The 57,671-nt window shown below is 44.4% G+C and carries 47 protein-coding genes, 4 tRNA genes and 1 other annotated feature (2 of these 52 cut by a window edge); of the genes, 28 read left to right on the forward strand and 23 right to left on the reverse strand.

Going from position 1 to position 57,671, the window contains the following annotated elements:
• Positions 1 to 898 carry the 3' portion of an ammonia-forming nitrite reductase cytochrome c552 subunit gene (nrfA, locus tag NDJ01_RS00265; RefSeq protein ID WP_374044605.1) on the forward strand. 512 nt of this gene lie to the left of the window's left edge, so the window shows 898 of its 1,410 coding nt (coding positions 513–1,410); the start codon falls outside the window, past its left edge; the stop codon is at positions 896 to 898.
• Between the two features lie 87 nt (positions 899 to 985).
• On the opposite strand, the gene NDJ01_RS00270 is transcribed toward nrfA, so the two are convergent.
• The 3 genes from NDJ01_RS00270 to gyrA all read right to left on the reverse strand — a co-directional run bounded on the left by NDJ01_RS00270 (position 986) and on the right by gyrA (position 5,049).
• The gene (locus tag NDJ01_RS00270) at positions 986 to 1,540 is read right to left on the reverse strand and encodes a hypothetical protein (protein ID WP_258586056.1); all 555 of its coding nucleotides are present in this window, start codon (positions 1,538 to 1,540) and stop codon (positions 986 to 988) included.
• 41 nt (positions 1,541 to 1,581) lie between these two features.
• Positions 1,582 to 2,205 carry a cytochrome c gene (locus tag NDJ01_RS00275; protein ID WP_006743142.1) on the reverse strand — a complete coding sequence of 208 codons (624 nt, stop codon included), beginning with the start codon at positions 2,203 to 2,205 and terminating at the stop codon, positions 1,582 to 1,584.
• Positions 2,206 to 2,328: 123 nt separating this feature from the next.
• A complete protein-coding gene (gene gyrA, locus NDJ01_RS00280; protein WP_065646597.1) occupies positions 2,329 to 5,049 on the reverse strand; it encodes a DNA topoisomerase (ATP-hydrolyzing) subunit A in 2,721 nt (906 codons plus the stop codon).
• 474 nt (positions 5,050 to 5,523) lie between these two features.
• On the opposite strand from gyrA, the gene ubiG reads away from it, so the two are divergent.
• From ubiG to yfaE, 4 genes are all read left to right on the forward strand, one after another.
• A complete protein-coding gene (gene ubiG / locus NDJ01_RS00285; RefSeq protein WP_031780424.1) occupies positions 5,524 to 6,231 on the forward strand; it encodes a bifunctional 2-polyprenyl-6-hydroxyphenol methylase/3-demethylubiquinol 3-O-methyltransferase UbiG in 708 nt (235 codons plus the stop codon).
• A gap of 501 nt (positions 6,232 to 6,732) precedes the next feature.
• Positions 6,733 to 9,015 (forward strand): class 1a ribonucleoside-diphosphate reductase subunit alpha, encoded by a 2,283-nt coding sequence (gene nrdA, locus NDJ01_RS00290; protein ID WP_005394788.1) that lies wholly within the window; start codon positions 6,733 to 6,735, stop codon positions 9,013 to 9,015.
• A gap of 81 nt (positions 9,016 to 9,096) precedes the next feature.
• Complete coding sequence (gene nrdB / locus NDJ01_RS00295; RefSeq protein ID WP_258586057.1) at positions 9,097 to 10,230, forward strand: class Ia ribonucleoside-diphosphate reductase subunit beta; 1,134 nt, start codon at positions 9,097 to 9,099, stop codon at positions 10,228 to 10,230.
• Positions 10,230 to 10,511 carry a class I ribonucleotide reductase maintenance protein YfaE gene (gene yfaE, locus NDJ01_RS00300; RefSeq protein WP_005376817.1) on the forward strand — a complete coding sequence of 94 codons (282 nt, stop codon included), beginning with the start codon at positions 10,230 to 10,232 and terminating at the stop codon, positions 10,509 to 10,511. The genes nrdB and yfaE overlap by 1 nt, the downstream gene beginning before the upstream one ends.
• 95 nt (positions 10,512 to 10,606) lie before the next feature.
• On the opposite strand, the gene NDJ01_RS00305 is transcribed toward yfaE, so the two are convergent.
• Entirely contained in the window at positions 10,607 to 11,839 is a 1,233-nt protein-coding gene (locus tag NDJ01_RS00305; protein ID WP_005394791.1) for a CinA family nicotinamide mononucleotide deamidase-related protein, read from the reverse strand.
• A gap of 193 nt (positions 11,840 to 12,032) precedes the next feature.
• Here NDJ01_RS00305 and NDJ01_RS00310 point away from each other — a divergent pair, with 193 nt between their 5' ends.
• Both NDJ01_RS00310 and NDJ01_RS00315 read left to right on the forward strand, forming a co-directional pair.
• On the forward strand, positions 12,033 to 12,935 hold the full coding sequence (locus NDJ01_RS00310) for a DUF3943 domain-containing protein (protein WP_031780425.1): 903 nt from the start codon (positions 12,033 to 12,035) through the stop codon (positions 12,933 to 12,935).
• A gap of 226 nt (positions 12,936 to 13,161) precedes the next feature.
• A complete protein-coding gene (locus tag NDJ01_RS00315; protein WP_005394795.1) occupies positions 13,162 to 13,674 on the forward strand; it encodes a glycine cleavage system protein R in 513 nt (170 codons plus the stop codon).
• 78 nt (positions 13,675 to 13,752) lie between these two features.
• Here NDJ01_RS00315 and nspC read toward each other — a convergent pair whose 3' ends face one another.
• The 10 genes from nspC to uvrY all read right to left on the reverse strand — a co-directional run bounded on the left by nspC (position 13,753) and on the right by uvrY (position 24,027).
• The gene (gene nspC, locus NDJ01_RS00320; RefSeq protein WP_258586058.1) at positions 13,753 to 14,886 is read right to left on the reverse strand and encodes a carboxynorspermidine decarboxylase; all 1,134 of its coding nucleotides are present in this window, start codon (positions 14,884 to 14,886) and stop codon (positions 13,753 to 13,755) included.
• 103 nt (positions 14,887 to 14,989) lie between these two features.
• The gene (locus NDJ01_RS00325; protein WP_005394799.1) at positions 14,990 to 16,234 is read right to left on the reverse strand and encodes a carboxynorspermidine synthase; all 1,245 of its coding nucleotides are present in this window, start codon (positions 16,232 to 16,234) and stop codon (positions 14,990 to 14,992) included.
• An 18-nt stretch (positions 16,235 to 16,252) separates the two neighbouring features.
• Positions 16,253 to 19,129 carry a pyridoxal phosphate-dependent class III aminotransferase gene (locus NDJ01_RS00330; protein ID WP_074191533.1) on the reverse strand — a complete coding sequence of 959 codons (2,877 nt, stop codon included), beginning with the start codon at positions 19,127 to 19,129 and terminating at the stop codon, positions 16,253 to 16,255.
• A gap of 911 nt (positions 19,130 to 20,040) precedes the next feature.
• Positions 20,041 to 20,116 (reverse strand) — tRNA-Gly (locus tag NDJ01_RS00335).
• Positions 20,117 to 20,129: 13 nt separating this feature from the next.
• A tRNA-Leu gene (locus tag NDJ01_RS00340) sits at positions 20,130 to 20,216 on the reverse strand.
• A gap of 77 nt (positions 20,217 to 20,293) precedes the next feature.
• A tRNA-Gly gene (locus NDJ01_RS00345) sits at positions 20,294 to 20,369 on the reverse strand.
• A 37-nt stretch (positions 20,370 to 20,406) separates the two neighbouring features.
• Positions 20,407 to 20,480, reverse strand: a tRNA-Cys gene (locus NDJ01_RS00350).
• Between the two features lie 464 nt (positions 20,481 to 20,944).
• Positions 20,945 to 21,502, reverse strand: a complete 558-nt coding sequence (gene pgsA, locus NDJ01_RS00355; RefSeq protein ID WP_005394805.1) for a CDP-diacylglycerol--glycerol-3-phosphate 3-phosphatidyltransferase — start codon at positions 21,500 to 21,502, stop codon at positions 20,945 to 20,947.
• Between the two features lie 46 nt (positions 21,503 to 21,548).
• The gene (gene uvrC, locus NDJ01_RS00360) at positions 21,549 to 23,381 is read right to left on the reverse strand and encodes an excinuclease ABC subunit UvrC (RefSeq protein WP_258586059.1); all 1,833 of its coding nucleotides are present in this window, start codon (positions 23,379 to 23,381) and stop codon (positions 21,549 to 21,551) included.
• A 1-nt stretch (position 23,382) separates the two neighbouring features.
• Positions 23,383 to 24,027: a UvrY/SirA/GacA family response regulator transcription factor gene (gene uvrY / locus NDJ01_RS00365; protein ID WP_005386783.1), complete on the reverse strand. Its 645-nt coding sequence runs from the start codon at positions 24,025 to 24,027 to the stop codon at positions 23,383 to 23,385.
• A gap of 427 nt (positions 24,028 to 24,454) precedes the next feature.
• Between uvrY and NDJ01_RS00370 the strand changes: the two genes are divergently transcribed.
• A complete protein-coding gene (locus NDJ01_RS00370; protein ID WP_258586060.1) occupies positions 24,455 to 26,818 on the forward strand; it encodes a DNA polymerase II in 2,364 nt (787 codons plus the stop codon).
• Here NDJ01_RS00370 and NDJ01_RS00375 read toward each other — a convergent pair.
• The gene (locus tag NDJ01_RS00375) at positions 26,815 to 27,582 is read right to left on the reverse strand and encodes a nucleotidyltransferase domain-containing protein (RefSeq protein WP_258586061.1); all 768 of its coding nucleotides are present in this window, start codon (positions 27,580 to 27,582) and stop codon (positions 26,815 to 26,817) included. The two genes, NDJ01_RS00370 and NDJ01_RS00375, sit on opposite strands and share 4 nt — an antisense overlap.
• A gap of 194 nt (positions 27,583 to 27,776) precedes the next feature.
• Between NDJ01_RS00375 and yeiP the strand changes: the two genes are divergently transcribed.
• The gene (gene yeiP / locus NDJ01_RS00380; protein WP_005376801.1) at positions 27,777 to 28,343 is read left to right on the forward strand and encodes an elongation factor P-like protein YeiP; all 567 of its coding nucleotides are present in this window, start codon (positions 27,777 to 27,779) and stop codon (positions 28,341 to 28,343) included.
• A 2-nt stretch (positions 28,344 to 28,345) separates the two neighbouring features.
• Positions 28,346 to 28,666, forward strand: a complete 321-nt coding sequence (locus tag NDJ01_RS00385) for an HI1450 family dsDNA-mimic protein (protein WP_005376800.1) — start codon at positions 28,346 to 28,348, stop codon at positions 28,664 to 28,666.
• A 187-nt stretch (positions 28,667 to 28,853) separates the two neighbouring features.
• On the opposite strand, the gene rluB is transcribed toward NDJ01_RS00385, so the two are convergent.
• A complete protein-coding gene (gene rluB / locus NDJ01_RS00390; RefSeq protein WP_005376798.1) occupies positions 28,854 to 29,792 on the reverse strand; it encodes a 23S rRNA pseudouridine(2605) synthase RluB in 939 nt (312 codons plus the stop codon).
• A gap of 547 nt (positions 29,793 to 30,339) precedes the next feature.
• Between rluB and NDJ01_RS00395 the strand changes: the two genes are divergently transcribed.
• On the forward strand, positions 30,340 to 31,050 hold the full coding sequence (locus tag NDJ01_RS00395; RefSeq protein WP_005394815.1) for a calcium-binding protein: 711 nt from the start codon (positions 30,340 to 30,342) through the stop codon (positions 31,048 to 31,050).
• Between the two features lie 104 nt (positions 31,051 to 31,154).
• Here NDJ01_RS00395 and NDJ01_RS00400 read toward each other — a convergent pair whose 3' ends face one another.
• Positions 31,155 to 31,775, reverse strand: coding sequence for an L-threonylcarbamoyladenylate synthase (locus NDJ01_RS00400; RefSeq protein ID WP_005376791.1), 621 nt, complete (start codon positions 31,773 to 31,775; stop codon positions 31,155 to 31,157).
• Between the two features lie 185 nt (positions 31,776 to 31,960).
• Positions 31,961 to 32,818, reverse strand: coding sequence for an RNase RNM (locus NDJ01_RS00405; protein WP_005394817.1), 858 nt, complete (start codon positions 32,816 to 32,818; stop codon positions 31,961 to 31,963).
• Positions 32,819 to 32,913: 95 nt separating this feature from the next.
• Here NDJ01_RS00405 and NDJ01_RS00410 point away from each other — a divergent pair, with 95 nt between their 5' ends.
• The 8 genes from NDJ01_RS00410 to NDJ01_RS00445 all read left to right on the forward strand — a co-directional run bounded on the left by NDJ01_RS00410 (position 32,914) and on the right by NDJ01_RS00445 (position 40,865).
• Positions 32,914 to 33,039, forward strand: coding sequence for a trp operon leader peptide (locus NDJ01_RS00410; protein WP_005394819.1), 126 nt, complete (start codon positions 32,914 to 32,916; stop codon positions 33,037 to 33,039).
• Positions 32,986 to 33,089, forward strand: a sequence feature (Trp leader region). (Overlaps the previous gene by 54 nt.)
• 126 nt (positions 33,090 to 33,215) lie before the next feature.
• Positions 33,216 to 34,781 (forward strand): anthranilate synthase component 1, encoded by a 1,566-nt coding sequence (locus NDJ01_RS00415; protein ID WP_226420906.1) that lies wholly within the window; start codon positions 33,216 to 33,218, stop codon positions 34,779 to 34,781.
• A 16-nt stretch (positions 34,782 to 34,797) separates the two neighbouring features.
• On the forward strand, positions 34,798 to 35,406 hold the full coding sequence (locus NDJ01_RS00420) for an aminodeoxychorismate/anthranilate synthase component II (RefSeq protein ID WP_145532954.1): 609 nt from the start codon (positions 34,798 to 34,800) through the stop codon (positions 35,404 to 35,406).
• Positions 35,407 to 35,443: 37 nt separating this feature from the next.
• The gene (trpD, locus tag NDJ01_RS00425) at positions 35,444 to 36,454 is read left to right on the forward strand and encodes an anthranilate phosphoribosyltransferase (RefSeq protein WP_104971911.1); all 1,011 of its coding nucleotides are present in this window, start codon (positions 35,444 to 35,446) and stop codon (positions 36,452 to 36,454) included.
• Between the two features lie 13 nt (positions 36,455 to 36,467).
• Positions 36,468 to 37,907 carry a bifunctional indole-3-glycerol-phosphate synthase TrpC/phosphoribosylanthranilate isomerase TrpF gene (trpCF, locus tag NDJ01_RS00430; RefSeq protein ID WP_258586062.1) on the forward strand — a complete coding sequence of 480 codons (1,440 nt, stop codon included), beginning with the start codon at positions 36,468 to 36,470 and terminating at the stop codon, positions 37,905 to 37,907.
• A gap of 64 nt (positions 37,908 to 37,971) precedes the next feature.
• Positions 37,972 to 39,162 carry a tryptophan synthase subunit beta gene (trpB, locus tag NDJ01_RS00435; RefSeq protein ID WP_005394827.1) on the forward strand — a complete coding sequence of 397 codons (1,191 nt, stop codon included), beginning with the start codon at positions 37,972 to 37,974 and terminating at the stop codon, positions 39,160 to 39,162.
• Positions 39,162 to 39,968: a tryptophan synthase subunit alpha gene (gene trpA, locus NDJ01_RS00440; protein WP_134647450.1), complete on the forward strand. Its 807-nt coding sequence runs from the start codon at positions 39,162 to 39,164 to the stop codon at positions 39,966 to 39,968. Before trpB ends, trpA begins: the two co-directional genes overlap by 1 nt.
• 201 nt (positions 39,969 to 40,169) lie before the next feature.
• Entirely contained in the window at positions 40,170 to 40,865 is a 696-nt protein-coding gene (locus NDJ01_RS00445) for a Crp/Fnr family transcriptional regulator (protein ID WP_258586063.1), read from the forward strand.
• Between the two features lie 122 nt (positions 40,866 to 40,987).
• Here NDJ01_RS00445 and NDJ01_RS00450 read toward each other — a convergent pair whose 3' ends face one another.
• The gene (locus NDJ01_RS00450) at positions 40,988 to 42,529 is read right to left on the reverse strand and encodes a long-chain fatty acid--CoA ligase (protein ID WP_258586064.1); all 1,542 of its coding nucleotides are present in this window, start codon (positions 42,527 to 42,529) and stop codon (positions 40,988 to 40,990) included.
• Positions 42,530 to 43,074: 545 nt separating this feature from the next.
• On the opposite strand from NDJ01_RS00450, the gene NDJ01_RS00455 reads away from it, so the two are divergent.
• The 8 genes from NDJ01_RS00455 (at position 43,075) to gspS2 (ending at position 50,765) form a co-directional block, all read left to right on the forward strand.
• Positions 43,075 to 44,334: a dicarboxylate/amino acid:cation symporter gene (locus NDJ01_RS00455; RefSeq protein ID WP_012841620.1), complete on the forward strand. Its 1,260-nt coding sequence runs from the start codon at positions 43,075 to 43,077 to the stop codon at positions 44,332 to 44,334.
• A gap of 155 nt (positions 44,335 to 44,489) precedes the next feature.
• Complete coding sequence (locus NDJ01_RS00460) at positions 44,490 to 45,659, forward strand: acyl-homoserine-lactone synthase (protein ID WP_047009994.1); 1,170 nt, start codon at positions 44,490 to 44,492, stop codon at positions 45,657 to 45,659.
• A gap of 6 nt (positions 45,660 to 45,665) precedes the next feature.
• Positions 45,666 to 48,212, forward strand: coding sequence for a hybrid sensor histidine kinase/response regulator (locus NDJ01_RS00465; protein ID WP_145473747.1), 2,547 nt, complete (start codon positions 45,666 to 45,668; stop codon positions 48,210 to 48,212).
• A gap of 111 nt (positions 48,213 to 48,323) precedes the next feature.
• Positions 48,324 to 48,566, forward strand: a complete 243-nt coding sequence (locus NDJ01_RS00470; RefSeq protein WP_005392851.1) for a hypothetical protein — start codon at positions 48,324 to 48,326, stop codon at positions 48,564 to 48,566.
• Positions 48,567 to 48,769: 203 nt separating this feature from the next.
• Positions 48,770 to 49,333: a septation protein A gene (locus NDJ01_RS00475; RefSeq protein WP_047009997.1), complete on the forward strand. Its 564-nt coding sequence runs from the start codon at positions 48,770 to 48,772 to the stop codon at positions 49,331 to 49,333.
• A 228-nt stretch (positions 49,334 to 49,561) separates the two neighbouring features.
• A complete protein-coding gene (gene yciA / locus NDJ01_RS00480) occupies positions 49,562 to 49,957 on the forward strand; it encodes an acyl-CoA thioester hydrolase YciA (RefSeq protein ID WP_005392848.1) in 396 nt (131 codons plus the stop codon).
• Positions 49,958 to 50,072: 115 nt separating this feature from the next.
• Positions 50,073 to 50,369: a YciI family protein gene (locus tag NDJ01_RS00485; protein WP_005392847.1), complete on the forward strand. Its 297-nt coding sequence runs from the start codon at positions 50,073 to 50,075 to the stop codon at positions 50,367 to 50,369.
• Between the two features lie 3 nt (positions 50,370 to 50,372).
• Positions 50,373 to 50,765 (forward strand): GspS/AspS pilotin family protein, encoded by a 393-nt coding sequence (gspS2, locus tag NDJ01_RS00490; RefSeq protein ID WP_005392846.1) that lies wholly within the window; start codon positions 50,373 to 50,375, stop codon positions 50,763 to 50,765.
• Between the two features lie 133 nt (positions 50,766 to 50,898).
• Here gspS2 and metE read toward each other — a convergent pair whose 3' ends face one another.
• Positions 50,899 to 53,181 carry a 5-methyltetrahydropteroyltriglutamate--homocysteine S-methyltransferase gene (gene metE / locus NDJ01_RS00495; protein WP_258432286.1) on the reverse strand — a complete coding sequence of 761 codons (2,283 nt, stop codon included), beginning with the start codon at positions 53,179 to 53,181 and terminating at the stop codon, positions 50,899 to 50,901.
• Positions 53,182 to 53,459: 278 nt separating this feature from the next.
• On the opposite strand from metE, the gene metR reads away from it, so the two are divergent.
• A complete protein-coding gene (metR, locus tag NDJ01_RS00500; protein WP_005392844.1) occupies positions 53,460 to 54,371 on the forward strand; it encodes an HTH-type transcriptional regulator MetR in 912 nt (303 codons plus the stop codon).
• Positions 54,372 to 54,391: 20 nt separating this feature from the next.
• Here metR and NDJ01_RS00505 read toward each other — a convergent pair whose 3' ends face one another.
• The 3 genes from NDJ01_RS00505 to NDJ01_RS00515 form a co-directional block, all read right to left on the reverse strand.
• Positions 54,392 to 54,592, reverse strand: coding sequence for a DUF4250 domain-containing protein (locus NDJ01_RS00505; RefSeq protein ID WP_005392843.1), 201 nt, complete (start codon positions 54,590 to 54,592; stop codon positions 54,392 to 54,394).
• Positions 54,593 to 54,745: 153 nt separating this feature from the next.
• On the reverse strand, positions 54,746 to 55,456 hold the full coding sequence (locus tag NDJ01_RS00510; protein ID WP_065646058.1) for a hypothetical protein: 711 nt from the start codon (positions 55,454 to 55,456) through the stop codon (positions 54,746 to 54,748).
• Positions 55,457 to 55,542: 86 nt separating this feature from the next.
• Positions 55,543 to 57,671 carry the 3' portion of an EAL domain-containing protein gene (locus tag NDJ01_RS00515; RefSeq protein WP_258586065.1) on the reverse strand. 328 nt of this gene lie beyond the right edge of the window, so only the last 2,129 of its 2,457 coding nucleotides appear in the window; the start codon falls outside the window, past its right edge; its stop codon occupies positions 55,543 to 55,545.

The following is a 57,671-nucleotide window of genomic DNA, read 5'->3' on the forward strand; positions in this document are numbered from 1 at the left end:
ACTGACTCGCCCATACGTCGAGCGTGCTTTTGACACCATCGGCAAAAATTTTGACCAACAATCTCGCTTAGATAAACAAGCGTCAGTCTGCGCTCAATGTCATGTCGAGTACTACTTCACAGGTCCGACTAAAGCAGTCAAATTCCCATGGGACATGGGGACCAACGTCGCTGATATGGAGAAATACTACGACGCGTTGAACTTTAAAGATTGGACGCACGCCGTTTCTAAAGCACCAATGCTTAAGGCGCAACACCCAGGTTTCGAAACTTGGAGAGCGGGTATTCATGGCAAAAACAAAGTGGTGTGTGTGGACTGTCACATGCCTAAAGTAACTAAAGAAGACGGTACGGTATACACCGACCACAAAGTGGGTAACCCGTTTGATCGTTTTGAAGACACCTGTGCGCAATGCCATACTCAAACCAAAGAGCAACTACAAGGCATCGTTTCGACTCGCAAAGCGCAAGTACTAAACATGAAGCTAACCGCCGAGAAGCAAATCGTAGCGGCGCACTTTGAAGCAGGCGCAGCGTGGAAAGCAGGTGCAACAGAAGAAGAGATGCAACCTATCCTACAAGATATTCGCCATGCACAATGGCGTTGGGACTACGCGATTGCTTCTCACGGTGTCCACATGCATGCTCCTGAGATAGCACTTGAAGTACTAGGTACTGCAGTTGATCGCGCTGCTGACGCTCGTACTAAGTTGGTTCGTTTATTAGCAACAAAAGGCATTACTGACCCTGTTCAAATTCCAGATATCTCGACCAAAGCAAAAGCGCAACAAGCACTAGGTATGGATATGGAGAAGATGAACGCAGACAAGAGACACTTCCTAGAAACGGTGGCACCAGAATGGGATAAAGCAGCTGCTAAGCGCGAAGCAACGTACTGAACAGTATCGATTACACAAGGTTAACTAGATAAAACGAAGGGCGCACGTTGCGCCCTTTTTGTTTGATAGAAGGCAGAGGAAAACAGATTAGCGACGAGGAAGTCTCGGCCTAGGCTGAATATGTGGACGTGTTTTAGGCATCTGCACATTTGGGCGTGTAACTGGGCGCTGGATCTTAGTTTCCGGCAATGCTTTTCTTTGTTGAACCTTTTCTTTCGCCGCTTTATCTTGTAAAGCCGTAGGCTCGATGCGCTCGGAGCGGTTCTCCCACTTGGTTTGAATCTCCTGCTTTTGCTCGTCAGGCAGCGATTGCCAATGATCGTCAAGCTGTCGCTTCATGCTATCGATATTGGCGGACATATCGTCGTCTTTCCAATCTTCGACTTTGTCTTTGATGGATTGCTGTTGCTCTTCATCCAAGCCATTCCACCACTCTTCTAGTTTCTCTTTGTATTCATCGTCGTTGTCGCAACAACCCGGATAGTAATAAATCCAGTAGTCATCATGATCGTACCACCAAGGGTCGTAATAACCGGAAGAGTAATAAACCGTAGATGAGGTGCCAGAATGTTCGGAAGAGCTACAACCCACTAACACAGAGCCGCACAGCACCGCCAATATTCCGAACGCTTTATTCTTCATTCGTCCCCCACCTTTCTTCTATTACTTATTAGAGTCTACGCCTACAACAGCTCTTTCGCTTTATTGATCGAGTTAATAATTTGTACTCGATCCAAGCTTGGATCGTTCGAGTCGAGTAATAGCACCCAAGTATCAATGGCTTCCTGAAAGCGGAATGACAGAAAATGATCATTGGCGATCAACGACAAAGCCGCTTCATTATGCGGTTCTATCTGCAAAGCTTGTTCTAGAAGCAAACTGACTTCTTGCGTCATTGATTGCTGGTGAATGTAGTATAAGGTCGTCGCTTTCGCAGCAAGTTGCGTGGCACCGACTGGCTCAGTCAGTTGGATGGCGTAATCAAAACAAATCAGTGCGCCATCCAGTTCTCCCTCTAGCAGGTAGCCCTGCCCTAACTGAAACCACAATTCGGCATTGTTTGGGTCTTCACGTAATTGGTCTTGAATTTCCTGCATGATATCGCGAGCAGTCATCATTCGAGAGACTTCAGCTTGAATAGGTTGTGGAGGAGATTGACGCAACAATAAGAAGCTAGCGCTGGTTAACACTAGTACCAAAGCACAAAAACCGAACCATTGTGCAGCTCTTACTCTTGAAGCGCTGAGCGATAATACGACGACGAATAATCCCATCAAAGTGATGGCAATGAAAAACCAAACAGACATAACGCGCTCCCTAGACAAACTGAGTATTAGTGTACTGGTTTAATGCTTGTATTGCGTTGATAGAGGTACAAAAAAGCCGAGCAACTGAGGCTCGGCTTTTCACATTAGAATAGTGACGAAAGATTACTCTTCGTTACCTTCCTCTGCATCATCAGCGGCTGGCGCTTCTGGAGTATCTTGCTGCGTATTTTCGTCTGTTGACTCTAACGCTTCTGCTTCTTCACCAGCAGGCAGCTCTTCTTCATCAACTTCTTCAATACGTTGCAAACCAACAACAGATTCGTCTTCCGCAGTACGGATAAGCGTTACACCTTGCGTGTTACGACCAACCTGGCTAACTTCACCCACACGAGTACGTACTAGCGTACCAGCGTCGGTGATCATCATCATTTCATCACCTTCAACAACCTGGATAGCACCAACTACCGGGCCGTTTCGCTCAGAAACTTTGATAGAAACTACACCTTGAGTGCCACGACCTTTTGTCGGGTACTCACTCAGCGCTGTACGTTTACCGTAACCGTTTTCTGTAACTGTTAGGATGTCGCCTTCGTGTGAAGGAACGATAAGTGATACAACTTGGTCATTTTCAGCCAGTTTCATACCACGCACACCAGAGGCGGTACGACCCATAGGACGAACACCTTTAAACTTGATCTCTGGCTGACCATTCTCATCAAGAACTGGCTTACCATTTTCGTCAAGTACTGGAATTTCTTCTGCTTCTTTAAAGCGAACCACTTTACCCGCTTTAGAGAACAGCATGATTTCGTTTTCGCCGTTAGTGATATCCACACCGATTAACGAATCGTCTTCACGTAGGTTTACCGCAATCAGACCATTTGAACGAACATTTGCAAACTGGTTCAACGGCGTTTTCTTAACCGTACCGTCACCTGTTGCCATGAAGATGAATTTGTCTTCAGAGAATTCATCAACACGCAGAATCGCGGTAATGCGCTCACCTTCTTCTAGTGGAAGGATGTTCACAATTGGCTTACCACGAGCAGTGCGGCTCGCTAGAGGCAATTGGTAAACTTTCAGACGGTATGTTTTACCGCGAGTAGAGAAACACAAGATGTTATCGTGGGTATTCGCCACTAGAAGACGCTCAATGTGGTCTTCATCTTTCATCTTGGTCGCACTCTTACCTTTACCACCACGGCGCTGTGACTCGTAGTCGCTCAGTACTTGGTACTTAACGTAACCACCATGCGATAGAGTAACCACAACGTCTTCACGCGCGATCAGCTCTTCCATGTCGATATCATGGCTCGCAGCTGTGATTTCTGTACGACGAGCGTCACCAAAGCCGTCACGAACCGCTTCAAGTTCTTCGCGGATCACTTCCATCAAACGCTCAGTGCTCGCAAGGATATGCATGAGTTCAGCGATTTCTTCTAGAAGTGTTTTGTATTCGCCAAGAATCTTCTCGTGTTCTAGACCTGTTAGTTTATGTAAACGTAGATCTAGGATAGCTTGTGCTTGTTGCTCAGTCAGGAAGTACTGACCATCACGAATACCGTATTCAGGCTCTAGCCATTCAGGGCGCGCAGCATCTGTACCAGCACGCTCTAGCATTGCTGAAACGTTGCCTAAATCCCAACCACGAGCGATAAGACCCGCTTTTGCTTCAGCCGGTGTAGGTGCCTTACGGATAAGCTCAATGATTTCATCAATGTTAGCAAGCGCTAGAGCTAAACCTTCAAGGATATGAGCACGTTCACGCGCTTTACGCAGTTCGAAGATAGTACGACGTGTCACAACTTCACGACGGTGATCAACGAAGCACTTCAACATATCTTTCAGGTTGAATAGCTGTGGTTGGCCATTGTTTAGGGCCACCATGTTGATACCGAAAGTGGTTTGCAACTGAGTCTGAGCGTATAGGTTGTTTAGAACCACTTCACCCACAGCGTCGCGCTTACATTCAATAACAATACGCATACCGTCTTTATCTGACTCGTCGCGTAGTGCACTGATGCCTTCAACTTTCTTATCTTTAACTAGCTCAGCGATCTTTTCGATCAAGCGAGCTTTGTTTACCTGGTATGGGATCTCAGTGACGATGATGGTTTCTTTACCATTCTTCTCCACTTCGATGTCCGCTTTCGAACGCATGTAGATTTTGCCGCGACCTGTTTTATACGCGTCTACAATGCCTTTACGACCGCTGATCAGCGCCGCCGTTGGGAAATCAGGACCAGGAATGTAATCCATTAGTTCATCAATAGTGATTTCTTCATTATTGATGTATGCAAGACAGCCATCGATCACTTCGCCAAGGTTATGAGGCGGGATGTTGGTTGCCATACCTACTGCGATACCAGAAGCACCGTTAACCAATAGGTTTGGAATTTTAGTTGGAAGAACCGCTGGGATCTGCTCAGTACCGTCGTAGTTTGGTACGTAGTCTACGGTTTCTTTGTCTAGGTCAGCCAATAGTTCATGGGCAATTTTTGCCATTCGAACTTCGGTGTAACGCATTGCCGCAGCAGAGTCGCCATCGATCGAGCCAAAGTTACCTTGACCATCGACCAGCATGTAACGAAGCGAGAACGGCTGAGCCATACGTACGATTGTGTCGTACACAGCACTATCACCGTGTGGGTGATATTTACCGATTACGTCGCCGACAACACGGGCTGATTTTTTATATGGTTTGTTCCAATCGTTGCCTAGTACGTTCATCGCGAATAAAACGCGGCGGTGTACTGGTTTTAGGCCATCACGCACATCTGGAAGAGCACGACCCACGATGACTGACATCGCATAGTCTAGATATGAACCTCTAAGCTCATCTTCAATGTTTACGGGCGTGATCTCTTTAGCTAAATCGCTCATAGAGCCATTATCCCTCTATTATCTGATCGTAATTACGATACGTGTAAGGTGCAAAAATATAACACACAATTCATCACTTCGGCATCACTTTCCCTCTCCTTTTATCAGGTTGTGAGCTTGGTTATGAATCAAATGTCGAGAATTTGCACACTCATCCCATATCTTTCTGATTAGTGGTTATATTTCGGTCAATATTGAGCAAAATCGGACTCTTTACGCGGAAAAGCGAGGTAAATTCCTTTAACCACACAACGCGAAAATGCAGGTTTTAGAGTATTGTCACTGGCACTAGTTCAAGGATGAACCAAAAACAATAGCTAGCGCTTTCAAAATTACAGGAACCTGTCGCGTTTGCTGCGCCAGTGAACTCTATCATTGTCCCTTCACTAAGCACATCGAGGTTGTTTGGGGATAAAACGTTGGAGTATACTGGCGCCCTCTAAAGGACTCAGATTGAATGCAATAAAACCAATTATGACTAAAGCACAAAACGTCGACCCAAGTGAAATTAAGAAATTCGAGGACATGGCTTCTCGATGGTGGGATTTAGAAGGCGAGTTTAAGCCGCTTCACCAAATTAACCCACTTCGTTTGAACTATGTACTTGAAAAAGCAAATGGCTTGTTTGGCAAGCGTGCACTTGATGTCGGCTGTGGTGGTGGCATTCTTGCTGAAAGCATGGCGAAAGAAGGCGCTATTGTGACTGGACTTGATATGGGCAAAGAACCTTTAGAAGTCGCACGACTACATGCATTAGAAACAGGTACTCAACTGACCTACATTCAGAGCACAATAGAAGACCACGCTATAGAAAACGCAGGGACTTACGACGTCGTGACTTGTATGGAGATGCTTGAACACGTTCCAGATCCTCTCTCCGTTATCCGCTCTTGTGCTGCGCTAGTAAAACCTGGTGGTCACGTGTTTTTCTCAACCTTGAACCGAAACATCAAGTCATACTTGTTTGCTATTGTCGGTGCAGAGAAGCTTCTTAAGATTGTTCCTGAGGGGACTCACGAGCACGAGAAGTTTATCAAGCCTGCCGAAATGATGAAGATGATAGACCAAACAGACCTAACAGAAATGGGCATTACAGGCCTGCATTACAACCCTCTTAATGACAGTTACAAACTCGGCCGTAATGTAGATGTAAACTACATCGTTCATACTAAAAAATACTGAACGCCGTTATGTTAAAAAATGCGTTTTGTAATTGACATTTTTTGTAGAAAATGAATCGAAAGCGGTAGCACAAAGTTGCCGCTTTTTTTGTCTTTTTATGCCTAAAATTCGTGCTCTAGATTCCATTTTAACCAACCTATTTTTCGTAGATAAAAACGGCCAAAGATCAAGGAAAATATTTTTGCATGCGGTTATTTCTAAACCGATCTCAAAACCGTGCTTTTAACCATTCAAGTCTGCCCTTTTCTCATCGGTTAGTGTTCACTTACTGATTTTTTTCATTTTGTCAGTTATCCACAAGTCATCCCCGATCTGTACCTTGATAAATCAGTGTAATAGCACTATCTTGTAACCCGCAAACAAATGAACCCCTATATGTTGTGTTTAAGCGACAATATATAGATAGACTTTGATCACAAAGCCGCCGCAAGCTTTACTCATATTGCACATAAACAAACAAAAATACGGCTTTTATCAGTTTTCTTAGGGAAATAAAGCAGAATGAACCAACAACTTACCGTCACCAAGCGTGATGGCCGTAAAGAAAGTATCGATCTGGATAAAATCCACCGCGTTATCACTTGGGCTGCAGAAGGTCTAGATAATGTTTCGGTTTCTCAAGTAGAACTTCGCGCTCACATCCAGTTTTACGACGGCATCACAACGACAGATATTCACGAGACAATCATCAAGTCTGCGGCAGACCTGATCTCTGAAGAGACTCCGGATTACCAATACCTAGCTGCTCGCCTAGCGGTATTCCATCTGCGTAAAAAAGCGTATGGCCAATACGAGCCACCAACGCTTTATGATCACGTGTCTCGCCTCGTCGATATGGGTAAGTACGATCAACATATTCTAGAAGACTACACAAAAGCAGAACTCGACGAACTTGATGCGTACATCGACCATAAACGCGACCTAAACTTCTCATACGCGGCAGTTAAGCAGCTAGAGGGCAAGTACTTCGTACAAAACCGTGTAACGGGCCAAATTTACGAAAGTGCTCAGTTCTTATATATCCTTGTAGCAGCGTGCCTATTTGCGAAATATCCAAAAGCAACGCGTCTTGATTACATCAAGCGTTTCTACGATGCGACATCGACATTTAAGATTTCTCTACCTACGCCAATTATGTCTGGCGTGCGTACCCCTACTCGCCAGTTCAGCTCATGTGTTCTGATCGAGTGTGGCGACAGTCTTGATTCTATCAACGCAACAGCAAGCTCGATTGTTCGTTACGTATCTCAGCGCGCTGGTATTGGTATCAACGCTGGTCGTATCCGTGCATTAGGCTCAGAGATTCGCGGTGGTGAAGCGTTCCACACTGGCTGTATCCCGTTCTACAAATACTTCCAAACCGCAGTAAAATGTTGTTCGCAAGGTGGTGTTCGTGGTGGCGCAGCGACTGTATTCTACCCAATGTGGCACGGCGAAGCTCGCTCTCTAATGGTGCTTAAAAACAACCGTGGTGTTGAAGAGAACCGCGTTCGTCACATGGACTACGGTGTACAACTGAACAAACTGATGTACCAACGTTTGGTTGAGGGTGGCAACATCACACTATTCTCACCTTCAGACGTACCAGGTCTATACGACGCATTCTTCGAAAACCAAGAAGAGTTTGAGCGTCTATACGTGAAGTACGAGAACGATCCTTCAATCAAGAAAGAAACGGTTAAAGCGATTGAAATGTTCACTCTGCTGATGCAAGAGCGTGCATCAACAGGTCGTATCTACATTCAGAACGTGGACCACTGTAATACTCACAGCCCATTCGATTCTGAAGTAGCGCCAGTTCGTCAATCGAACCTATGTCTAGAAATCGCACTGCCAACGAAGCCATTAACTAACGTTGAAGATGACTCGGGCGAGATCGCACTATGTACGCTTTCTGCCTTCAACCTTGGTGCTATCAAGTCTCTAGATGATTTCGAAGAGCTATCTGATCTTGTTGTTCGTGCGCTAGATGCACTGCTTGATTATCAAGATTACCCTCTACCAGCGGCATACAAGTCGACAATGAACCGTCGTACGCTAGGTGTTGGTGTGATCAACTTCGCTTATTACTTAGCGAAACATGGCGTGAAATACTCTGACGGTAGCGCAAATGGCCTGACTCACCGTACGTTCGAAGCAATGCAGTACTACCTACTAAAAGCATCGGTAGAACTGGCGAAAGAGCAAGGCAAGTGCCCTTCATTCGACGAAACGAACTACGCGAAAGGCTTACTGCCGATTGATACGTACAAGAAAGATATCGACCTAATTTGTGACGAAGCGCTGCACTACGACTGGGACAGCCTACGTAAAGAAATTATGGAGCACGGCCTACGTAACTCAACACTGACTGCGCTAATGCCTTCTGAGACCTCTTCTCAGATTTCAAACGCCACTAACGGTATTGAGCCACCACGTGGTTATGTTTCAGTAAAAGCTTCGAAAGACGGTATTCTGAAGCAAGTTGTACCTGAGTTCACTGAACTTAAAGACAACTATGAACTGCTTTGGAACATCGGTTCGAACGACGGTTACCTACATCTTGTGGGTATTATGCAGAAGTTTGTTGACCAAGCTATCTCTGCTAATACTAACTACGATCCGTCACGTTACGAGACTGGCAAGGTACCAATGAAGAAACTACTTCAAGACCTGCTAACAGCGTACAAGTTTGGTGTGAAAACGCTTTACTACCATAACACTCGTGATGGCGCAAAAGATGAACAGAAAGACGCTGTTCAACCACAAGATGACGATTGTGCTGGCGGCGGTTGTAAGATTTAATCTACCCGCACCTAACACTCCGTAAAGACAGACTATCGATAACCTCCCCTTATGGGGAGGTTTAAAAGGAATTGAGGCATTATGGCTTACAGTACTTTTAACCAAAAAAAGAATGACCAATTGAAGGAACCAATGTTCCTAGGTCAATCAGTAAACGTTGCACGCTACGACCAACAAAAGTTTGAGATTTTCGAAAAGCTTATCGAGAAACAACTTTCTTTCTTCTGGCGTCCAGAAGAAGTAGACGTATCTAGCGACCGTATCGATTACAACAAACTGCCAGATCACGAGAAGCACATCTTCATCTCTAACTTGAAGTACCAAACGCTTCTAGACTCTATCCAAGGTCGTAGCCCTAACGTGGCACTGCTGCCGCTTGTGTCTCTGCCGGAACTAGAGACTTGGATTGAGACTTGGTCTTTCTCTGAAACGATTCACTCTCGTTCTTACACGCACATTATTCGTAACATCGTGAACGACCCTGCTATGGTATTTGATGATATCGTTGAGAACGAGCACATCCTGAAGCGTGCAAAAGACATCGCGCACTACTACGACGATTTGATTCAAGCGACGAATGATTACCATCGCTACGGTGAAGGTGAGCATGTCCTTAACGGTGAAACGGTTAAGGTTAGTCTGTACGACCTTAAGAAGAAACTGTACATCTGTCTGATGTCTGTGAACGCTCTAGAAGCGATTCGTTTTTACGTAAGTTTCGCATGTTCTTTCGCTTTCGCAGAACGCGAACTAATGGAAGGTAACGCGAAAATCATCAAACTGATTGCACGTGATGAAGCGCTTCACCTGAACGGTACGCAACACATGATCAACCTGCTACGTAACGGTCAGGATGATTTCACTTTCATGCAAATCGCAGAAGAAGCAAAACAAGACTGTTTTGACCTATTCAAAGAAGCGGCTGAGCAAGAAAAAGAGTGGGCAGAGTATCTATTCAAAGATGGCTCTATGATCGGTCTAAACAAAGACATCCTAAGCCAATATGTTGAATACATCACCAACATCCGTATGCAAGCAGTAGGTCTACCTGCAGCTTACCCAGAAGCAACAACCAACCCAATCCCATGGATTAACGCTTGGTTGTCTTCAGATAACGTTCAAGTTGCGCCTCAAGAAGCGGAAATCTCTTCTTACCTTGTGGGTCAAATTGACAATGAAGTTCGCGCAGACGACTTCGAAGGATTCGAGCTGTAATGGCAACACTCAAAATCAACAAACTCATCAGTATTGAATCCAACCCTTCCAATACAATTTTGGAAACAATGGAGCAAGCTGGCTTATTACCAGAATACAACTGTCGTGATGGGCACTGTGGCGCTTGTCGCTGCAAGTTGGAATCTGGTGAAGTGGAGTATGTTGGTTTTGCCATGGCTTACACGCAAAGTGATGAGATATTACCTTGTATCTGTAAAGCAAAATCGGATTTGTCACTCAGTGGCGTTAACTACGCGATGAAAGAAAAGCAGCGCGCATAACGTGACTCGACGGTATAAAACGCAAAAGCCAAGGTAATTACCTTGGCTTTTTTGTATCTACGTGTTTTATCTCTCAGGCTGTTATAGGTCTCTGGTTATAAAGCACTACCTGGGAGATGCATCTCTTTAACTTTCTCTAAAAATGCATAATGTGCAAACATCGGTTTACGTTCTAGGTAACGACGCAACAAGTCTAGTGCTGCCGTGCTGATCACTTTAACTTGATCATTGCGCTGATACTTTTTCGAGAGTTTATATAACGCTCCCCACTCGCCTGACGGTGTCGATAAAGCGACGGAAAAAACACCCTCTTCAATATCGCCAGTGACGAGTGATAAATCCGTCCCACACTTCTCTCGCGTCGCTCCTGCCAGAGCAAAGGTTTCCGCTAATGGGTCTCCGCTGTTGCTCATCGCTTGAGTCTGGCTTGGTAGTACCCAACCATGTCCAAGTTGCCTTTCAGCGTTTTCATCACTATTTAACCAATAAGTTAAGTATCCACCACTGCTTTTTTCGGAAACCGACACGGTTAACTCTTTATCCACCAACAGCTGGCCGACATTTTCAACCATAGGTAAATCAATACTAACGGTATTGCTTTCAAGATGCTTATTGATCATCTGTACCAACTTCAAACGCTGTTCAAGCTGGTCAGAAGGGCCAAAGAGTTTCACTTCAATAAAAGGTAAGTAAGAGCGATAACCAAGCTCATACCCTTGAGGAAGTTTTAGCTGATCAAGCTTGTCCGAGATGCCGGATTCGGAAAGGCCAAACGTATAGATTCGACTACAACATGAACCTTGCACCTCTGGAAAAGCTCTTCTCAGATCAGGCAAAATTTGCGTCTCTGCCATAAGCTTAAATTCACTTGGCACACCCGGCGTAAAATAAAAAATGGCATCATTAATCAGCATCTTAAAACCACAGGCCGTGCCTATCGGGTTATCCAGAATCTCAGCCGTTTCTGGTAGCATGGCTTGTTTTAAATTACTGTCTGGCATTGGGATGCCACGTCGAGCATACAAACTTTCTAGATGCTGCAACCACTCTTTGAAAAGCACGAGTTTACACTCAGCAGCTCTCGCGGCGGCGGCCGCACTCATATCATCGGTCGTTGGCCCTAAACCACCATTCACGATCACCACGTCATTGTTGAAGCTCAACATTAAAAACTCTTCAACCAAGCTCGACAGGCTATCACCAACCGTTGAGCGCTTTGTTAAGCCAAATCCATGTTGATAAAACAGGCTAGATAACCATGCCGCATTAGTATCAACAATATCACCGTGGAGCACTTCCTCACCGGTACTAAGCATTGCTATTTTCACAACTGACTCCTGAACATAAGCACAATCCTATTATTCGTTATAGTGCTTATTTTTCTTTTTATTTGGACGAATCTCGACGAGATATATTGGGACTAAATAAGGATCAAGTATTTAAATGGTTGATGTTTTGAGGGATAATTGCGAGCCCGATCATCACACCATCAACTCGGAGACCTTTGTGTCAAAATCATCCATGTTCAAGAAAACTCTAACTGGCCTTTGCTTGACTTCGTCAGCGCTTGCGCACGCAAGTCAGTACGATATGACCAGTCATACGGAGTTTTCTTACACACCTGATTGCTTGTCAGGTTACTGCGAAACGACGACTCTGTACACCTTCGAGTCTCAAAATCGCGGTCTTATGTTTGAACAGAATAATGATGATTCATTAAATCTTGATGCAGGGCTTCAGCCTAAACATCTCATTATCCCTCAAGATAAAGACTGGGATTACCTCATGGGTCAAACCTACACCATTCTTGGCCTGAGTATCGCAACCGTTGGTATGATGACTTTCCTTCCAGAAAGTATCACTAAATGGGACGAAGAAGACCGAGACATGAGTAAGCTGGGTCAAAAATGGAAAGATAATGTCTCTGACGGGCCTGTTTGGGATCGTGATGAACATGTCCTCAACTATATCATGCACCCTTATTTTGGCGGCGTTTACTACACAGCCGCACGCCACGCTGGCTATAACGAGTTTCAGTCATTCTTGTACTCCGCAACCATGTCAACGTTCTTTTGGGAGTACGGAGTAGAGGCATTTGCAGAAGTGCCATCTTGGCAGGATATTTTTATCACACCATTCTTTGGTGCTGTGGTTGGCGAAATGATGCTCACTGCTGAGCAAGATATTGTAGCAAATGGCGGCGAAGTCATGGGCTCTGAAACCGTCGGTGATGTATCACTCTTCTTCCTAAACCCTGTTGGGCATATCCATTATTGGGTAACCGATGCATGGGGCGGTAGTGCAGAACTACAATTTAATTCATCACCTTGGTTTGGTAATCAAGACGTCGCAAAATTCGCAATGGACGCAGGCGCCAACTACGATAGCCAATTTTACGGTGTCGAACTAAAAGTAACATTTTAGCCTTGACTTGAGTTGATACTCAGTAGAAAAGCAGCCTTATGATGGCTGCTTTTTTGTGCCCTAAACATCGTTTTAATTATTTGCTTCACGAATTAGTGTCAAAAATTGACTTTCATCAAACATAACCCTCTCCTAGCACCTACACTAAATAAAAGGATTTATTCCAATAACTTAAGTAGCACGTTTATTCGTACTGCGTCCAAACCTTATTCCAGGAGGGGACATTATGAACACCGTATTTATTGTTAATTTTGTCGGACAAGCGTCACCCGCAACTATCAAAGAACTCGCAGCAATCACTCATGAAAATGGCGGTAAATGGCTGATAAGCAAAGTAAACTTTATCGAAGATCAAGTTGCAGGTGTCATCAAAGTAGAGCTTCCAAGAGAAAATGCCGACATCGTTAAAGAGGCGTTCTCTTCATGTCAAACTCTTGTGGTTAGGTTCGTTGACTCGGATCCTCACTCGCATCGTGAAGACACTATCTTTCAGCTTCGCTTAGATGCCAACGATAGAGCAGGTATTGTGAATGAAATTACTCACGTTCTCGATAATCAAGGCATTTCAATTCTAGATATGGATTGCCAACGCGTATTCATTGCAGGCGGCGGTGGGGTAAGCTCCAGCTTATTCAGCGCAAAAATGGCGATTAAATTGCCTAGCGAGCTAGAGATAGAGGACGTGGCTAATGAGTTAGAATCTCTGAGTGAAGACACTCGTGTAATCGTAGAAAGCTAACTGCACACCTTTAACGCTTCCCCAATAAAAAAGAGCAGCAATTCAGCTGCTCTTTGTCGTTCTAATACTCAATACGTTTTATTTCACTGACCACTGAGATAGTGAACGTTTGAAATCAGAGTAGTCAAACTCATTCAGTTTTTGAATGTCACCATTCGAGCGTTCACAGTAAACCGAAGGCATACGTAGACCGTTGAACCAGTTCAGTTTCACCATGGTGTAACCTGCACTATCTAGAATGTGCAGACGCTGTCCGATCTCGAGAGGCTGTTCGAAGTTCGCCACGCAAAACTGGTCACCAGCTAAACAAGAGCACGATCCAATCACGTATTCATGTTCACCGTTTTCAGATGCTTCAAGAATGGACGCTGGTTCGTTGTAGATAAGTGTATCCAAACGGTGAGCTTCTGTTGCTGAATCGACAATCGCCGTCTTCTTCACGTTCTCCACAATATCAACCACTGTTACAACAAGATCGGTTGTCTTAGTGATGATCGCTTCACCCGGCTCTAGATACATTTGTACGCCGTGTTTCTCTGATAATGCTTTAAGCGCTAAACCCAACTTCTCGATGTCGTACCCCGGCCATGTGAAGAACACGCCGCCACCCATGCTTACCCAGTCCAGCTTATCTAGGTACTCGCCAAACTGCTCTGAAATAGCATCGAGTAAGCCGATAAACGCATCCACGTCTTTGTTCTCACAGTTCATGTGGAACATTACGCCATCAATACCATCAAAAATTTCCGGTTTGATGTGATCAGCCTGAACACCAAGACGAGAGAATTGACGAGCTGGGTTTGCTAAGTCTTGCCCTGCGTAGCTCACACCTGGGTTTAGTCGCAAGCCAATCGATGCTTTACCTTCGACAATATGACGATAAGCCGCTAGCTGTGACTGAGAGTTAAAGATCATCTTGTCACAGATGTCCGCCACGTCGCGAACGTCATCTTCGCTGTAACCCACACTGTATGCGTGTGTCTCACCACCGAACGTTTCGTAGCCAAGCTTCACTTCAAACGGGCCAGAGCTGGTTGTTCCGTCTAGGTAAGGCTTGATGATGTCGAATACACCCCATGTTGAGAAGCACTTCAGTGCTAATACAAGCTTCACACCAGAGATGTCTTTTAGCTGTTTTGCTTTCTCTAGGTTCTCAATCAGCTTGTCTTCATTGATCATGAAGTATGGCGTTTTTAGTTCGTTTTGTTGCATTTTGATACCTTACGTCCCTTCGCCTTAGCAAAGGCACTATAAAATCGAACAAAGCCGACGCAAGTGCATCGGCTTAAACGTACAAATAAGAGTCGCTAAATTCTTACTTCAATTTATGGATAACAGGTTGTCCTGGCTCCAGTTCTTGAACATGCCAATCTAGACCAATCGATGGCATGGTTTCTAGGAATGGGTCTGGATCTAGCTGCTCCATGTTGAACACGCCTTTGTCTGCCCACTTACCACGGAAAAACTGCAAAGCCGCGGTGATCGCAGGTACGCCAGTGGTGTATGAGATAGCTTGGTGTTCAACATCTTCGTATGCAACTTCGTGATCTGCGTTGTTGTAGATAAATACGCTGCGATCTTTACCGTCTTTCTTACCTTGTACCCAAGTACCGATACACGTTAAGCCTGTATAACCTGGTGCGAGAGATGTTGGGTCCGGCAGTAGCGCTTTCAATACGTGTAGAGGTTGGACTACCGTGCCGTCGTGCAGCGTCAGTGGGTCTGGGCTGAGTAGACCAATATCGCGCATTACGTTGAAATAGTTCAGGTAACGGTCACCGAACCCCATCCAAAACTCAATGCGTTTCGCCGGGATGAACTCTTGCATAGATCGAACTTCGTCGTGCGCCATTGAGTACACTTTATGTGAACCACAGTTCGGGAATTCAAACTCAAGCATACGTGAGTGACAAGGTACTTGTTTCCACTCGCCGTTTTCCCAGTAGAAGGAATCACCTTGAATCTCAAGCATGTTCGTTTCTGGGTCAAAGTTAGTTGCGAACTTCTTACCGTGGTCACCTGCGTTTACATCCATTACGTCGATAGTATCGATTTCATCGAACAGATGTTTCACCGCGTATGCAGCAAACACCGATACTACGCCCGGATCGAAACCGGCACCAAGAATACCTGTGATACCCGCCTCTTCAAACTTCTCACGGTAGCCCCACTGCCAATCGTAAGCTTGAGGTACTTGTTGGCCTTCAGAGCACAAATCAACCGCAACAGATGTATCAAGGTATGACACTTTAGCTTGGTAACATGCTTCCATAATAGACATGTTCACCCAAGGAGGACCCGCGTTGATCACTAAGTCAGGCTGCACTTCTTTAATTAAAGCAACTAAAGAATCTACGTCGTCCGCGTTTACCGCACGAGCTTCTAGTTTCTTAGTTGAATCTTTCAGATTGTTTTTCTTCTGAATCGATTCGATGATTTTCTCACACTTACCTACGGTACGTGATGCGATTGTGATATCACCCAGAACGTCGTTGTTTTGTGCTGCTTTATGTGCAACTACCCAGCCAACGCCGCCTGCACCAATCTGTAGAATTGCCATAGTTTTCCGTTACCTTTGTTAAACTAGCTCTGCCGCTAGCGTATTGATTTTTGAGAGCAAAGATTCAAAGTCCGCCGTCGTCAGACACGGGTTCAAAATCGTAAATTTAAGCGCGGTTTTATCGTCGACAATGGTTTCACCCAATACCGCGATACCGCGTGTTAACGCTTCTAAGCGCAACGTTTTGTTCAGTTCGTCAAGATCCGCTGATTCATGTGTCGCGCGGAACAGAACCGTAGATAGCGATGGTTCAGCCAACAACTCAAAGTGTTTGTTATCTCGAATCATGTCCGCAACTTCAAGCGTCTGATCAAGCAAATGATCGTACATATCGCCTAGGGCTTTTGGCCCCACGCTTTGCATCGTCATAAACACTTTTAGCGCATCAAAACGCTTAGTTGTAGCAATAGACTTATCCACTAAGTTCGGCAGTTCGTCGTGTTCGCGGTTCAAATAGTCTGCATGATGAAGCAGGAATTTAAAGTTAGACTTGTCATTCACCAACAGCGCACCACAACTGATGGTTTGGTAAAACAACTTGTGGAAGTCTACGCTGATGGAGTGTGCACGCTCACAACCTTTCAGACGGGCTTTTTGGCTACTTAGAATCAGAGCTCCACCGTATGCACCGTCGACGTGCATCCACATGTCATGTTTCGCTGCCATATCGGCGATAAAGTCTAAGTCATCAATAGCACCGTGATCCGTTGTGCCCGCTGTGCCGACAATTGCAAATGGGATCAAACCTTCTGCTTTTGCCTGATTTAGAACTTCGTCTAACTTAGTGACATCCATCGTTCCATCGGCATTAGCATCGACGGTCATAACCGCTTTTTCACCCAATCCCATCCAAGACGCTGATTTTTGAACCGTGAAGTGGGATTTTTTCGAACATACAATACGCAGCTTGTCTGCGTATTCAGGAAGGCCAAGCTTTTGAATTGAGTGCGCACTGAGTTTGTCAGCAATCCAATCACGCGCAAGCATCAAACCCATTTGATTACTTTGCGTGCCGCCGCTCGTGAAGATACCGTCCGCTTTTTCACCTAACTCGTATTTATCGCATAGCCAGTTCACAACTTTCTGTTCAACATAAGTCGCTGATGAAGCTTGATCCCATGAGTCCATTGATTGGTTCAAAGCCGCAATCATTGCCTCTGCGGCAATAGCAGGCATCAACGGTGGAGTATGAAGGTGAGCGATACAATCTGGATGTTGAGTAAAAATCGCGTTTTTCGCGACCAACTCGGCTGCATCATCAATAACCGTTTTGAGAGGCGCATTTTTATTGTCAAGATCAACAGCATGGATCGCTGCTTCCAATGCTTTTGGATCCATACCTGAGTATGGTGCAGCAACCTGTTCAAACACTGATTTCATTGCTGTCGTAGTGTGATTCATCACCGAAGCAAACTCATTGCTGCCCAACTCTCCAGTGTGGATGAAATGCTTCTTCCATTCATCTTGTGGCTGAGTTTCGATGTGACTACCGCCGGCTGCTAAAATCGCGTCTTCAAATACACGTAAAGCAAAGTCGATTTGCTCAAACGAGATGATAAGAGGAGGAAGGAAGCGAATTACTGCACCTTCACGTCCGCCTTTCTCAACGATCAAGCCACGCTCAAGTGCTGCGCGTTGAATGGAAAGAGTGAGTTCACTATCCGCTTGAGGTTCGCCAAATTTATTGAGCTCGCCGTTTGGATTTTTAATCTCCACACCAAGCATCAAACCTTTGCCACGTACTTCTGCGATACAGTTCACGCGCTTTTGAATGCTTTCAAGACCATAGCGCAAATACTGGCCCGCAATATTGGCATGCTCAACCAGATTGTCACGCTGGATGATTTCTAATGCTTTCGCACCAGAGACCATGGCTAACTGATTGCCACGAAACGTACCTGTGTGTTCGCCCGGCTTCCAAGTATCATGCTGCTTGTTGATAACCAATAGCGACATTGGTAAGCCACCGCCAATAGCTTTTGATAAACACAGGATATCTGGAACAATGCCCGACTCTTCAAATGCGAAATTGTAGCCAGTTTTACCAACACCACACTGGATCTCATCGAAGATCAGTAAGATACCGTGTTCATCACAAATACGACGTAACTCTCGCAGCCAGAATGCTGGCGCAGGAACAACACCACCCTCACCTTGCACTGGCTCAACGATGATCGCAGCAGGCTTCATAATGCCCGATTCATCATCGTTTAAAAGACGATCGATATAGCGAATGCTTGCTTTCGCACCTTCATCACCGCCAAGTCCAAATGGACAACGCAAATTGTATGGGAAAGGCATAAAGTGCACGTCTGACATTAAACCAGTTCGACGCGCTTTCGTACCTAGGTTGCCCATCATGCCCATTGTGCCGTTAGTCATACCATGATATGCGCCACGAAAAGCAAACATGGTGTTACGACCAGTAGTCTGCTTTGCGAGTTTGATCGCGGCTTCAACTGCATCGGCTCCAGACGGACCACAAAATTGGATAACGCTGTTCTCACTTAACTCTTGAGGAAGAAAAGATTTAACAGATTGAATAAACGTCGTTTTTGCTGATGTTGCAATATCTAGCGTCTGATATGGCAGACCCGAATCTAATTGCTCTTTCAGAGCTTGGTTGATTTCAGGATGGTTATACCCCAAAGCTAGAGTGCCCGCCCCCGCAAGGCAGTCTAAAAAGATCTGTCCACGTGTATCTTCAACCAAGCAACCAAAAGCTTGTTTGATTGCGATTGGCAAGCGACGTGGATAAGAACGTACTTCAGATTCATGCTCAGCCTGATCAATCAATACTTGATCTGGCGTTAAGTCATACGTTCCCTCAACGATAGGAACCTGAGACGAAAAAATGTTTGCGATATTGCTATCGACTTCAAAGGCAGTGCTCATACTACATAATCCCTTGAATTATAATAATTCTATATCCTGTATTAATAATCATTGGAATGAAGTTACAGGAGGTGTGTATACCCCTCCGCATTTGTCAGTGCAAAATGACAAATACAGATCATCTGCCACGATATTCGTGACTTTATATGTAAAAGGGATTAATCAAGGTTCCGTAATGCACCCGTTTTGTAAAACAGGACATTTCGGCAGTATGAAGCTGATTAGTGTGTGTTTATTCAAAGGTTTCAATGTTGGGTTTCCCATTAATATGCCGCTTTTACAGCATTAGTATCCCGTCTATCGACAAAAGGCTTTGCCGATACCTACCCTACGCAGTGTCACAATCAGCTTGAATGGTCACTACGCGTATCCCCCAGAGATCAAACGTTGTTAATTACGCTCCGAGATTGCGCGCGAATTTATCACAAAATAAAATCTTCTGGCAACGATTTTTCATATTAGTAACAGTGACGCAAATCACAACAAAGTTCCCCCTAGTGATATTTATACATTCATACTCATCTACAACGCTTTTCTTCTTTTCTCAAATACCTGTTATTTAAACAAATATCCTTACAATATCAGCGCCATGAACCAAAACGGTTTATGAACATACCACTCTTTAATCGTAGAACATTATTTTCAGTATCCAAGGTATTTAACAGAGCTAGTATTTACGTTACTGCTCAGCCTAAATCGATGAGTCTTTATTCACAGAACTTTGATTGACTAAACTTAAACTAGCCGGATGGGTATGGCCATGAAGTGACGTTGCTATGGCTAAAATTAACAAGAAGTTAAGTTAGTAAGCTGAAGGAGCTCAGTGCTTAACGAAATCCATCACAGAGAAGAAATTTAAGATTTGAAGAAATACAAAAAAGGCCCAACATTTTCATGCTGGGCCTTAAATCTGGAGCGACACACGAGGTTCGAACTCGTGACCTCAACCTTGGCAAGGTTGCGCTCTACCAACTGAGCTAGTGTCGCATTTAATATGAGATGGTGCCCCGGGCCGGACTTGAACCGGCACAACGCGAACGTCGAGGGATTTTAAATCCCTTGTGTCTACCAATTCCACCACCAGGGCACACAAATATTCTTTGTGATGCCTTTACAGAAAAGTAAAACACCATCTGATACCGCTAACGCCATATCAATAAAATTTGGAGCGACACACGAGGTTCGAACTCGTGACCTCAACCTTGGCAAGGTTGCGCTCTACCAACTGAGCTAGTGTCGCATTTATTCTCGAAAGCCATTCACTCTCAAAAGAATAATGGAGGCGCCTCCCGGAGTCGAACCGAGGTCCACGGATTTGCAATCCGCTGCATAGCCACTCTGCCAAGGCGCCTCATCTGTGAACAAAGCTAAGCTTTTTCACCACCCTGTTGAGCTGTGCTCTCTTGGGTACGGAATGCATTCTACGGATTCGAGCGATCGAGTCAACACTATTTTTATTTTTTTAAATCGTTTGACTAGAATTTGTGCGAAAGACGGTAGATTGCTTAGTTTTAATACTAAAAATCGCTTAAATACACTTGTTTATCATAAAACTTTGGCTACGCCTTACACTGCTGGCCGTGCGTTACGTGTATTGAAGCGTTAACAATCAGGAGACTCGCTTCTCTGAGGCTCTCCAAGGGCAAAAACAAGACTTAGATCACATATGGAATTCTATCGAAACAGGAACTCTCAGATAGAAATTTCAAGTATGGCCGTTAGCAAGCATTGAAAAACGTGAGAAGCAAAGAAATGCCGTAGATTATCTTAGATACAAAAAAGCAGGCTATTAAGCCTGCTTTCTAATATCAGAATTTAATGATGCTCTTCATTCAACAGATCGTCTTTCGCAGCAGCTAAATATTGAATCATTGACCAATATGTCAAGAAAGTAGCCACATACAAGGCCGCAAAGCCTAACCAAACCATCCATTCATCGTAACGCCATATCAACACCCATAAGGCGAACATTTGCGAAACAGTTTTTACTTTGCCAACCCAAGATACCGCAACACTCGCTCGCTTACCGATTTCAGCCATCCATTCTCGCAATGCTGAGATAATGATTTCTCGCGCAATCATCGTTACCGCAGGAATGGTCACCCAAATTGAATGATAATGTTCCGTGATTAGAATCAATGCCGTTGCCACTAGCACTTTATCAGCGACAGGATCAATAAACGCGCCAAAACGAGAAGTTTGGCCAAGTTTACGGGCCAACATGCCGTCAAGCCAGTCAGTAAAACCCGCTACCCAAAACACCATTGCTGCTGCAAACGGTGCCCATGAATAAGGTAGATAAAAGACAACCACAAAAACAGGGATTAGGAACAGTCTAAGAAGAGACAGAATGTTCGGGATATTCAAACGCATTTTATTATTCTCTTACACATTGCGGCTTAATGTTGCGCGATTTTCCTTATTGTTTCAATGCTTGGAAAATAATTTCTGCTAAAGAGTGACTTATTCCCGGTACTTTGGCGATTTCTTCGACACTTGCACGTTTAAGTTCTTGTAACCCACCCATGTACTTGAGTAACGCCTGACGTCGTTTAGGGCCAATTCCCTCAATCCCTTCAAGTGCACTCGTACGTCTGGTTTTACCTCGCTTAGCACGATGCCCCGCTATAGCATGGTTATGGCTTTCATCACGAATATGTTGAATAAGGTGCAGCGCTGGAGCATCGCTTGGTAAATGAAACTCGTCCCCATCGACTGTAATCAGCGTTTCTAAGCCTGGTTTGCGAGTGACCCCTTTCGCAATACCAATCATGATGGGACGCTTTGGCCAATCACCCCAATATTGCGAAATAATATCATGCGCACGATTTAACTGACCTTTACCACCATCGATAAAGATGATGTCGGGAATTTTCTCTACGTCCAATTGCTTCGAATAACGGCGCTCCAACGCTTGTCCCATTGCAGCGTAATCGTCACCACCGGTAATCCCAGTGATGTTATAGCGACGATACTCCTGCTTAACGGGGCCTTCATTGCTGAACACCACACACGATGCAATCGTACTTTCCCCCATGGTATGGGAGATATCAAAACACTCCATTCGAGCAATAGACTCCAACTTCAATGTTTCGCGAAGCGCATGAAAACGCTGATTAATCGTCATCTTGTGATTGATTTTGGTGGTAATCGCCGTTAGTGCATTCGTGTTCGAAAGCTTGAGATACCTTGCTCGAGAGCCAGTTGGCGAGGTATGGAAATGAACCTTACGACCTGCCACTTCACTTAACGCTTTCTGTATTGGCGCAATATCTTCTGCCAACTCTTGATTCAAAATAATACGAGAAGGAATCGTGCGCGCTTCGTTGTGGCTCAAATAGTATTGAGTCAGAAAACTATCGAACACTTCCTGCTGGCTTGTATTTTGTGGGATTTTCGGAAAATGGCTACGGCTACCAAGCACTTTACCTTGGCGTATCATCAGGATATGGATACACGCGATACCATTCTCCTGAGCAAACCCGAGTACATCCATATCATCCATGCTGTCTTCTGAGACGTACTGCTGCTCTTGAACACGCCTAATCGCTTGGATTTGATCGCGAAATTTAGCGGCATCTTCAAAGCGCAATTGCTGACTGGCAACTTCCATTTTCTCAATCAACTGTTTGAGTACTTGCTGATCTTTGCCTTGCAAAAACATTCGCACAAAGCCAACCAACTCTGCATATTCTTCATCAGAAATGATGGTATTAACGCATGGTCCTGCACAACGACCAATTTGGTACATCAAACATGGGCGCGTTCGGTTGGAATAGACAGTGTCTTCACACTGGCGCACAGGAAATATCTTTTGCAGCAAATGCAATGTTTCTCTTACTGCACCAGAATCTGGGTAGGGGCCAAAATATTCACCTTTGCGCTTCTTGGCGCCACGGTGGATAGAAAGCCGTGGGTGCTTATGACCGCTAATAAAGATATAAGGGTAAGACTTATCATCTCGCAGCAACACATTGTATTTCGGCAAATACTGCTTGATGTAGTTATGCTCTAAGATCAGCGCTTCTGTCTCAGTGTGAGTCACTGTGACGTCAATTTTGGCGATATTACTGACAAGCGCGCGAGTTTTCTCACTGTCTACTTTTTTTCGAAAGTAGCTTGAAAGGCGCTTTTTTAGGTCTTTGGCTTTACCTACATAGATGACAACAGCTTCGGCGTTGTACATTCTGTAAACGCCGGGCTGATGAGTTACTGTCTTGAGAAAGGAAGCCGAATCGAAGGGAGGATTCACACTAAAGGGTCTCGGTGTCCAACATTCCGTGGCGAATCGCTAAGTGAGTTAACTCAACGTCACCATTAATGTCCAATTTACTAAAGAGTCGGTAGCGATAGCTGTTGACTGTCTTTGGACTTAAATTCAATTGCTCAGAAATATCCGTTACTTTTTGGCCTTTGGTGATCATAAGCATGATCTGCAATTCACGTTCGGATAAGTCTTTAAAAGGGTTCTCAGAGGCTGGAGAAAATTGACTCAATGCCATCTGCTGCGCAATCTCTGGCGAGATGTAACGCTGCCCACTATTAACTACACGAATCGCATTCACCATTTCATCAGGGCCAGCACCTTTGGTTAAATAACCAGACGCACCTGCCTGCATCACCTTGGTTGGAAACGGGTTTTCTGTATGAACGGTAAGTACGATGATTTTCACATCAGGATTCACGCGAAGAATTTTTTTAGTGGCTTCCAAGCCACCAATTCCTGGCATGTTCATGTCCATTAAAACGACGTCAGCATGATTACTGCGACACCATTTTACTGCATCTTCACCGCTGTCAGCTTCTCCTGCTACGTTCATTCCACGGACGTCTTCAATAATACGTCGTATCCCTGTGCGAACCAGCTCGTGATCATCTACAAGGAAAACATTTATCAAACTTGTATCTCCACACTTTGTATTGGTTCTGCACCCACATAACCATTATTTGTTAAATGTGGATATCAGTATGACTGCCTATATACTAACGTAATCGACAAAAAATTGCTTTCTATGAATATGTGCTGAAACGCAAACTTTAGCAAGAACTTATTCATAAACCACTCTATTATTTTAGAGCGTGATGAGCAGAACCGAAATCTAAGAAAAGACAATTAACAACATTAAGTACAATAAATCAAGTAACTAGGTTTCATATTGCCCAGAGAAACACGCTATAACTTAAAATGACACTGTCCCTCTTGCACCAGAGGCTAACTTGTAATCACTAATTCCAGCAAAAATTTGAACCGTTTTCTTTACTGGTTATTTTTACAGTTCTTAATGTTAAACTAGCGTTCTTCAAGTTTTCTAAGGTTTCTCACATTTGAATATCCAACAAGGCTTTCTGCTTACTCGACAGGCACGAGACATCAAAAGTCAAACTCAAATCGAGCTGTGGCTTTCGACAGAAGCAGGTCCTACTCAGTTAATTATTAATGGTGAGAAGCCAGTATTTTTCATCGCTCAGAAACACTCAGAGCAAGCAAAAACACTCGCGCGAGAAAAAAACATACCCGTCGACATCCGCCTTTTGGATCTCAAAACGTTTGAACATACGCCTCTTTCTGCATGCTATAACAACGTAACCAGAGACGCTCTCACACTTAAAGACACGTTCGCTCAAAATGATATCACCACTTACGAAAGTGATATTCGCCTCGCCGATCGCTACCTCATGGAGCGTTTTATTAAAGGCAGTATTGAGTTTACAGGCAATGTGACTCGTACCAATGGCTACCAACGCGTCCAGAACGCAAAATGCCGTACGGGGCAATATGAGCCGAAGTTAAACGTTGTCTCGTTAGATCTAGAATGCTCTGAGAAAGGCATTCTTTACTCCATCGGATTAGACAGCGTCATGGATTCCCGCGTTATCATGATCGGAGAACCAGAACCTTCGGATACACCGATACAATGGGTCCAGGATGAAAAGGCGCTTCTAGAAGCACTCATCGATTGGTTTAAAAAATTCGACCCCGATGTCATTGTCGGTTGGAATGTCATTGATTTTGACTTTCGTCTGCTACACAAACGAGCAGAATGGCACAACATGAAGCTAATGCTTGGCAGAGCAGACCAAGCCAGCTTTTTTAGAAGTTCATCTCAAAGCCAACAAGGGTTTATCTCCATTCCAGGGCGAGTTGTGATGGATGGTATCGATACGCTAAAAACGGCTACTTACCACTTTCGATCTTGGTCATTAGAGTCTGTATCTCAAGAACTCTTGGGGGAAGGTAAAGAAATCCACAACGTTCATGACCGTATGGATGAGATCAATCGTATGTACCGCTCCGACAAACCATCGCTGGCTAAATATAACTTACAAGACTGCGTGTTGGTGAACAAGATTTTCAATCACACTCACCTGCTCGACTTTGCAATTGAACGCTCTCGCCTCACTGGTGTAGAACTGGATCGTGTCGGCGGTTCGGTTGCAGCATTCACAAACCTATACATGCCTCAGATACACCGAGCAGGCTATGTTGCCCCGAATCTACACCCAGAAAATTGGATTGCGAGCCCCGGCGGTTACGTGATGGACTCCATCCCTAACCTATATGATTCTGTTTTAGTATTGGATTTTAAGAGTCTATACCCATCGATTATTCGCTCTTTCTTGATTGATCCTATGGGTTTGGTTGAGGGGTTATTACTCGATATTGGTAAAAAAGATGATCAGGCAGTACCTGGCTTTCGCGGTGGTCAGTTCCATCGTACGAAACACTTTTTGCCAGAAATGATTGAAAAGCTTTGGGCGGCACGTGATGTCGCGAAAAAGAACAATGAAAAAGCTTTTTCTCAGGCAATCAAAATCATCATGAACTCCTTTTATGGCGTACTGGGCTCATCGGGATGTCGTTTCTTTGATACTCGATTAGCTTCTAGTATTACCATGCGCGGACATGAGATCATGAAGCAAACTAAAGTGCTGATTGAGGAACAAGGCTATCAAGTGATTTACGGCGATACGGATTCCACATTCGTGTCGTTGAATCGACCATACAGTCAAGTAGAAGCCGACGCTGTTGGAAATCAATTAGTTGATTACATCAACTCTTGGTGGCAAAAACACCTGCGTTCTGAGTACAACCTAACATCTATGTTGGAAATCGAGTATGAAACCCATTATCGCAGATTCCTTATGCCAACGATTCGTGGCGCAGAAACTGGCTCGAAAAAGCGCTATGCGGGTTTAATCGGTGAAGGAGAGCAAGAACGGATTGTATTTAAAGGGTTAGAAAGTGCCCGTACTGACTGGACCTCGTTAGCACAGAAATTTCAAAATACACTCTATAGCATGATTTTCCATGGTGAAGATCCAAGCGACTATGTCCGAGAGATGGTTGAGAAAACTAACAACGGTGAATTTGATGAACAGTTGGTGTATCAAAAGCGACTGCGCAGAAAACTGCATGAGTATCAGAAGAACGTCCCGCCACAAGTGCGTGCAGCTCGTTTAGCCGATGAGATAAATGCCAAGCTTGGCCGCCCATTACAGTATCAAAACAAAGGACGAATTGAATACATTATTACCGTGAACGGTCCTGAACCTTATGAGTACCTCAATAGCCCGATTGATTATCAACATTACATTGATAAACAACTCAAACCCGTTGCGGATGCGATTCTCCCTTTCATTGGGACGGACTTTGACAGGCTTTCAGCGCCACAAATGGGGTTGTTTTAGCCGATACGAAACTCTGTTTTCTGGTACTGTTTGACCAACCAATCACCAAACGCATCAATTAGCCCGATAACAGAACGCTTGGGAATACCCCGGCCAGAAAGTAAGATTTCTAGCCGCTCGATCTCAAGCTGCTTTTCAGGATGATAAGTTAAGAATACCTTGCCACACTCTACGGGGTCATCAAACCAACGTTTATCTCGATACATCACCAAAGAGTATGACGCTCTTAGTAACTTTTTAGCAATCACGCGCTGAGCGGCCACCTGCTCTTCTATCGTCTTCGCTTGTACGATTTTTTTGCGATACACCGTAATCCAATCTTCCACATCCATATTCCAGTGCTTAGCAATTTCCCAACTTGGGACGTAATCACCAAAACAGTCTGCTAGATCATCACCATAAACACAGACACAGCAATGCTTAAGCATAAAGCCCCAAGTGAAAATACTATCTAAATTAGCTACTTCGCTCACTAAGGCTGTACGGACCGATACACCATTAACTTGAGGGTAACTCTGCTGCGCACGCCACTTAATTGTGTTGAGCAAAGTCGCGCGATTGTGCTCAAAGGATGATTGAGTAACGACAACCAGGTCTAAGTTCGACCTCCCAGCGACCGCTGTTTTGCGAGCGACGCTACCATACACATAAACGCTGTGTAAGTTTTGCCCCAGTCCACCTTTGAGACAAGCGGTGACTTCTCTAATTAAAGGCGCAAACTCTGGTTGAAATGGTTGTTTAGGATCGATAACAGGCAGAGACATGACTTAAAACGTGATCTCAGATGGTTCAAGAAGTTGAGCTATATGTTCTCTTAGCCGACTCACTGAATCAAGTCCATTCAGGTGTTTAGTCATGGGAGTAACAACAAATTTCTGCAATGAATTTTAATGCTAGGCGGCTAACTTAGCGCTATAATCACCGAGTTTTGCTTAATAAGTATGAATAGGAATATACAATGCCAAAGGCAAGTGAAATCAAAAAAGGCTTCGCAATCGAGTCTAATGGTAAAACTCTTCTAGTTAAAGACATCGAAGTAACGACTCCTGGCGGTCGTGGCGGCGCTAAAATCTACAAAATGCGTTGTACAGATCTAAACACGGGCGCACGTGTAGATGAGCGTTACAAGTCTGATGACGTTGTTGAAACGGTAGAAATGAACAAACGTGCAGTTGTGTACTCATACGCTGACGGCGATGAGCACATCTTCATGGATAACGAAGACTACTCACAATACACATTCAAGCACAATGAAGTTGAAGACGACATGCTGTTCATCAACGAAGATACACAAGGTATCCACATTATCCTTGTTAACGGTGCTGCTGTGGGTATTGAACTACCATCTTCTGTTGAGCTAGTGATTGAAGAAACTGACCCTTCAATCAAAGGTGCTTCTGCATCTGCTCGAACTAAACCAGCACGCTTCGCTTCAGGTCTTGTCATCCAGGTTCCTGAGTACATTGCAACTGGTGACCGTGTTATCATTAACACAGCTGAACGTAAATACATGAGCCGAGCATAAGCATGTCTGATTTGATTTCTTACGACGACGTCATCGACGCAGCGTACGACATTTTCCTTGAAATGGCTCCAGATAATCTAGAGCCTGCTGACGTGATTCTGTTTACTGCGCAATTTGAAGATCGTGGTGCCGCAGAACTTGTTGAAACTGGTGATGACTGGGTTGAACATGTTGGCTTCGAGATCGACAAAGAAGTATATGCAGAGGTTCGTATCGGCCTAGTAAATGAGGAAAATGACGTTCTTGATGACGTATTTGCTCGTATGCTAATCAGCCGAGACCCTGAACATAAGTTCTGCCATATGCTTTGGAAACGCGATTAATGTTTCTTCATCATGATAAAAAAATACCAGCCTAGTGCTGGTATTTTTTTATCTGCTGTTTTTGTTTAGCTGCGATATTTGTTTATCCAAACACCCTTCTCTATATCGGCTTTAGATCCTTTCGCTATGTAACAGATAAGAAAAAGGCTTGCCGAATTGGCAAGCCTTTCTGATGTTTTGCTATCGATTAACGATGCTTGTTACGTGCGCCTTGGTCACCAGCAGTCTTCTTCGGCTTACGACGAGAAGGGTTGTTGCTGCGGCCTTTTGGCGTGTTAACACGTTCTTCATGGCGCTTAACTGCGCGACGAATTTTTTGGCTGCGTGCACGCTCACGTTTGCGTGACGTGTTGTCTTTGTTCAGATCAAGCATGGTTTCTTTTTCTGGACGAAGCTCTACAAGCTCACGCAAGTAGTTTACTTCTTTCAGGTCAAGCTCCATCCAACCACCACGAGGCAGTTTCTTGTCTAAGAAGATGTCGCCGTAACGAACACGTTTCAGACGACTAACGGTACACTCTTGCGATTCCCATAGTCGACGAACTTCGCGGTTACGACCTTCGTTGATAACAACGTAAAACGTGTGGTTCATGCCTTCACCACCCGCGTAAACAACATCTTCAAAGCGAGCTAAACCGTCTTCCAGTTCAACACCTTTTACTAGATTACGAACTTTCTGTTCAGTTACTTCACCGAACACACGTACTAGGTATTCACGTTCAACTTGGCGGCTTGGGTGCATTAAGCGGTTCGCCAGTTCACCATCCGTTGTGAAAAGCAGAAGACCAGAAGTGTTCGCATCCAGACGACCAACTGAAATCCAACGAGAGCCACGAATTTTTGGCAGACGATCAAAAACAGTACGACGACCTTCTGGATCGTGACGAGTACACAGTTCACCCTCGGGTTTGTAGTACGCAAGTACACGACAAATCACTTCTTCTTGAATCTTTGCAGAGACAATGTGACCATCGATACGAACTACGCTGCTCTCGTCTTCAAGTCTTTCACCAAGCTTAGCGACTACACCGTTCACGCTAACGCGACCAGATTTAATTAACGATTCAATCTCACGACGAGAACCGTGACCAGCACGTGCTAATACTTTTTGTAACTTTTCGCTCATTTATCTACCTATGTGTCGTCTTCACAGACGTCTAGACCAGAATTGGTCTGTATTTTGCTAATTACCCATTTCAGTGGGATTTTTCGGTCCGACATTATACGTAACTTTCTCAGTTAATGTAAGCTAAATCGGCGCTATTCTCCACACCAAAAATTCACTTTAAAACGTCGAAAATATTTACTCTATTCTGCAACTTTTTTCCTACTTAATGCTGATATTGCCCAGCGAGAATCCCACTAATATCGGTCTTCCCGAGCCACTTTAACCGTGCAGTACCTGATAAAATTGTCAGGGTTACAACGATAACCACTTGGGGTGTGTTTACTGTTCGTGTTGCTTTAAAAACAACGAAGAATAAACAGTCCCGGTTTGCTGCTAAGTAATACCAATCATCGTGGATAAATGAGCACTCATAGCAAGACAAGAAGCATCGGTAAGTCACTATTTACTATTAAAAATGACACTAACGTTATCGTGTATTTTAACTAGCTAGATTAGCTCTGCATTTTCGGCGATTGGCATAAATCAGACAAAAAGGAATAGAACAATGTCTATGCTAAATCTAGACCTAAATTGGATTTTTGGGACATCTCAAGATGACGATATGACCGGTACAAAAGGGTCTGAAACAACCGATATTTTCTTCGGCTTCTGTGGTGATGATAAGTTCGTAGGATACGGAGGCAATGATGTTGTCTTCGGGGGCTGGGGAGACGATACCTTGCTCGGTGGCCGAGGGAACGACTTTGTTTCTGGCGGCTTTGGCAACGACTTCCTATCAGGCGGATTAGGAAATGACAAGCTCTTTGGTGGTTGTGGCGATGATACAATTTTTGATTACTCAGGCAACAACTACTTGAGTGGGGGTTGGGGTAACGACACGCTCGTCGTTGGCGATGGTGAATCAGTACTGAGCGGCGGCTGTGGAGACGACACTTTCGTGCTTACAAACCGCCTGGCTATTGGTGTACCCGATCAACCTGTATCTTCCAACGATATTGATATTAAAGCCGATATTGTCGATTTTAATATTTTTCATGACAAACTTGTCTTCGATATGGGCAGAGACACCGACAATGATGGCATTCGCGATACGTTCTTAGATTCAGCGGATGATCTTACTTTATCTTACAACGAGTGTGGTTGGGCGGTATTCTCTAGTGATGAATACAATGTTGAAGTGACACTAAACGGCGTGAGCTCTGCATACATCAACTATGCTGAACAAAATGGTATCGACATTTTCGATTTCGCTTAATCTCAATCAGCGAAGTTCGCTGAGATACTCAATAATAAGAAACTAAAATAGGAGGCGCGATGCCTCCTATTTTGTTTGACGGTGGTGTACGTCTATTAATCGAATTATTCGAATGGTGCCGGGTCACCTGATCCCAAACGCACCACAACAGGTTCACCTTCGCTAAAGTCAATGACGGTCGTAGGTTGTTCACCTAAGTAACCGCCATTAAGAATCACATCAACCGCATGTTCTAGTTTATCGCGAATATCTTCCGGATCAGACTCTGTTACGTCACTGCCAGGTAGGATCAACGACGTAGACATCATCGGTTCACCTAATGCTTCCAACAAGTCCAAGGCAATTTGATTGTCTGGAACACGGATACCGATGGTCTTACGTTTCGCGTTCATCAAACGACGCGGCACTTCTTTCGTGCCTTTGAAGATGAAGGTGTAAGGACCTGGTGTGTTGTTTTTCAGTAGTCGGAATGCAGAGTTATCCACTCGCGCATATAGAGAAAGTTCCGACAAATCACGACACAGTAATGTAAAGTTATGCTTATCATCCAGACGACGGATCTGACAGATTCGTTCCAGTGCCTGTTTGTTCTCCAACTGACAGCCAAGTGCGTACCCTGAATCGGTAGGGTACACCACAACGCCGCCGTTACGAATGATTGCTACTGCTTGATTAATCAAGCGAGCCTGTGGGTTTTCTGGGTGAACGTAAAAAAACTGGCTCATTGTAATTCCTCATTATCGAGCCTCTCGGCTCTATATTCTTATGTGGAGCTTGAATGCCGCCTTGTTGTGTTTTATCAAGTGACTTCAAGATTCAAAGTGTTGTTCAGTTCCAACGACAAGGAAAGCCACATTAATACCCAATATACACTTTCCAGTTATTTGATGCTGAAACCCACGCTTTGAGGTTACTTTGATATATCCAACGAAGGATCAATACCCCAATCTTTCCAAACTGGTTCGACGCCTGCGGGCAACCAAAGGTTCCTTCCTAGCTCCATCCAAGGGGATGGGTAGTGAAAATCACTGCCTTGAGACGCTAATAGTTTGTATTGTATAGCATAATCAGCCAAGTTGCGCCTTTCTTGTTGCGCTTGCTGTGGCTGTGCAACTTCCATCGCATCGCCGTTTGCTTCTACAAACGCTGCTAGAAGACGCTTAATCCACTTCGCTGTCAACTTATATCTTCCAGGATGCGCTAATACCGCCAAACCACCAGCAGCATGGATAGCATCAACCGCATCTTTCATCGAGCACCAATTCGGTGGTACATAACCTGGGTTATTACGCGTTAGGTATTTTTTAAACACCATTTGCATGGTTTTTGCGTAACCATTATCCACCAACCATTTCGCGAAGTGCGCTCTCGTAACAGGCGCATCACCGGCGATCTGCCTTACTTCTTCGAGCACACCTTCCCGAGTTGCTTTTTGTAGTCGCTCTGCAATTAACTCTGACCTTGTTATGCGGTGCTGCTTCTGCTGCTCGATGAGGGCGGATAATTGTTCATTTTCCGGATCGATATTCAAACCGACAATATGAATGTCTTTGTTTTGCCAGACAGTCGATATCTCAATGCCGTTGATGATTTTGATCGGCAAATTATTGTCTTGAACGTGTTGCTTGGCTAACGCCAAGCCGTCAACCGTATCGTGATCAGTGATCGCCAAAACCTCGATATCAAAACTCAGCGCCCTTTCCACTAAATCTTTAGGCTCTAACCGACCGTCCGATGCAGTGGTGTGACTATGTAAATCAATTCTCATATTTTTATCGTTTTAATGCTGTTTTGGGGTTGACTTTTTACTCTCGCACTAGTTAACTAGTACACAAATACAAAGTACGTAATTTAAGGTTCACCATGTTACAAGAATTTAACCAAAACCAAAAAGCGAAAGTTGCGGTTTGTCTTAATAAGACAAACTCATCAGATCTTGCTTGGTGGCGCACTTGGACTAGTTCTTGGTGGGCAAACGTATACTTCTAGTTTATAGAACCAAACGTTGTAAAGCCCGCTACTTAAGCGGGCTTTTTTGTTTTGTTGCTCATTTCACATTCAACTGCCTAAACATTAATCGAATATGGCTAACTCTAGATTGGGAGAACGTTTGCTTTATGCGACTATGTACGGCAGGAAGATTTAGACAGCTACAAGGAGGTCTTGTGAATAAGGCCATAGAAATCAAGAAACTTGGATGCCTAGAAGTATTAAAGACTTCGGTTCCTTACACTCAAGACCCAACACGTTTGTTCCATACCATTTGTGAGAACAAAAGAGATAGCTTGCTTCTCGAATCCGCTGAAATTGATTCGAAACAGAATCTAAAATCACTTTTAATCGTAGATTCAGCGGTGCGCATCGTTTGTTACGGCCACACTGTAAACATGCAGGCGTTAACCAACAACGGTAAAAACCTACTGTCTCACCTAAACCAGAACATCCGTGGTGACGTTGAAAGTAAGTTCGATGGCGAAACGCTGACTTTGGAGTTTAGCCAGCCATGCGACACGTTAGATGAAGACTCTCGCCTACGTGAAGCTTCTTCTTTTGACGCGCTACGTTTAGTGCAACACAGCTTCGATGTTTCACAGCAAGACAAACACGCGATTTTCCTTGGCGGTCTGTTTGCCTACGACTTAGTCGCAAACTTCGAGCCGCTTGGTAATGCAAAAGCAACCAATCAATGTCCAGATTACGTTTTCTACATAGCGGAAACATTGCTTGTTGTCGACCATCAAACGGAATCTTGCCAGCTTCAAGCTACATTGTTTGTGGATGATTCAGAAAAACTAGCGCTAGAGACTCGCATCGCAGAAATCAGCGCTCAATGTGCGGCGCCAAAGTTACTTCCAAATGCAGAGCAAATCGCCGACGTAACGGTAGAACCTAGCGTATCTGATTCAGACTTCTGTCAAATCGTTCGCGACTTAAAAGAGTTCGTAGTGAAAGGCGATGTGTTCCAAGTCGTACCATCTCGCCGATTCACTCTACCTTGCCCTTCTCCACTCGCTGCTTACAAAGAACTGAAACAAAGTAACCCAAGCCCTTACATGTTCTACATGCAAGATGAGCTGTTCACTTTGTTTGGCGCATCACCAGAAAGCGCGCTTAAATACGAAACCGACACCAACCAAATTGAAATCTACCCAATTGCAGGCACACGTCGCCGTGGTAAACGCCTGAATGGAGAGATCGATTTCGACCTAGATAGCCGCATCGAACTTGAACTGCGCACCGACATGAAAGAAAACGCAGAACACATGATGTTGGTTGACTTAGCACGTAACGACGTCGCTCGTATTGCTCAAGCTGGCACTCGCCACGTAGCAGACCTACTAAAAGTCGACCGCTACAGCCACGTAATGCACTTAGTATCTCGTGTGGTTGGTCAACTGCGTGAGGACCTAGACGCGCTGCACGCATACCAAGCTTGTATGAACATGGGCACGCTCACTGGTGCACCAAAGATTCGTGCAATGCAGTTGATTCGCGATGTAGAAGGCGCACGACGCGGTAGCTACGGCGGTGCTGTGGGTTACCTTACCGGCGAAGGTACACTCGACACATGTATCGTAATTCGCTCAGCGTACGTTGAGAACGGCATTGCTCAAGTTCAAGCTGGTGCAGGCGTGGTGTTCGACTCTGATCCACAAGCGGAAGCAGACGAAACGCGCGGCAAAGCACAAGCGGTAATCTCTGCTATCCAAGCAGCGCATAAGTCACAATAAGGAATAGGGTTCAGAGATGGCTAATATCATTTTTATCGACAACTTTGACTCGTTCACCTACAACCTTGTGGATCAATTCCGCTCGCTAGGTCACACAGTCAAGATTTACCGAAACAACATCCCAGCAGAAACCATTGAACAAGCGGTGAATGAGCTTGAAAACCCAGTGGTTCTTCTATCACCAGGCCCAGGTGCACCTTCAGAGGCAGGCTCAATGCCAGAACTTATCCAACGCATGAAAGGCAAAGTGCCGATGATCGGTATTTGTCTTGGTCACCAAGCGATTGTTGAAGCGTATGGTGGCACCGTTGCTGGCGCGGGCGAAATCATTCACGGTAAGGTCTCTATGATGGAGCACCAAAACCATGCGATTTACCAAAACCTACCATCACCACTTGCAATTGCACGTTACCACTCGCTTGTTGCGACCAAGGTTCCTGAGAGCCTAACCATCACAGCAGAAGTGGATGACTTGGTAATGTCTGTTGTACATGAAGAAGATAAAGTTTGCGGGTTCCAGTTCCACCCGGAATCTATTATGACGACCTACGGAGCAACACTGTTGGCCAATGCCATTGAATGGGCTCTTGAAGAACAAACTTCAGCGAACCCACTCACTGCTTAAAAAGCACTTGGCACATAAGAAATTTAGGAGAGGAAATATGGAAGCAATCATCAACCCTATTATTACCAAACTGTACGAGCAAGAATCGCTTACTCAGGAAGAGAGCCAACAGCTATTCGACATCATTATCCGTGGTGAACTAGATCCAATTTTGATGGCATCAGCACTGACTGCACTAAAAATCAAAGGCGAAACACCAGACGAAATTGCAGGCGCAGCGAAAGCACTGCTGGCAAACGCAAACCCATTCCCTCGCCCAGATTACGATTTCGCAGATATCGTAGGTACTGGCGGCGACGGTCACAACACCATCAATATTTCAACCACTGCGGCGTTTGTTGCTGCAGCATGTGGTCTAAAAGTAGCGAAACACGGTAACCGCAGCGTTTCAAGCAAATCGGGTTCTTCTGACCTTCTTGATTCATTTGGTATCAACCTAGCCATGAGCGCAGAAGATACGCGCAAAGCGGTCGACGATATCGGTGTTGCTTTCCTATTTGCACCTCAATACCACGGTGGTGTGCGTCATGCGATGCCAGTGCGTCAAACCATGAAAACACGCACCATCTTTAACATTCTTGGCCCACTGATTAACCCTGCTCGTCCTAACATCGAATTGATGGGCGTTTATAGTGAAGAACTGGTTCGTCCTATCGCAGAAACCATGCTACAAATGGGTATGAAGCGCGCCGCTGTAGTACACGGTAGCGGTCTGGACGAAGTGGCGATTCACGGTGAAACAACCGTTGCAGAGATCAAAGACGGTAAGATCACAGAATACAAACTAACGCCTGCAGACTTCGGTTTAGATGCGCACCCGCTAGAAGCGATCAAAGGCGGTGATCCTGAAGAAAACAAAGCGATTATTACCAATATCCTGACGGGTAAAGGCACAGACGCACAATTGGGCGCAGTGGCGGTGAACGTTGCGCTGCTAATGCGTCTATTCGGCCACGAAGATTTAAAAGCCAACACGCAACAAGCGATTGAAGCAATGAATTCAGGCAAGGCGTACCAATTGGTACAACAACTTGCCGCACACGCTTAAGGAATTGAAGAAGATGACTGACTTCAACACTCAGCAAGCTGACAACCTGTCTGAACACGTTTCTAAGAAAGAAGCAGAAATGGCAGAAGTACTGGCAAAAATTGTCCGCGACAAATATCAGTGGGTAGCAGACCGTAAGGTGTCTCAACCGCTAAGCACATTTCAGTCTGATTTGCTGCCATCGGACCGCAGCTTCTACGATGCACTGAGTGGCGAAAAGACAGCATTCATCACCGAATGTAAGAAGGCGTCTCCTTCCAAAGGTTTGATTCGTGATCACTTCGACTTGGATTACATTGCATCGGTTTACAACAACCATGCTGATGCAATTTCAGTATTAACAGACGAGAAATACTTCCAAGGTAATTTTGACTTTCTTCCTCAAGTGCGTGGTCAAGTCAAACAGCCAGTTCTGTGCAAAGACTTCATGGTAGATACCTACCAAGTTTACCTAGCGCGTCATTACAGTGCTGATGCTGTCTTGCTAATGCTGTCTGTCCTCAATGATGAAGAGTACAAAGCCCTAGAAGAAGCAGCACACAGCCTGAACATGGGCATTCTGACCGAAGTCAGCAACGAAGAAGAGCTTCACCGTGCCGTTAAGCTGGGCGCTCGCGTTATCGGCATCAATAACCGTAACTTGCGCGACCTAAGTACCGATTTGAATCGTACTAAAGAACTGGCACCGACAATTCGCGAATTAGCACCAAACGCGACCGTGATTTCAGAGTCTGGCATTTATACGCATCAACAAGTTCGTGATTTAGCGGAATACGCAGACGGCTTCTTGATTGGTAGTTCGCTGATGGCGGAAGACAACCTAGAGCTTGCAGTACGCAAAGTCACGTTGGGTGAAAACAAAGTCTGTGGCTTAACGCATCCAGATGACGCAGCAAAGGCATATCAAGCTGGTGCGGTATTTGGTGGCCTGATTTTTGTCGAGAAGTCGAAGCGTGCAGTTGACCTTGAAAGTGCTCGCTTAACCATGAGCGGTGCTCCACTTAACTACGTAGGCGTTTTCCAAAATCACGATATCGATTTTGTTGCTTCTGTCGTGACCTCTTTGGGTTTAAAAGCGGTGCAACTGCACGGTCAAGAAGACCAAGCTTACGTAAACCAACTCAAAGCCGAACTGCCAGCAGCGGTAGAAATTTGGAAAGCTTATGGCGTGACTGATGCGAAGCCAGAACTACTTGCAGACCACATTGACCGCCATCTATTAGATGCGCAAGTTGGCACTCAAACTGGCGGAACCGGTCAAGTGTTCGACTGGTCACTGATCGGCGACCCAAGTCAAATTATGCTAGCAGGCGGACTGTCGCCAGAAAATGCTCAACAAGCAGCGACACTAGGTTGCTTGGGGTTAGATTTAAACTCTGGTGTAGAAAGTGCAACAGGCAAAAAAGATTCACAGAAGTTGCTTGCGGCATTCACCGCCATTCGCAACTACTAAAGCTGGATATCAGCTAAAAAATTTAAAGCTATTCGTAGCGAAAAATACGAGAAGGAATATAACGATGGCAAAACTGAATGCCTACTTTGGCGAATACGGCGGTCAGTACGTTCCGCAAATTCTAGTTCCAGCACTGGAGCAACTAGAGCAAGCGTTTATCGACGCGCAAGAAGATCCAGAATTCCGCAGCGAATTCATGACGCTTCTTCAAGAGTATGCGGGCCGTCCAACGGCTTTGACTCTAACTCGTAACCTAACCAAAGGTACGAAAACCAAACTGTACCTAAAACGTGAAGATCTGCTTCACGGTGGTGCCCACAAGACTAACCAAGTGTTGGGTCAAGCGCTACTTGCGAAACGCATGGGCAAAAACGAAATCATCGCTGAAACTGGCGCAGGTCAACACGGTGTTGCAACCGCACTAGCGTGTGCACTGCTTGGTCTTAAGTGTCGCGTTTACATGGGTGCAAAAGACGTTGAGCGTCAAAGCCCGAACGTATTCCGTATGAAACTAATGGGTGCAGAAGTCATTCCTGTCCACTCGGGTTCAGCAACGCTTAAAGACGCATGTAACGAAGCGCTGCGCGACTGGTCTGCAACTTATGAAGATGCGCACTACCTACTAGGTACAGCGGCAGGCCCTCACCCATTCCCAACCATCGTGCGTGACTTCCAACGCATGATTGGTGAAGAAACGAAGAATCAGATTTTGGCACGTGAAGGTCGTCTTCCTGACGCCGTTATCGCGTGTGTGGGCGGTGGTTCAAACGCTATCGGTATGTTTGCTGACTTCATCGAAGAAGAAAGCGTTCGCCTAATTGGTGTTGAGCCAGCAGGTAAAGGTATCGATACAGACCAACACGGTGCACCACTTAAACATGGCAAAACGGGCATCTTCTTTGGTATGAAAGCGCCATTGATGCAAGATCCTAACGGCCAAGTTGAGGAGTCTTACTCTGTATCTGCGGGTCTTGATTTCCCTTCAGTTGGTCCACAGCACGCACACCTAAACGCAATTGGCCGTGCAGAATACGACAACGTAACTGACGACGAAGCGCTCGAGGCATTCCAAGAACTGGCTCGCAGCGAAGGGATCATCCCAGCTCTAGAGTCTTCTCACGCTCTAGCTCATGCATTGCGCATGGCTCGTGAGAATCCTGAGAAAGAACAACTATTGGTCGTAAACCTATCTGGTCGTGGTGACAAAGACATCTTCACCGTGCACGCCATCCTAGAAGAAAAAGGAGTGATTTAATGAGCCGTTATGAGAAGATGTTTGCGCGCCTAAACGAAAAAAACCAAGGCGCATTTGTACCGTTCGTAACGGTTTGCGATCCAAACGCAGAACAATCTTACAAGATCATGGAGACCCTCGTTGAGTCTGGCGCAGACGCCCTTGAACTTGGTATTCCGTTCTCAGATCCGCTAGCAGATGGCCCAACCATCCAAGGCGCTAACATTCGTGCGCTAGATTCAGGCGCTACACCAGATATCTGCTTTGAACAAATTGGTAAGATTCGTGCTAAATACCCAGATCTGCCTATTGGCCTTCTGATGTACGCGAACCTAGTTTACTCACGCGGTGTCGAAAACTTCTACGAGCGCTGTGCAAAAGCAGGCATCGATTCTGTTTTGATTGCAGACGTACCAACCAATGAAAGTGCAGAGTTTGTTGCAGCAGCAGAGAAGTTTGGTATTCACCCAATCTTCATCGCACCACCTACAGCCAGTGACGAAACACTGAAGCAAGTATCAGAACTGGGTGGTGGCTACACTTACTTGCTTTCTCGTGCTGGCGTGACAGGTGCAGAAACCAAAGCAAATATGCCAGTTGGTCACATGTTAGATAGATTAAACCAGTTCGATGCACCACCAGCGCTGCTTGGCTTCGGTATTTCTGAACCAGCACAGGTGAAACAAGCAATAGAGTCTGGCGCAGCAGGGGCCATCTCCGGCTCAGCTGTGGTGAAAATCATTGAAGCGAATGTCGAGCAGCCACAAATTATGCTCGATAAACTTGGTGATTTTGTGTCAGCGATGAAAGCCGCCACTCAGAAATAATTTCCATTTGATGTAACGCTATAGCGCCCGCTTAACATTCTGTTTAGCGGGCGTTTTCTTGTATAGCGTTTATACCATATCATTTTTTATTCAGCGCCCGCACTTTCCAAACCAATCTAAAGCATAGCAATCAAAGAGTGATAAACTTTGCCACTTAACCAGCACACATAATAACTAGAGCAGGATGCAGTAAGGTTGCACATGGAAGAAGTCAAAGCATTATTAGCCAAATGTCCTGTATTATCAGGGCTGCCCGAGAAAGGACTTAGTGAAGCAGCACAAATAGCTAAAGTTCGCTGTTTCGACGAAAAAGCACTGATTTGCAATAAAGGGGAACCTCAATCTTCTCTTATGGTCATTGCACAGGGTGCCGTACGAATTAATTCGATGAGTTCAAAAGGCAAAGAAGTCACATTAATGATTTTCGAGGCAGGAGGCTGGTTTGGAGACAATGTTTTTTCTCCCGGCATGCCCCGTATTTTTGGCGCAACCGCGCATTCGGGCGTGACCTTACTGGAACTACCTGGTGATAAGTTTCGCCAATTACTCGTCAAATATCCTCAAAGTTACCCTACGATTCTCGACTTACTTAGCCGCCGCTTATGGTCTGCCATTTCTGTTATCGAAGATGATGCGATTAGAGGAATCGAAGAGCGGATTGCAAGAAGGTTGCTGTTGCTTGCTGAATACCAACACAACCAAGCTGTCAATACTCAGCCGTGTGTCGTGAGAGTGACTAGAGAACATATAGCCAACATGATGGGGCTAACGCGTCAAAGTGTTCATAAAGTACTAAAAAACTTAGAGAGTATTGGGATGCTAGAACTGAAATATGGTTCGGTGACCATTACCAATCCAAAACGCTTAGAAGCGCACATAAAACAACTCGAACAATAGAGTAAACAGATAGTTCATGTGTACACGCTAGCGAGAGATTGCCATCTTCTATTCTTGAGTAACGTGCACAACACCACTCGCTCCAGACAAGTGGCGCTGTGACCCGAAGTTCATTGAATTGACTAAGCCACATTCAATTCAGATTTCAATTCACGCTTTAAAATCTTTCCTGTTGCACTCATCGGGAGATGCTCACGAATTTCAACATAACGAGGATATTTAAAAGAGGCTAACTGCTCTTTGCCCCACTTTTGTAATGTTTCCGCATCAATGTACTCTCCCGGTTTAAGCACAACGTAAGCCTTTATCTCTTCGCCATACTCTTCATTTGGAATCCCTATCACCGCTACCATTGAGATTGCAGGATGAGTCATAAACACTTCTTCAATTTCTCTAGGGTAAACGTTAAATCCACCTCGAATGATCAGATCTTTCATTCTATCGACGATAAATAGATTACCTGAGCAGTCAAAACGGCCAACATCACCAGTATGGAACCAGCCATTTTGTAGCGCGGATTCAGTGACTTCCGGGCGGTCAAGGTATCCCTTCATAACATTATGCCCACGCACAACAATCTCACCTTCTTCACCGATAGGTAGCGCATTGCCTTCAATGTCGACAACTTTTACTTCAACGCCTTGAATCGGTTGACCTACCGATCCTGGTATACGTTCCTGATCTAAATGATTAAAACATGCAATAGGACTTGTTTCTGATAACCCGTATCCTTCAAGAATTGGGACATTAAATTGTTCCTCAAAGGCTCTAAAGATTTCGGTTGGCAACGGGGCTCCACCGCTGATAGCAACACGTAGTGAGGATGTATCAAATTGATGTTGGACATGAAGCAAACCGATATACATCGTTGGCACCCCAGCAAACAACGTCACTTTGTGTTTTTCCATCAGCTCAAGAACATGTTTAGGCTCAAACCTAGGCACTAATACCAAGGTTGCCCCACCCAAAACACTGGCATTTAAGTGGACGGTTTGACCAAAGGTATGAAATAAAGGCAAAGTTACTAAGTGAATATCATCGGCCTGGCTGCCCATAATGTTTTGTGCCACCAGAGCATTCATTATGATGTTCTGCTGCGTCAGTTCAGCTCCTTTTGGTAAGCCCGTCGTCCCTGATGTATACAAAATAACACAAGTATCATCCGCATTACGCGGTACATAATCTGACAATGGTTCTGCATCCGCTATAAACGCATTGAGAGTTGGCACACCATTCCATTCGTTTTCAACTTGAGATTGAGTCATCACGACCATATTTTCACATATCTCGGCCTGCTCAAACGCTTTAACCCCCTCTTTTGCCATTGGCAGTTCTGCTGTCCCTTCAAAACAGAAGTAAAACTTCGCTTTTGAATCTTCTAAGTGATACTTAATTTCTCGCGCTTTCAAAAGCACATTTAATGGGACAGCAACCGCGCCAGCTTTTTGTATCGCATAATAAACAAACGCGAAAAAAGGAATGTTTGGGCATGAGAGCGCAATACGATCGCCCGGAACGACCCCTTTGTTGATTAAAGATGCCGCGATCTTTCCGGTAATCGCATCAAACTGCGCATAAGTTATCTCGACATCACCACATATCAACGCCGTCTTATCTGGTTTACTCGCAGCATTTCTTTGTAATGCAGCAGCAAGATTCATCATAATCGCTTCACCTCTTACTTGTTGATTTTCGTTTTATCGGCTCGGGAGCATTAACAGAGAGAGCACTCCCCTACACTAAAATGTTGGTACTTTATATATGTCTCTCCCATTTCTGATTAACATTATGTTTACAATGCAATCAAAACTAAGAATGTAAAACAGTTAACATTTCACAAAGCTAATTGGTAAAAATGTGAGCTTGAAAGAAATTAATTGTTATAAATATCAATCTAAGTCACGCAAGACGCAGACTACGCTCGCAAACACAAAATTCATCTCAGTTAACAAAAAACAAACAAGAAAAAGAAATAAACAAAAACAATTACACAGCTAATAGGCATAACAAAAATCAATAGCAAACGTTTGCCATTGAACAAAACTTTATCGTTCGTCAATAAAATATCGATTAATCCATCAATAATACCTTGCTGCATATTGCCAATTGTAAACGATAAGTGTAAAAAGCAAGGCGAGATAATTATCCATAAAACCATTCATGGTTAGTGGGTAATTTTAGGATTTTACATTTTATTAGCACAGAGGTTATGGAAGTGTTAAAAGAAAAGAGTTTGCTAAACAACATTGGCGTACAAGTCGTAATCGCCATGATCGTGGGCACAGCCGTTGGTGCCATGATGGGTCATGATGCGACAGTGTTCGCTCCTTTAGGTGCTATCTTTATCAACTTAATCAAAATGTTGGTTATTCCTTTGGTCGCTGTAGCCTTGATTTCTGGCGCAGCTGGTCTTGGGAACAGCCAGTCAGCAGGCAAAGTTGGCATCGTCACTCTAGGTTATTTCGGTTTAACATCCGCCCTAGCCGTTGCGCTTGCACTATTTATGGGTGAAGTATTCCAACCAGGCATGGGGATCGACGTCTCTGGCGTTGAAGGCATGTTCTCAGCAGAATACGCTTCAAAAGGTGAACTACCTACTTTCTGGGCAACCATCACTGGTATGATCCCAACCAACGTTTTCCAATCACTAAATGAAGCAAACATCCTACAGATCCTCGTTTTCTGTATGTTCTTTGGTATTGCAATTTCTAAGCAAGCAAAAGAGCGTCGTGAGCCAATCATTAATGGTGTTAACTGCATCGTTGACGCAATGGTTTGGATGATCAACAAAGTGATGATCATTGCCCCTATCGGCGTGTTCGGTCTGATGGCAGAAGCAGTCGGTACATTCGGTTTTGGCGCACTAATGGTGGTATTCAAACTGTTCGTTGTTTACGTTGCCGCAATCCTAATCTTCGGTTTCGTTGTTTACCCAGCAATGGTGCATATTTTCACCAAGACATCAGCGAAGAAGTTCCTGTCTTCAATGAAAAAACCACAAGCTGTTGCGCTTTCAACGGCCTCTTCTATGGCAACACTGCCTGTCACAATGGACACCTGTGAAAAAGAACTGGGCGTAAAAAATTCAACCGCGTCATTTGTTCTGCCTCTAGGCGCAACGATCAACATGTCAGGTAATGCGATTTACTATGGCTTGGTTGCTATCTTCTTTGCTCAACTGTTCAATATCGATCTAGGTATGGGCGCTTACATTGCAATTATCGTAACGTCTACATTGGGTGCGGTTGGTCAAGCGGGTGTTCCTGGTCCTTCTTTCCTAGTGGTTGCCGTGCTTCTTGCCGCTGGCATTCCAATCGAAGGTTTACCACTGCTATTCGCTCTTGACCGTATTTTCGATATGATTCGTACAGCACTAAACATCACTGGTGATGCAGCATGTGCAGTTATCGTTGATGCGCTAATAGAAGAGGAAGCGGCAGAAGCTGAGCTTAAAAAGCAAGAAGCTTAGTCCTTTCTCGAATGAACTAAAAACCGCTCACTATGAGCGGTTTTTTTGTCTTTTCTTGCATTACGTAACTATATAAATAGAAACCAATAGCATAAATTTATCAAAATGATATAAACCATTACAAAATATAAAAAACGTCAGAACTAGGTTATATCATGAGTCTTAAGCTGTCTTTGGAGCCCCTCGCCAGTACAGATTTGCCGATCGAGTCAAAACAACAGGCGCTGGTTGACACGGTTCTTCTTACTCTTACACCGCAAGAAAGGTCTTCTCTTTTTCAACAAGTTGCTTTGTATAGAATAAAGCTTCTTAAATCCCTCTTTCCTAAATACGCATCTAAGAGTCTGTCCGTACTGTTTGAATTAATAGATTATCGAGATTTAGTACAGCAGTATCCAACGCCTTTCTCCGAAGAGGCGCTCTTAATTGAACAAATTGCCGCAGATTGTTACCCGCATTGGATGGTTTTCTGGTGTGAATGTGAGATTGCTGCGATCAAGCAAAAATCTCTGTTAAACGATCAATCAAAAAACCAACTAGAACTTCCGCTCAAAGACGAAGTCTACTACGGAGTGGTAATTGATAAGATCGAAGAATCCCAGCTTATGGTGTGCACACCAAACCATCCGCACATTATGACTATCAGCGATGCTGTGGCGTTAACTAACCTTGAACTTTTTATCAAAGGTAATAAATGGTTTGAGATGCTACCTCTCCTATCCATGTCGCAAACTGGAAAACACTTTCTTTTACTCAAACGATCAGGCTTTGAAAAAACCAAAGTGCTTGTTTCTTCGATGCTCATTCAGGATTGGGAGACTCGGGACTCTTGGCTAAGCTATACACCACAATTTAGCAATTCAAAGTGGAACTATTGCTTCCCTAACTCAGCCTTTTCGAACCTAAAACGCTTGGGAATTATAGAATCAACCAGCTCTTCAAAGATTCAGTCTATCGAAGAGTTTGACAACATAGTGAAAACAGCACTAATAAATAAGCATAAGGTTTGTGAAATCCTTAGATTAGCAGTCACTGGAAATACACGGCAGAAACTTTATTATATATATCTTACTCAAAAAAAACTCACTCAATTATTGCATGAACTTGGATATAAAATTAGTTTTACAGTTATAGACCAACCATTTATCCTCGATTTTTACTCTAACATCAAAGAGGAAGGATACTACAACTTAGGATTTTGTGATTTAAATAATGATCATATTTTAACTTATCGTGGTTTATGGAATATAAACATATTGAAAGACGAGTTTAATAAAATATCTTTTTTTGATTATATTAGATTAGTTAAGAAGGTAAAAGGATAAAAAGAGATGCAAATTTCCAAATTACCAACAATTCTAATATTGTACCCAAAAGCAACCGCACTCCTTTTAATAGTTTTACTGGTATTTATTTGGTTGATTTATTATTGCATCCAGTTGACAAACAAAGAAGAAAAGATATTAGGCACCTACCATTTCTCGTACATTGCTTATTCTGCCTGCATTATTGGGTGGATTATCAGTAATGCTTATTTTCATACCAACTTTCTCCCAAAACTAGGGGCTGATTTCGGTATCGTTATGGCACGAGTAGCCAACATTACCTCTTCATTAGCCTTCTGTTTCGCCTATTACTTTTCATGCCAACTGTCTGCCGAGCAGAGGAAAAGCAATATATACCTATGGCAAAGGTGGCTCATAACCATTGTTGTTTTTTATTCCATATCAGTGAACATAACGCCTGGATTAACCGTAGAGAACATTAGCATAATCAACACCAGCCAATTCATAATTGAGTTTGGAAACCAAACGCCATACTTTTTTTTCACTATGTTTTGTTTGATGATTCTTTGTTTAGGTAATCTTATTACCATGCGTAAATATAGCAATCGTCTAGCTCTAGCAAAAACAAGTTACATGATCGCTGGGATATTAGTGTACATGTTATCCACAGTCGTCATACAAATAGGCATTACTTACTTCCTAAAGGATTTCTCGTTAACTTGGCTTCCTCCGGCATTATCAGTGAGCGAAATGTTATTTGTTGGTTATGCATTGTTAACATCACGATTTTACAGTATAAAATACCTTGCCTATTTGATATTAAGCGCTCTTTTCGCCTGTATGCTTCTGACTATTCCTCTTGGGATAATATTTATTCCACTCTCTGATAATGTACAGTGGTTAGTTGCAATACCTATATGTGCTTTAATTGGGATGACTTGGAGAGTCTTATATGAAAAAGTAGGTTATTGTACAGCACTTTTAATTTATGGTACCAAAAAAACGCCTGTACAAAAAATATTGGAATTAGAAAAGGATTTTAAAATATCTATCGACGATGCAATGCGTCGCCTTGGTACACTACTACAAATCCCAGATGACAAATTACGCTTGGTCACAAGTAACTATAACGAGGCGTTTTACGAGAGATATCTGTCATCGAACAGAACAGTATTAATTTTGGATGAACTATCACAGGAATTAGAACACAAAATATCGGTCAAAAACTCTATAAAAGTGCTCTACGATAGAATGAGTTCTAATGATACCGCTCTTGTTATGCCATTATTTGGTCATTGCAAATCCGTTAGCCACTTTTTAGTCTCGCCTCACAAACTTAACAATCAAATGTTCTGTAATGAAGAAATCTCAGCACTACAGACCTTATTGACCCGTATACAAAGCTCAATAGAAGCAGATCGGCGTATAAGACAGAGTCATGCGTTGGCGAATTCAATTGCCCATGAAATGCGTAACCCTCTCGCTCAAGTGCAATTACAACTTGAAACCTTAAAACAGCATATTGAATCAAACGCTTCACTTGATACGTTAAAGAGAGAGATTGATAAAGGAGAAGCAGCGATTCAACGCGGTCGCCAATTGATCGACATCATTTTGCGAGAAGTCAGCGACAGCTCACCTGAGCATGAGCATTTAGACATTACTTCAATACATAAGGCCGTCGATCAAGCGGTCAGCCGTTATGGCTTTGAAAACGATCAAATAATCGAAAGAATCAACCTGCCCCAAGAGCACGATTTTGTCGTGAAATTAAACGAGACTCTGTTTAACTTTGTCATTTTCAATTTAATTCGCAATGCTATCTACTATTTTGATTCTTATCCCGATAGTCAAATTGAGATTCGTACTCAAACAGGGGCCTATGAAAACGTTCTGATCTTCCGAGATAGTGGTCCTGGCATTGATAGCAGTATTTTACACAAGATATTTGACGAATTTTTCTCGTACCAGAAAAGTGGCGGCAGCGGCCTTGGCTTAGGCTACTGTCAACGCGTTATGCGCTCTTTTGGCGGACGAATTGAGTGCCAGTCTGAATTAGGCGAATTTACAGAGTTCTACTTGTATTTCCCGGTCGTCCCAAACGCCCCCAAGCCAGAGACGTTGAGAGCACCGGACTTCAATGGCTGGAAAGTAAATGCACCACATTCTGAACCTCGCACAACCCAACACGTACAAGTAACCAACGATGCACCAACAGTGCTCATTGTTGATGACAAAGAGGTGCAGCGTACTTTGGTTCAAATGTACTTAAAGAGGCTGGGAGTCAACAGCTTACAAGCAAATAATGGCGCTTCTGCGGTGGAGCTATTTCAGTCGCACAAGATTGATTTGGTGCTTATGGATGTACAGATGCCAGTGATGAATGGATTTGACGCAAGCCAACGAATTAAACAAATTGCGTCTTCCGTTCCGATCATCGCACTATCTGGAGAGTCTGGAGCCAAAGAGCTGGAGCTCATTGCGAAACTCATGGATGACAGACTTGAAAAGCCAACCACATTAAATGCGCTCCAAACCGTCATCAAGCGCTGGTTGCAACATGAGAGTTTTGCTACTTCCAACACTTTCTAATTTGCGAAGATAAAACTGGCACTAGATGTGCATTACTGAAGTAAATCGAATTATCCAGAGGGTCAAGCAAGCTGCAAATGGTTAGCGGATGAGCTTGATAAGGAGATCGCCATGTTACTTCATCGACACACATACTACGGCTTGATTCATCATGGAATCAAAGCGCTACTACTCGATCGCTTAGGCCACTATACAGAAGAAGAATACCATCAGTATCTGAGCCTAATGACCGGCAAATCCACTTGCTTTACGATGTCTCTCGAAGAGCTTGAAGCAACCGTTGATAACCTGTTACGTGAAGGCTATTTAGAAGATGTCAAAACGCTTATTTCTCAATATCAACGTGTTGCTTAAATCTTAAATTCTATCAACTCAATTGCCGCTCTATCGCGGCAATTTTTATGCCTTCGATTTACTACTTCATCTTTGCGAAATGTTGCTTGTTGTATCATTCAGTCAGGGGATTACTTCTCTTACCTCTAACCTTGACGGTATTCACATCTTGTCAGATTCCGTTAGACTGTCTTCAATTCACTAATTAGGTAGATTTTGCCACCATGAAGCAAATCCTAGATTTTATCCCACTCATCGTCTTCTTCGCTTTGTACAAGATGTACGACATCTACGCAGCAACAGGAGCGCTGATCGTTGCAACGGCAATTCAGCTTGTCGTCACCTATGCTCTGTATAAAAAAGTCGAGAAAATGCAGCTAATTACGTTCGTTATCGTGACGATATTTGGCAGCATGACCCTTTTCTTCCACGACGACAATTTCATAAAATGGAAAGTCACCATCATTTATGTGATTCTAGCTATCGGTTTAGCAGCGAGTCACGCAATGGGGAAATCGGCCATTAAAGGCATGTTGGGCAAAGAAATTTCACTACCTGATGCTATTTGGGCGAAGATCAACTGGGCTTGGGTCGGCTTCTTCTCATTCTTTGCTGGTCTGAACATTTATATCGCTTACGAGCTACCACTGGATGTTTGGGTCAACTTCAAAGTATTCGGAATGTTGATTGCGACATTTGCCTACATGATTGCGACTGGCTTCTACATTTACAAACACATGCCAAAAGAACAAAAAAATAACTCATCCGATGTGTCGGCTGATGATTAAAAACTCAGTTTTGCTATAATCCGCGCACTTTGCAGCGACCTTCGGGTCGCTGTTTTGCTCCATGTATCACTAAACCGATCAAACGGCATACCGGAATCAGACCATTCTTGCTGCTGTAAACCAACTTTCTCTGGTCCGGTGTCTGCGGTTTTTTTTAAGGACCTTTGGTTCTAGGTATTTACTATGTTGGCGCTTAGTTTGAGCGCCTTTAAGATTTAGGATGTCACAATGAGTCAAGAAATTAGCTCTCCGAGAGGTCAACTGCTGCTTCGTACCCTTGCAATGCCTGCCGATACTAATGCCAATGGCGATATTTTTGGTGGTTGGATTATGTCTCAGCTCGACCTAGCAGGTGCGATTCTGGCCAAAGAGATCTCTTCTGGTCGCGTTGTTACCGTTTCAGTGTCCAGCATTACCTTCAAGAAGCCTGTAGGTGTTGGCGATGTCGTTTGCTGCTATGGCGAATGCACTAAGATTGGTCGCACCTCAATGAGTGTCGATCTGGAAGTATGGGTCAAGCCGGTAAAAGCACACGGTGTCGGCGAGCGCTTCATGGTTTGTGATGCGACTTTCAACTACGTAGCCATTGACAGTGAAGGCAAACCACGGCCGGTTCAGAATTAGTCAACCTACAGCGCTAACTGTTAGAAAGGATCTCACATTTTCTGTTGTTCACTTGTGAGAGACACAAAAAAGGCGTTAAATTAACACTTTACCCTACCAATTAAGGAACTATGCTATGTGGTATGTCATCTTTTCTCAGGACGTCGAGAACTCGCTGGAAAAACGCATGAGCGTTCGCCCGCAACACTTGGAGCGCTTACAAAAGCTTCAAGACGAAGGTCGCCTTCTTACTGCTGGTCCTATGCCTGCGATAGACTCTGACAACCCAGGAGAAGCTGGATTTACGGGCTCGACTGTCATCGCTGAGTTCGCCTCTCTAGAAGACGCTAAAGCGTGGGCAGAAGCCGATCCTTACGTAGCGGCTGGTGTTTACGATAATGTAATCGTGAAACCGTTCAAAAAAGTGTTTTAATTTATGAAAAAATTACTGTGTCTTTTCTTGGCATTTGGTGCGTTAGCGGGCTGTTCATCTACCGATGATAATCAACGCCAGCTTGAGCTATTGGCATCAAACCGAGCGGGAGTCTTGTCCGCAGGTCTCCCTTTGGAATACGGTCCACTGCAGATAATGCGTGTCTCATCCAATAAAAATGTTGTTGAAATGATGATGATTTATAACGATGACGCACTCGGTGCAAAGCCGTTAAATCAAGTACTGAACACCAGTATCTACACCTATTGCAGTAACCCGGAAATTCGTAAGCAAATTGATATGGGCTTAATGTACCGTATTAAAGTGCGTAACTCTCGCGGTCAGTTGATGGCAGATGAGTTGGTTTCCGCGCAAACTTGTACTCAAATGAAATAGTCACAGTGAGTGCGTTGTTTTCGATACGAGCAATTCATCCGCTATTGCGGGATATTATAACGACGAAAATGAACGGCTAAGAATAGAAAAACGGAGACAACGGTCTCCGTTTTTATTTGCTAAAAAAGGTGCCTTACGCCAGCTCAGCACGAAGTTTCTTCGCCGCTGACACGAGGTTCGCCAATGCCGCTTCCGTCTCTGCCCAGTTACGTGTTTTCAGACCACAGTCTGGGTTCACCCACAAACGTTGTACCGGAATCTTTTCTGCCGCTTTCTTAATTAAGCCTTCAATCCACTCTTCCGTCGGAATGTTTGGTGAGTGAATGTCATAAACACCTGGACCGATTTCATTCGGGTAATTGAACTCTTCAAACGCTTTAAGCAGTTCCATATTTGAGCGTGATGTTTCAATGGTAATCACATCCGCATCGAGCGCCGCGACTGAATCGATGATTTCATTGAACTCGCTGTAACACATGTGAGTGTGAATCTGAGTTTCTGGTTTTGCACTCGCTGCCGAGATCTTAAATACATCCACCGCCCATTCTAAATACGCTTTGTGATCGCGCTTTTTCAACGGCAGACCTTCACGAATCGCAGGCTCATCGATTTGAATGATATTGATGCCTGCATCTTGCAGATCAGAAACCTCATCACGCAGTGCCAGTGCCAGTTGCTGGGCGATTTCTTGACGTGTGATGTCTTCACGCGGGAATGTCCAACATAAAATCGTTACCGGGCCCGTCAGCATACCTTTCATCTGCTTGCTGGTTAGCGATTGTGCGTACGTCGACCATTCCACCGTAATCGGCTTTTCACGCTCAATGTCGGCAACCACAATGGCTGGTTTCACACAGCGAGAGCCATAACTCTGTACCCAACCAAATTTCGTCGTTTGGAAGCCCGCCAAGTTCTCCGCGAAGTATTCTACCATGTCGTTACGCTCAGCTTCACCATGCACAAGCACATCTAGGTCAAGGGCTTCTTGGCGTTTTACGGCATCCGCAATATGTCCTTTTAGTGCTTGGATATAGTCGGACTCAGATAACTGGCCAGTGCGATAAGCGCTGCGCTGAACACGAATTTCACCCGTTTGAGGGAAAGAACCGATGGTCGTGGTTGGCAACAGAGGCAAGCCCAATACTTCAGCTTGATGCGCAGCACGCTCCGCGTAAGGTGCGCTGCGCTCGGCAAGTGACGCAGTAATACTGTTTAAACGTGCTTGAACTTGTGGCTTATTCACATGCGTTGCCGTTTTACGTGCTTTGATTGGCTGGCTGTGGGTATCACAAGCGAGAATCGCATCTTGATCACCATCGAGTGCGCGGCCAAGCAAGGCGACTTCTGTTACTTTTTGTTTTGCGAACGCAAACCAGCTTTTCACTTCCTCACTGAGTTCTGTTTCCAGTTCCAGATCAACCGGGCTATGTAGCAAAGAGCATGAGCTCGCAACCCAAAGGTTGTCGCCCAGTTTTTCTTTTACTGGCTGTAGACGTTCAAGTTGCGCACTCAAATCCGAGCGCCACACGTTACGACCGTTGACCACGCCAGCAGACAGCACCCACCCCTCCGGTAGTTTGGCAACCACGTCGTCAAGCTGCTGAGGCGCGGCAGATAAATCGATATGTAAACCATCCACTGGTAGCTTTACAATTTTGTCTAGCGTATCGCTTATAGAGTCAAAGTACGTCGTTAGCAGCACTTTTACATCGCTTCGAATCACTTGGTACGCTAGCTTGAACGCATCAGCCCACTTACTTTCAAGCTCTAGTGACAAAATTGGCTCATCAATCTGAACCCACTCAACACCTTGACTCGCGAGCTTTGCCAAAATAGCTTGGTAAGCCGTAAGCAATCGTGGCAGTAGCGTCAGGCGATCGAACCCTTCTTCTACCTCTTTACCTAAGTAAAGATAACTGACTGGGCCAAGCAAAACTGGCTTCACTTTATGCCCAGCTTGGGTTGCTTCGTTGACTTCTTCAAACAGTTGAGGCCAGCTCACTTCAAATGTATCGTCCTTGCTAAATTCAGGTACGATGTAGTGGTAGTTTGTGTTGAACCATTTAGTCATATCCGATGCTGCAGCGCCCGCACAGCCGCAACCCGCTTGAGATTGACCGCGACCCACTTTGAATAGCGTATCCAAATCAGGGAAACCGTCTGCGTGACGTTTTGGCACGTGACCCAGTAACAACGTGGTCGTCAGTACATGATCGTACCAAGCGAAATCGCCAGCGATGGTAAAACTCAAGCCAGCATCTGTTTGTGTTTGCCAGTTTTTAGCGCGCAGATCTGCCCCAACCTTTTTAAGCTCTGCTTGATCAATTTCTCCGCGCCAGTATTTTTCCTGAGCGAATTTTAATTCTCGTTTTTCACCGATGCGTGGATAACCTAGTACGTGCGTTGTTGTAGCCATGTCCCTATTCCTTTTTCAATCTTGTTCAATTTGTTTAAGTCAGAGCATCTTTCGTCATGAAAGATGTCTGGATGGCTAAACTATCACTCTCATCTGCGGTTTGAACAACGTCCATTTATTCAACTTGTTTATTAAAAAAATTCATCATGAGGCGACATGATTCGCAAATAAACACAACAAATAGACGTCTAGACGTTTACATATCCATTTTTTGTCGTTAAGTTATTTATACGATTGCTATTCTGTTCATAGCGAGCAACAAAGGATGAAAGGAATTCATGATAGAGCTAAAACATTTGCGGACACTCACTTCGCTTCGAGACACCGGCTCTCTAACCGCGACCGCGACCGCGTTGCATCTCACTCAATCGGCCTTGTCTCACCAGATCAAAGATTTAGAGGCACGGATTGGGGGACAATTATTCCTTAGAAAAACTCGTCCGGTAAAGTTCACTTCAGAGGGAGAAATCCTATTGCGTCTTGCAGAAGATATTCTTCCCAAACTCGCAAGAGCAGAAAATGATTTGGCAAGCTTGAAAGAAGACGTCAATGGTCGGTTGCATATGGCGATTGAATGTCACTCATGTTTCCAATGGCTCATGCCTGCTCTTAGGGAATATCAACTTGCCTGGCCTAGCGTAACACTGGATTTTTCATCAGGTTTTGGCTTTGAACCACTTCCTGCACTGTTAGCTGGCGAGTTGGATCTCGTTATCACGTCAGATATTCAACCTCGTTCTGAAGTGCATTATGAACCTTTATTCGACTTTGAAATGCGCTTAATTACCGCGACCAACCACCCACTGGCGGAAAAAGAAGTTATTGATCCGCAAGATCTCGCAGATCAAACCATGCTCTCTTATCCGGTTCAAAAACAAAGGCTAGACGTCGTAAAACACTTCTTGCAGCCAGCGGGTGTAGAGCCCGCCAAATGGAAGCAAGCCGACAATACTCTGATGTTAGTGCAAATGGTCTCCGCAGGATTAGGGGTTGCAGCACTGCCAAATTGGGCGATTTCTGAATTTTCGCGCCAAGGCCTTATTACCAGTAAACCTTTTGGCCAAGGCTTATGGCGTCGCTTATTTGCTGCAACGCGTCACTCAGAGAAAGATAAACGTTACTTACAAGCCTTTTTCGCAACCGCAAGGCTACAATGTAAAAGCCACCTTGACGGAATCAAGATGGCTTAGGGATATGGATTAAGGAAGGTTTAGCGTTGATATGCTTTAAATTGGTTGGTTAATGGATCGTACTGATAACCAAGCATATCAAGCTTGCCTACAACGGACTCTACATCCATTTCATACACCGATACTAACTCGTCAAAACTGTCGCACTCTAAACGTAGCTTCTCATTGACGATACCTAGCAAAATAATGCTGTCCAAATTACCTACATTGCTTAAATCCATCGCGACTCTCCTCTTCGACAAGGTATATAAACAAGCGTAGACGTAATCACGTGAATTTAAAGTGAGCGCGATCCAAAACGTGAGTGCCTTATATTCAAGCAACCTAGAAAGGACTTGAGTACAAACAGCATTGCTCTGTTTCTCGACTCGAGATTAAGCCGCCAGAGAGAATAAACCTTGTAGGCTCGTCATTGACGCGAGCGCGAGCAACAGGGCGACGCTCAGCTGAACCTTTTCTGGTTTTTTATGTGTGAAGATATGCCAGCACCAAACAATGATTGAAGAAATTAGCATGGCTAAAGACAACAAAATTGGTTGTGTTGCGGCGCTCAATGTCGCTTCATTTAACTGGTAAGAAGCAAATAGAGTTGCGATTACCAGCAGCATTCCAGACACAATGCCCGTAACTGGCAAAATGCGGTGAAATGCCTGCAATCTGCTACGAGCGATAGTCAGAAGCAATTGAGAAAATGACGCCCCAAGGAAAAATATCATTATTGCCATCGCAATAGACGCAGGCCAGCTTGGCTGTTCAAATGCTTGAATACTTACATACGCAAAAGCCAAACCATTCGCTAAATGCATCGCCCAAAGAGGGCCTTTTTCACGCGTTTTCTTGGTTTGAACCTGGGAGTAGAAATAGAAAATAGCGAACACGATCATAAATGCTTCAATGCGAAGAGAAGCAACCGCAAGCCACAATAACGCCACTGCTGGCAACATTTTATGAAGACGGCCTCTCTGACCCGGACAAATATCGCCCTTGATGAGAAGCAAAGTCAGTAGCGCTTGCGCGCCAAATAGCATCGGAGGAAAAGTAACCAGCAATTGTTGAATCATGTTAAATGCACGCTTAAAAGTCATTTTGGGGTGGCGATAATAGCAAATCACCTATCGTCAAACCACCGAAAGTCTATCCCCAAATGTACTAGAACAGCGTGACTTTTTATTCAACAAGAAGCGAGATACTTCAACGCATCTTCTTGAGTTAACACGCCTCTGTATTCTTCTTTTTCATCACATAAAACCCACGGGAAGCGAATGCCTGTTTTGATTAGTTCTCGAATAGCAGCAACAGATAAGTGCGCATTGACGAGCACAAACTCCGTGCTCATTATCTGGTTCACCGGACGTTTCCAAATCCAATTTTCTCGCTCAGTCTCTAATTCGGTCCCCATGGAAGGCGTTAGGTGTAAGTTAACTTGCTCTTTGGTAACTAAGCCAACACAGCGCTTTTCGTTAATGACAACCAACGGCGAACTTGGACTTAAACTCATATATTCCACCGCCAACGATAATGGCTCCCCGGGATCAAGGTGCCTGACCTCTTCATGGCTCAGTGATTGCAATACATCATCTTGTTTTGGTTTGACAGCAACACCCGAAAACAAATGTTCGTAACTTTCCGCTTTCTCCATCAAATCGACAGGCCGAGCACGAGAGAACAAAAAGCCTTGCATGTAATCCACACCTATTTCAGCCAATGTTTGAAGCTCCTGTTCTGACTCCACGCCCTCGGCAACCACTTTTACATTCATTTGCTGAGCAAGATCAGTGACCATTTTGACAATATTATAACTGGTATTGCCATGCTGAATGTTCTTAACGAATTTTCGGTCGATTTTCAGTAAATCAAACTGCCCTTTCTCTAGGTAAGAAAAAGAAGAATACCCTGTACCGAAGTCATCAATCGCAATTTTAATGCCCTCTTTGCGCACTTGCTCTAGCGCTTGCGTATGCTCTTCGTCTTGCTCAAAATACGCTGTTTCCGTCAGCTCAATCGTGACTCGTTTAGGATCGACACCACTGGCTTTAATTAGGTCATGCGAACGCTGAAGAACCTGGAGCGAATCCAATTTAGTATTCAGTGAGCGATTGATGGTTAACCCTATTTCCTCGCCATATATGTCTTGCAAGCGCGGAAAGTGTTTGAGCGCGGCTTGACAAACCTCATCATCCAGAGCCGCAATCAACTCTAAATCTTCAATAACAGTAATCATCTCTTGAGTGCTATAGGCATCACTTTCATGATAAAAGCGCGCTAAGGCCTCGAACTTAACGACTTTACCAGTTCGGCTGTCAATTATTGGTTGAAAATGAACATCCACCAGCCCACTGTCTATTTGCGCTTCCAAAAACGCCTCTAAATGCTGGCGTTTGACTAACTCAGAATGAAGCTCACTATTATAAAAATTAAAATAGCCACCTTCTCCAGAAAGTGAGGACAACATCGCCTGGGCTGCATGCGCTAACGCTTGCTTTGGCCTGTTTGTATCATAGCCGAGGATTGACACACCCGTTTGTCCCTCGACGATAGTGGTATGCATTTTTGTTCCCATTTCATTCCTAAGCTCAGTGAAGAACCCTTTCATCGCAATTTGAATCAAACGTAAAGGACTTAGCCATTGACAGTGAGGAGTTTGTAAACAGACAACAAACACATCCCTAGAAAGTTGACCCGCTATACTGGTGTAGCGGCTTCGCATAATAAAATCGGCGAAGCCTAGTTGCTGTTCAAGTAAGCATTTTTCAGAAAAATTTGGTCTGAGAGTCATGACGATATTGAGTTCTTTACTCCCACTTTCGTTCGCCAAATTAGCTAATTGCAGTTCGAACTCTTCTCTAGAAGGCAAAAAAGCTGACCAATCATGTTGTTGTTCACAGCGATTTTTCATCCACAACAAGGAAGCCGAAATGTCAGTAGAGAAGCCGAGATAAAGAATCCGTCCAGAATGAAATGTTAGCCGATAGATACAAAGATGATGTGCCTGATTACTACCATTTGCAGTTCTACTCAATAAATTACCGCTCCAGTATCCTTCATCATCAATATGTTGCCAGAGTTGGTCGTAAAACGCCTGACTATGGTGAGATGTGCTAAAGATATAGGTTTTAAGTCCAACCAAATCACGGTTTTGATAACCCATTTGCAATTCAAAGGCACGGTTACAACCCAAGATTCGGGTGTCTTCGTCCGCGACTAAAACCCCTACATTCGGTAAATCAAAAATCGTTTCGAGAATTTTCGCTAACTCTTCGCAGCCAGTGATCGTCAATTGAGGGATGATAGAGCCTTGAA

Origin of the sequence: Vibrio sp. HS-50-1, assembly GCF_024747315.1 — a bacterium.
Classification (GTDB): Bacteria; Pseudomonadota; Gammaproteobacteria; order Enterobacterales; family Vibrionaceae; genus Vibrio; species Vibrio diabolicus.

Bases quoted from the DNA above. Each gene is read 5' to 3' on its own strand.
- NDJ01_RS00410 (WP_005394819.1), top strand. From the start codon at position 32,914: ATGTTACAAGAATTTAACCAAAACCAAAAAGCGAAAGTTGCGGTTTGT.
- nrdB (WP_258586057.1), top strand. From the start codon at position 9,097: ATGGCTTACAGTACTTTTAACCAAAAAAAGAATGACCAATTGAAGGAA.
- NDJ01_RS00400 (WP_005376791.1), bottom strand. From the start codon at position 31,775: ATGAGCCAGTTTTTTTACGTTCACCCAGAAAACCCACAGGCTCGCTTG.
- NDJ01_RS00485 (WP_005392847.1), top strand. From the start codon at position 50,073: ATGTGGTATGTCATCTTTTCTCAGGACGTCGAGAACTCGCTGGAAAAA.
- NDJ01_RS00275 (WP_006743142.1), bottom strand. From the start codon at position 2,205: ATGTCTGTTTGGTTTTTCATTGCCATCACTTTGATGGGATTATTCGTC.
- nrdA (WP_005394788.1), top strand. From the start codon at position 6,733: ATGAACCAACAACTTACCGTCACCAAGCGTGATGGCCGTAAAGAAAGT.
- NDJ01_RS00315 (WP_005394795.1), top strand. From the start codon at position 13,162: ATGAACACCGTATTTATTGTTAATTTTGTCGGACAAGCGTCACCCGCA.
- NDJ01_RS00405 (WP_005394817.1), bottom strand. From the start codon at position 32,818: ATGAGAATTGATTTACATAGTCACACCACTGCATCGGACGGTCGGTTA.
- NDJ01_RS00270 (WP_258586056.1), bottom strand. From the start codon at position 1,540: ATGAAGAATAAAGCGTTCGGAATATTGGCGGTGCTGTGCGGCTCTGTG.
- NDJ01_RS00385 (WP_005376800.1), top strand. From the start codon at position 28,346: ATGTCTGATTTGATTTCTTACGACGACGTCATCGACGCAGCGTACGAC.
- rluB (WP_005376798.1), bottom strand. From the start codon at position 29,792: ATGAGCGAAAAGTTACAAAAAGTATTAGCACGTGCTGGTCACGGTTCT.
- yeiP (WP_005376801.1), top strand. From the start codon at position 27,777: ATGCCAAAGGCAAGTGAAATCAAAAAAGGCTTCGCAATCGAGTCTAAT.
- trpA (WP_134647450.1), top strand. From the start codon at position 39,162: ATGAGCCGTTATGAGAAGATGTTTGCGCGCCTAAACGAAAAAAACCAA.
- NDJ01_RS00475 (WP_047009997.1), top strand. From the start codon at position 48,770: ATGAAGCAAATCCTAGATTTTATCCCACTCATCGTCTTCTTCGCTTTG.
- NDJ01_RS00510 (WP_065646058.1), bottom strand. From the start codon at position 55,456: ATGACTTTTAAGCGTGCATTTAACATGATTCAACAATTGCTGGTTACT.
- yciA (WP_005392848.1), top strand. From the start codon at position 49,562: ATGAGTCAAGAAATTAGCTCTCCGAGAGGTCAACTGCTGCTTCGTACC.
- NDJ01_RS00310 (WP_031780425.1), top strand. From the start codon at position 12,033: ATGTTCAAGAAAACTCTAACTGGCCTTTGCTTGACTTCGTCAGCGCTT.
- NDJ01_RS00375 (WP_258586061.1), bottom strand. From the start codon at position 27,582: ATGTCTCTGCCTGTTATCGATCCTAAACAACCATTTCAACCAGAGTTT.
- NDJ01_RS00460 (WP_047009994.1), top strand. From the start codon at position 44,490: ATGAGTCTTAAGCTGTCTTTGGAGCCCCTCGCCAGTACAGATTTGCCG.
- NDJ01_RS00330 (WP_074191533.1), bottom strand. From the start codon at position 19,129: ATGAGCACTGCCTTTGAAGTCGATAGCAATATCGCAAACATTTTTTCG.
- NDJ01_RS00450 (WP_258586064.1), bottom strand. From the start codon at position 42,529: ATGATGAATCTTGCTGCTGCATTACAAAGAAATGCTGCGAGTAAACCA.
- gspS2 (WP_005392846.1), top strand. From the start codon at position 50,373: ATGAAAAAATTACTGTGTCTTTTCTTGGCATTTGGTGCGTTAGCGGGC.
- NDJ01_RS00505 (WP_005392843.1), bottom strand. From the start codon at position 54,592: ATGGATTTAAGCAATGTAGGTAATTTGGACAGCATTATTTTGCTAGGT.
- NDJ01_RS00465 (WP_145473747.1), top strand. From the start codon at position 45,666: ATGCAAATTTCCAAATTACCAACAATTCTAATATTGTACCCAAAAGCA.
- pgsA (WP_005394805.1), bottom strand. From the start codon at position 21,502: ATGCGTTTGAATATCCCGAACATTCTGTCTCTTCTTAGACTGTTCCTA.
- NDJ01_RS00395 (WP_005394815.1), top strand. From the start codon at position 30,340: ATGTCTATGCTAAATCTAGACCTAAATTGGATTTTTGGGACATCTCAA.
- trpD (WP_104971911.1), top strand. From the start codon at position 35,444: ATGGAAGCAATCATCAACCCTATTATTACCAAACTGTACGAGCAAGAA.
- NDJ01_RS00445 (WP_258586063.1), top strand. From the start codon at position 40,170: ATGGAAGAAGTCAAAGCATTATTAGCCAAATGTCCTGTATTATCAGGG.
- ubiG (WP_031780424.1), top strand. From the start codon at position 5,524: ATGACTAAAGCACAAAACGTCGACCCAAGTGAAATTAAGAAATTCGAG.
- NDJ01_RS00455 (WP_012841620.1), top strand. From the start codon at position 43,075: ATGGAAGTGTTAAAAGAAAAGAGTTTGCTAAACAACATTGGCGTACAA.
- NDJ01_RS00325 (WP_005394799.1), bottom strand. From the start codon at position 16,234: ATGGCAATTCTACAGATTGGTGCAGGCGGCGTTGGCTGGGTAGTTGCA.
- NDJ01_RS00420 (WP_145532954.1), top strand. From the start codon at position 34,798: ATGGCTAATATCATTTTTATCGACAACTTTGACTCGTTCACCTACAAC.
- trpB (WP_005394827.1), top strand. From the start codon at position 37,972: ATGGCAAAACTGAATGCCTACTTTGGCGAATACGGCGGTCAGTACGTT.
- metE (WP_258432286.1), bottom strand. From the start codon at position 53,181: ATGGCTACAACAACGCACGTACTAGGTTATCCACGCATCGGTGAAAAA.
- gyrA (WP_065646597.1), bottom strand. From the start codon at position 5,049: ATGAGCGATTTAGCTAAAGAGATCACGCCCGTAAACATTGAAGATGAG.
- nspC (WP_258586058.1), bottom strand. From the start codon at position 14,886: ATGCAACAAAACGAACTAAAAACGCCATACTTCATGATCAATGAAGAC.
- metR (WP_005392844.1), top strand. From the start codon at position 53,460: ATGATAGAGCTAAAACATTTGCGGACACTCACTTCGCTTCGAGACACC.
- yfaE (WP_005376817.1), top strand. From the start codon at position 10,230: ATGGCAACACTCAAAATCAACAAACTCATCAGTATTGAATCCAACCCT.
- NDJ01_RS00470 (WP_005392851.1), top strand. From the start codon at position 48,324: ATGTTACTTCATCGACACACATACTACGGCTTGATTCATCATGGAATC.
- trpCF (WP_258586062.1), top strand. From the start codon at position 36,468: ATGACTGACTTCAACACTCAGCAAGCTGACAACCTGTCTGAACACGTT.